At 58.6% G+C, this 54,665-nt stretch carries 57 protein-coding genes and 3 tRNA genes (1 of these 60 only partly in view); 21 read left to right on the forward strand and 39 right to left on the reverse strand.

Annotated features, from left to right (window positions below; all coding sequences use genetic code 11):
* On the forward strand, positions 1-347 hold the final stretch of the coding sequence (gene xth, locus ACIQWS_RS09380; RefSeq protein ID WP_403175380.1) for an exodeoxyribonuclease III. It extends 433 nt beyond the left edge of the window; the window shows 347 of its 780 coding nt (coding positions 434-780); its start codon lies beyond the left edge, outside the window; the stop codon is at positions 345-347.
* Positions 348-394: 47 nt separating this feature from the next.
* Here the strand turns inward: xth and ACIQWS_RS09385 are convergent, their stop codons facing one another.
* From ACIQWS_RS09385 to ACIQWS_RS09395, 3 genes are all read right to left on the reverse strand, one after another.
* Positions 395-1,189, reverse strand: coding sequence for a tetratricopeptide repeat protein (locus ACIQWS_RS09385; RefSeq protein ID WP_403175383.1), 795 nt, complete (start codon positions 1,187-1,189; stop codon positions 395-397).
* A gap of 610 nt (positions 1,190-1,799) precedes the next feature.
* The gene (locus ACIQWS_RS09390) at positions 1,800-3,068 is read right to left on the reverse strand and encodes an OmpP1/FadL family transporter (protein WP_288194487.1); all 1,269 of its coding nucleotides are present in this window, start codon (positions 3,066-3,068) and stop codon (positions 1,800-1,802) included.
* A gap of 397 nt (positions 3,069-3,465) precedes the next feature.
* Positions 3,466-6,252 carry a valine--tRNA ligase gene (locus tag ACIQWS_RS09395; RefSeq protein WP_403175395.1) on the reverse strand — a complete coding sequence of 929 codons (2,787 nt, stop codon included), beginning with the start codon at positions 6,250-6,252 and terminating at the stop codon, positions 3,466-3,468.
* Between the two features lie 168 nt (positions 6,253-6,420).
* On the opposite strand from ACIQWS_RS09395, the gene ACIQWS_RS09400 reads away from it, so the two are divergent.
* Positions 6,421-6,762, forward strand: a complete 342-nt coding sequence (locus ACIQWS_RS09400) for a hypothetical protein (protein ID WP_346308484.1) — start codon at positions 6,421-6,423, stop codon at positions 6,760-6,762.
* A gap of 14 nt (positions 6,763-6,776) precedes the next feature.
* Here ACIQWS_RS09400 and ACIQWS_RS09405 read toward each other — a convergent pair whose 3' ends face one another.
* The 3 genes from ACIQWS_RS09405 to ACIQWS_RS09415 all read right to left on the reverse strand — a co-directional run bounded on the left by ACIQWS_RS09405 (position 6,777) and on the right by ACIQWS_RS09415 (position 10,035).
* Complete coding sequence (locus tag ACIQWS_RS09405) at positions 6,777-7,604, reverse strand: DUF2497 domain-containing protein (protein ID WP_403175401.1); 828 nt, start codon at positions 7,602-7,604, stop codon at positions 6,777-6,779.
* A gap of 216 nt (positions 7,605-7,820) precedes the next feature.
* Positions 7,821-9,200 carry a TolC family outer membrane protein gene (locus ACIQWS_RS09410; protein ID WP_346308482.1) on the reverse strand — a complete coding sequence of 460 codons (1,380 nt, stop codon included), beginning with the start codon at positions 9,198-9,200 and terminating at the stop codon, positions 7,821-7,823.
* 160 nt (positions 9,201-9,360) lie between these two features.
* Positions 9,361-10,035, reverse strand: a complete 675-nt coding sequence (locus ACIQWS_RS09415; RefSeq protein WP_403175409.1) for a protein-L-isoaspartate O-methyltransferase — start codon at positions 10,033-10,035, stop codon at positions 9,361-9,363.
* 573 nt (positions 10,036-10,608) lie between these two features.
* Between ACIQWS_RS09415 and ACIQWS_RS09420 the strand changes: the two genes are divergently transcribed.
* From ACIQWS_RS09420 to ACIQWS_RS09435, 4 genes are all read left to right on the forward strand, one after another.
* A complete protein-coding gene (locus tag ACIQWS_RS09420; protein ID WP_223613146.1) occupies positions 10,609-11,160 on the forward strand; it encodes a GGDEF domain-containing protein in 552 nt (183 codons plus the stop codon).
* A gap of 43 nt (positions 11,161-11,203) precedes the next feature.
* Complete coding sequence (locus ACIQWS_RS09425) at positions 11,204-11,641, forward strand: hypothetical protein (RefSeq protein WP_403175423.1); 438 nt, start codon at positions 11,204-11,206, stop codon at positions 11,639-11,641.
* Between the two features lie 217 nt (positions 11,642-11,858).
* On the forward strand, positions 11,859-12,020 hold the full coding sequence (locus tag ACIQWS_RS09430) for a hypothetical protein (protein ID WP_403175426.1): 162 nt from the start codon (positions 11,859-11,861) through the stop codon (positions 12,018-12,020).
* A 499-nt stretch (positions 12,021-12,519) separates the two neighbouring features.
* Entirely contained in the window at positions 12,520-13,269 is a 750-nt protein-coding gene (locus ACIQWS_RS09435; RefSeq protein WP_403175431.1) for an SDR family oxidoreductase, read from the forward strand.
* A 99-nt stretch (positions 13,270-13,368) separates the two neighbouring features.
* On the opposite strand, the gene ACIQWS_RS09440 is transcribed toward ACIQWS_RS09435, so the two are convergent.
* The 4 genes from ACIQWS_RS09440 to ACIQWS_RS09455 form a co-directional block, all read right to left on the reverse strand.
* Positions 13,369-13,860 (reverse strand): SRPBCC family protein, encoded by a 492-nt coding sequence (locus tag ACIQWS_RS09440; protein WP_346308478.1) that lies wholly within the window; start codon positions 13,858-13,860, stop codon positions 13,369-13,371.
* The gene (locus ACIQWS_RS09445; protein WP_403177653.1) at positions 13,857-14,195 is read right to left on the reverse strand and encodes an ArsR/SmtB family transcription factor; all 339 of its coding nucleotides are present in this window, start codon (positions 14,193-14,195) and stop codon (positions 13,857-13,859) included. Before ACIQWS_RS09445 ends, ACIQWS_RS09440 begins: the two co-directional genes overlap by 4 nt.
* Before the next feature lie 159 nt (positions 14,196-14,354).
* Positions 14,355-15,383 (reverse strand): Ldh family oxidoreductase, encoded by a 1,029-nt coding sequence (locus ACIQWS_RS09450; RefSeq protein ID WP_403175436.1) that lies wholly within the window; start codon positions 15,381-15,383, stop codon positions 14,355-14,357.
* A gap of 8 nt (positions 15,384-15,391) precedes the next feature.
* Positions 15,392-15,463: transfer RNA gene (locus ACIQWS_RS09455), tRNA-Gln, on the reverse strand.
* Positions 15,464-15,579: 116 nt separating this feature from the next.
* Between ACIQWS_RS09455 and ACIQWS_RS09460 the strand changes: the two genes are divergently transcribed.
* Both ACIQWS_RS09460 and ACIQWS_RS09465 read left to right on the forward strand, forming a co-directional pair.
* On the forward strand, positions 15,580-16,125 hold the full coding sequence (locus ACIQWS_RS09460) for a hypothetical protein (protein ID WP_403175440.1): 546 nt from the start codon (positions 15,580-15,582) through the stop codon (positions 16,123-16,125).
* 171 nt (positions 16,126-16,296) lie between these two features.
* Positions 16,297-16,370 (forward strand) — tRNA-Cys (locus ACIQWS_RS09465).
* A 191-nt stretch (positions 16,371-16,561) separates the two neighbouring features.
* Here ACIQWS_RS09465 and ACIQWS_RS09470 read toward each other — a convergent pair.
* Positions 16,562-17,311 (reverse strand): GNAT family N-acetyltransferase, encoded by a 750-nt coding sequence (locus tag ACIQWS_RS09470; protein ID WP_403175445.1) that lies wholly within the window; start codon positions 17,309-17,311, stop codon positions 16,562-16,564.
* 117 nt (positions 17,312-17,428) lie between these two features.
* Between ACIQWS_RS09470 and ACIQWS_RS09475 the strand changes: the two genes are divergently transcribed.
* Positions 17,429-18,325 carry a LysR family transcriptional regulator gene (locus ACIQWS_RS09475; protein ID WP_403175450.1) on the forward strand — a complete coding sequence of 299 codons (897 nt, stop codon included), beginning with the start codon at positions 17,429-17,431 and terminating at the stop codon, positions 18,323-18,325.
* 37 nt (positions 18,326-18,362) lie between these two features.
* Here ACIQWS_RS09475 and ACIQWS_RS09480 read toward each other — a convergent pair whose 3' ends face one another.
* Positions 18,363-18,608 (reverse strand): hypothetical protein, encoded by a 246-nt coding sequence (locus tag ACIQWS_RS09480; RefSeq protein ID WP_223613489.1) that lies wholly within the window; start codon positions 18,606-18,608, stop codon positions 18,363-18,365.
* 244 nt (positions 18,609-18,852) lie between these two features.
* On the opposite strand from ACIQWS_RS09480, the gene ACIQWS_RS09485 reads away from it, so the two are divergent.
* From ACIQWS_RS09485 to ACIQWS_RS09495, 3 genes are all read left to right on the forward strand, one after another.
* Positions 18,853-18,927, forward strand: a tRNA-Asn gene (locus ACIQWS_RS09485).
* Between the two features lie 154 nt (positions 18,928-19,081).
* Complete coding sequence (locus ACIQWS_RS09490) at positions 19,082-19,699, forward strand: LysE family transporter (protein WP_403175455.1); 618 nt, start codon at positions 19,082-19,084, stop codon at positions 19,697-19,699.
* A gap of 213 nt (positions 19,700-19,912) precedes the next feature.
* Positions 19,913-20,842 (forward strand): alanine--tRNA ligase-related protein, encoded by a 930-nt coding sequence (locus tag ACIQWS_RS09495; protein WP_403175460.1) that lies wholly within the window; start codon positions 19,913-19,915, stop codon positions 20,840-20,842.
* Between the two features lie 34 nt (positions 20,843-20,876).
* Here the strand turns inward: ACIQWS_RS09495 and ACIQWS_RS09500 are convergent, their stop codons facing one another.
* Positions 20,877-21,137, reverse strand: coding sequence for a DUF982 domain-containing protein (locus tag ACIQWS_RS09500; RefSeq protein ID WP_346308472.1), 261 nt, complete (start codon positions 21,135-21,137; stop codon positions 20,877-20,879).
* 118 nt (positions 21,138-21,255) lie between these two features.
* The gene (locus ACIQWS_RS09505) at positions 21,256-21,456 is read right to left on the reverse strand and encodes a hypothetical protein (RefSeq protein ID WP_403175464.1); all 201 of its coding nucleotides are present in this window, start codon (positions 21,454-21,456) and stop codon (positions 21,256-21,258) included.
* A 115-nt stretch (positions 21,457-21,571) separates the two neighbouring features.
* Between ACIQWS_RS09505 and ACIQWS_RS09510 the strand changes: the two genes are divergently transcribed.
* Entirely contained in the window at positions 21,572-22,450 is an 879-nt protein-coding gene (locus ACIQWS_RS09510; RefSeq protein WP_403175469.1) for a LysR substrate-binding domain-containing protein, read from the forward strand.
* 19 nt (positions 22,451-22,469) lie between these two features.
* Here ACIQWS_RS09510 and bla read toward each other — a convergent pair whose 3' ends face one another.
* Entirely contained in the window at positions 22,470-23,468 is a 999-nt protein-coding gene (gene bla / locus ACIQWS_RS09515) for a class A beta-lactamase (protein WP_403175476.1), read from the reverse strand.
* A gap of 198 nt (positions 23,469-23,666) precedes the next feature.
* Between bla and ACIQWS_RS09520 the strand changes: the two genes are divergently transcribed.
* Entirely contained in the window at positions 23,667-23,921 is a 255-nt protein-coding gene (locus tag ACIQWS_RS09520; protein ID WP_403175480.1) for a hypothetical protein, read from the forward strand.
* 63 nt (positions 23,922-23,984) lie between these two features.
* Positions 23,985-24,290, forward strand: coding sequence for a DUF6665 family protein (locus tag ACIQWS_RS09525; RefSeq protein WP_403175483.1), 306 nt, complete (start codon positions 23,985-23,987; stop codon positions 24,288-24,290).
* A 33-nt stretch (positions 24,291-24,323) separates the two neighbouring features.
* Here the strand turns inward: ACIQWS_RS09525 and ACIQWS_RS09530 are convergent, their stop codons facing one another.
* Positions 24,324-24,572, reverse strand: coding sequence for a DUF2171 domain-containing protein (locus ACIQWS_RS09530; protein WP_403175486.1), 249 nt, complete (start codon positions 24,570-24,572; stop codon positions 24,324-24,326).
* A gap of 189 nt (positions 24,573-24,761) precedes the next feature.
* On the opposite strand from ACIQWS_RS09530, the gene ACIQWS_RS09535 reads away from it, so the two are divergent.
* Complete coding sequence (locus ACIQWS_RS09535) at positions 24,762-26,252, forward strand: NAD(P)H-hydrate dehydratase (protein ID WP_403175492.1); 1,491 nt, start codon at positions 24,762-24,764, stop codon at positions 26,250-26,252.
* 362 nt (positions 26,253-26,614) lie between these two features.
* On the opposite strand, the gene ACIQWS_RS09540 is transcribed toward ACIQWS_RS09535, so the two are convergent.
* From ACIQWS_RS09540 to ACIQWS_RS09555, 4 genes are all read right to left on the reverse strand, one after another.
* Positions 26,615-27,583 (reverse strand): spore coat protein U domain-containing protein, encoded by a 969-nt coding sequence (locus ACIQWS_RS09540; RefSeq protein ID WP_403175497.1) that lies wholly within the window; start codon positions 27,581-27,583, stop codon positions 26,615-26,617.
* Positions 27,580-29,904: a fimbria/pilus outer membrane usher protein gene (locus tag ACIQWS_RS09545; protein WP_403175503.1), complete on the reverse strand. Its 2,325-nt coding sequence runs from the start codon at positions 29,902-29,904 to the stop codon at positions 27,580-27,582. The genes ACIQWS_RS09540 and ACIQWS_RS09545 overlap by 4 nt, the downstream gene beginning before the upstream one ends.
* Before the next feature lie 73 nt (positions 29,905-29,977).
* Positions 29,978-30,697, reverse strand: coding sequence for a molecular chaperone (locus tag ACIQWS_RS09550; RefSeq protein WP_403175506.1), 720 nt, complete (start codon positions 30,695-30,697; stop codon positions 29,978-29,980).
* 24 nt (positions 30,698-30,721) lie between these two features.
* Entirely contained in the window at positions 30,722-31,228 is a 507-nt protein-coding gene (locus ACIQWS_RS09555; protein WP_403175510.1) for a spore coat U domain-containing protein, read from the reverse strand.
* 651 nt (positions 31,229-31,879) lie between these two features.
* Between ACIQWS_RS09555 and ACIQWS_RS09560 the strand changes: the two genes are divergently transcribed.
* Complete coding sequence (locus tag ACIQWS_RS09560) at positions 31,880-33,142, forward strand: class I SAM-dependent methyltransferase (RefSeq protein WP_403175516.1); 1,263 nt, start codon at positions 31,880-31,882, stop codon at positions 33,140-33,142.
* Complete coding sequence (locus tag ACIQWS_RS09565) at positions 33,139-33,501, forward strand: MmcQ/YjbR family DNA-binding protein (RefSeq protein WP_223613126.1); 363 nt, start codon at positions 33,139-33,141, stop codon at positions 33,499-33,501. The genes ACIQWS_RS09560 and ACIQWS_RS09565 overlap by 4 nt, the downstream gene beginning before the upstream one ends.
* Here the strand turns inward: ACIQWS_RS09565 and ACIQWS_RS09570 are convergent.
* Both ACIQWS_RS09570 and ACIQWS_RS09575 read right to left on the reverse strand, forming a co-directional pair.
* Positions 33,491-35,467 carry a bifunctional 2',3'-cyclic-nucleotide 2'-phosphodiesterase/3'-nucleotidase gene (locus ACIQWS_RS09570; RefSeq protein WP_403175523.1) on the reverse strand — a complete coding sequence of 659 codons (1,977 nt, stop codon included), beginning with the start codon at positions 35,465-35,467 and terminating at the stop codon, positions 33,491-33,493. The two genes, ACIQWS_RS09565 and ACIQWS_RS09570, sit on opposite strands and share 11 nt — an antisense overlap.
* 95 nt (positions 35,468-35,562) lie before the next feature.
* On the reverse strand, positions 35,563-36,051 hold the full coding sequence (locus ACIQWS_RS09575) for an Lrp/AsnC family transcriptional regulator (protein ID WP_346308459.1): 489 nt from the start codon (positions 36,049-36,051) through the stop codon (positions 35,563-35,565).
* Positions 36,052-36,207: 156 nt separating this feature from the next.
* On the opposite strand from ACIQWS_RS09575, the gene ald reads away from it, so the two are divergent.
* Entirely contained in the window at positions 36,208-37,323 is a 1,116-nt protein-coding gene (ald, locus tag ACIQWS_RS09580) for an alanine dehydrogenase (protein WP_223613123.1), read from the forward strand.
* Positions 37,324-37,382: 59 nt separating this feature from the next.
* On the opposite strand, the gene ACIQWS_RS09585 is transcribed toward ald, so the two are convergent.
* Both ACIQWS_RS09585 and ACIQWS_RS09590 read right to left on the reverse strand, forming a co-directional pair.
* The gene (locus tag ACIQWS_RS09585; protein WP_403175533.1) at positions 37,383-37,874 is read right to left on the reverse strand and encodes a DUF1203 domain-containing protein; all 492 of its coding nucleotides are present in this window, start codon (positions 37,872-37,874) and stop codon (positions 37,383-37,385) included.
* Positions 37,875-37,950: 76 nt separating this feature from the next.
* A complete protein-coding gene (locus ACIQWS_RS09590; RefSeq protein ID WP_403175536.1) occupies positions 37,951-38,799 on the reverse strand; it encodes an SDR family NAD(P)-dependent oxidoreductase in 849 nt (282 codons plus the stop codon).
* A 150-nt stretch (positions 38,800-38,949) separates the two neighbouring features.
* Here ACIQWS_RS09590 and ACIQWS_RS09595 point away from each other — a divergent pair, with 150 nt between their 5' ends.
* Positions 38,950-39,849 (forward strand): AraC family transcriptional regulator N-terminal domain-containing protein, encoded by a 900-nt coding sequence (locus ACIQWS_RS09595; RefSeq protein WP_403175542.1) that lies wholly within the window; start codon positions 38,950-38,952, stop codon positions 39,847-39,849.
* 87 nt (positions 39,850-39,936) lie between these two features.
* On the opposite strand, the gene ACIQWS_RS09600 is transcribed toward ACIQWS_RS09595, so the two are convergent.
* The 10 genes from ACIQWS_RS09600 to ACIQWS_RS09645 form a co-directional block, all read right to left on the reverse strand.
* Positions 39,937-40,494: an OmpA family protein gene (locus ACIQWS_RS09600; protein WP_403175546.1), complete on the reverse strand. Its 558-nt coding sequence runs from the start codon at positions 40,492-40,494 to the stop codon at positions 39,937-39,939.
* A 109-nt stretch (positions 40,495-40,603) separates the two neighbouring features.
* On the reverse strand, positions 40,604-41,140 hold the full coding sequence (locus ACIQWS_RS09605) for an N-acetyltransferase (RefSeq protein WP_223613121.1): 537 nt from the start codon (positions 41,138-41,140) through the stop codon (positions 40,604-40,606).
* Complete coding sequence (sseA, locus tag ACIQWS_RS09610) at positions 41,137-41,994, reverse strand: 3-mercaptopyruvate sulfurtransferase (protein WP_403175551.1); 858 nt, start codon at positions 41,992-41,994, stop codon at positions 41,137-41,139. Before sseA ends, ACIQWS_RS09605 begins: the two co-directional genes overlap by 4 nt.
* A 2-nt stretch (positions 41,995-41,996) precedes the next feature.
* Entirely contained in the window at positions 41,997-42,743 is a 747-nt protein-coding gene (locus ACIQWS_RS09615) for an alanyl-tRNA editing protein (RefSeq protein WP_403175556.1), read from the reverse strand.
* Positions 42,743-43,777, reverse strand: a complete 1,035-nt coding sequence (locus ACIQWS_RS09620; protein ID WP_223613118.1) for a cysteine synthase A — start codon at positions 43,775-43,777, stop codon at positions 42,743-42,745. Before ACIQWS_RS09620 ends, ACIQWS_RS09615 begins: the two co-directional genes overlap by 1 nt.
* A gap of 190 nt (positions 43,778-43,967) precedes the next feature.
* Entirely contained in the window at positions 43,968-45,302 is a 1,335-nt protein-coding gene (locus ACIQWS_RS09625) for a DEAD/DEAH box helicase (RefSeq protein ID WP_223613487.1), read from the reverse strand.
* 332 nt (positions 45,303-45,634) lie between these two features.
* A complete protein-coding gene (locus ACIQWS_RS09630; RefSeq protein ID WP_403177658.1) occupies positions 45,635-46,831 on the reverse strand; it encodes an HPP family protein in 1,197 nt (398 codons plus the stop codon).
* A gap of 141 nt (positions 46,832-46,972) precedes the next feature.
* On the reverse strand, positions 46,973-47,263 hold the full coding sequence (locus ACIQWS_RS09635; protein ID WP_223613116.1) for a HigA family addiction module antitoxin: 291 nt from the start codon (positions 47,261-47,263) through the stop codon (positions 46,973-46,975).
* A gap of 13 nt (positions 47,264-47,276) precedes the next feature.
* The gene (locus ACIQWS_RS09640) at positions 47,277-47,555 is read right to left on the reverse strand and encodes a type II toxin-antitoxin system RelE/ParE family toxin (RefSeq protein ID WP_223613115.1); all 279 of its coding nucleotides are present in this window, start codon (positions 47,553-47,555) and stop codon (positions 47,277-47,279) included.
* A 70-nt stretch (positions 47,556-47,625) separates the two neighbouring features.
* Complete coding sequence (locus ACIQWS_RS09645; protein ID WP_346308449.1) at positions 47,626-48,489, reverse strand: DMT family transporter; 864 nt, start codon at positions 48,487-48,489, stop codon at positions 47,626-47,628.
* A 152-nt stretch (positions 48,490-48,641) separates the two neighbouring features.
* Here ACIQWS_RS09645 and ACIQWS_RS09650 point away from each other — a divergent pair, with 152 nt between their 5' ends.
* On the forward strand, positions 48,642-50,066 hold the full coding sequence (locus ACIQWS_RS09650; RefSeq protein WP_403175575.1) for a PLP-dependent aminotransferase family protein: 1,425 nt from the start codon (positions 48,642-48,644) through the stop codon (positions 50,064-50,066).
* Here ACIQWS_RS09650 and ACIQWS_RS09655 read toward each other — a convergent pair.
* The 5 genes from ACIQWS_RS09655 to ade form a co-directional block, all read right to left on the reverse strand.
* A complete protein-coding gene (locus ACIQWS_RS09655; RefSeq protein ID WP_346308447.1) occupies positions 50,034-50,570 on the reverse strand; it encodes a DUF1697 domain-containing protein in 537 nt (178 codons plus the stop codon). The two genes, ACIQWS_RS09650 and ACIQWS_RS09655, sit on opposite strands and share 33 nt — an antisense overlap.
* Positions 50,567-51,115 carry a DUF1697 domain-containing protein gene (locus tag ACIQWS_RS09660; RefSeq protein WP_346308446.1) on the reverse strand — a complete coding sequence of 183 codons (549 nt, stop codon included), beginning with the start codon at positions 51,113-51,115 and terminating at the stop codon, positions 50,567-50,569. Before ACIQWS_RS09660 ends, ACIQWS_RS09655 begins: the two co-directional genes overlap by 4 nt.
* A 9-nt stretch (positions 51,116-51,124) precedes the next feature.
* Entirely contained in the window at positions 51,125-51,370 is a 246-nt protein-coding gene (locus ACIQWS_RS09665) for a hypothetical protein (RefSeq protein ID WP_223613110.1), read from the reverse strand.
* Positions 51,371-51,447: 77 nt separating this feature from the next.
* Positions 51,448-52,707: a threonine ammonia-lyase IlvA gene (gene ilvA, locus ACIQWS_RS09670; protein ID WP_223613109.1), complete on the reverse strand. Its 1,260-nt coding sequence runs from the start codon at positions 52,705-52,707 to the stop codon at positions 51,448-51,450.
* On the reverse strand, positions 52,704-54,518 hold the full coding sequence (gene ade, locus ACIQWS_RS09675; RefSeq protein ID WP_346305043.1) for an adenine deaminase: 1,815 nt from the start codon (positions 54,516-54,518) through the stop codon (positions 52,704-52,706). The genes ilvA and ade overlap by 4 nt, the downstream gene beginning before the upstream one ends.
* Positions 54,519-54,665 lie beyond the last annotated feature (147 nt).

The raw sequence follows: 54,665 nt of genomic DNA on the forward strand, positions 1-54,665 counted from the left end.
TTGTCCTGGCGGGCGACTACAATGTCATTGCCCAGCCGAAGGACGCCAAACACCCCGAAGCATGGCTGAATGACGCGCTGTTCCAGCCGGAATCGCGCCAGGCATTGCGCCGGCTGGAAAACCTCGGTTTCACCGACGCGACCCGTGCCGTCACGGATGAGGCGGGGACATACACATTCTGGGATTATCAGGCTGGCGCCTGGCAGAAGAACAACGGCATCCGCATCGACTATCTGATGCTGTCGCCGGAGGCCGCCAACCGTCTCACCTCCGCCAGCATCGAAAAACATGTCCGCGCCTGGGAAAAGCCGTCGGATCACGTGCCTGTGGCAATCGCCTTGGCATGATTTGCGGCTGAAGGCCTATCGGGTCAGCTCGGGCTGGCTCTTCCCGATCAGAAATCGCCGGTTTTGATGATGTCTTCGGCAAGCACGATGGCCGTCCGGCGATCAGCCTCGTTGGCAATGGAAAATGCCTGTTCCTGAATATCGCCGATCCAGACGCGATCCTGTTTGGATGCCCGCTCGAATGCGGCGGTCATCATGGCCAGCCCGCGCACGGTCTTTCCGGCCTGGAACAGCAGGTTGCCCAGCATGGCCTGCGCACCGGCATGGCCCTTCTGGGCCGAAAGGCGGAACCATCGGGCCGCCTGATTGGGATTCGGCTGGCCGCCCTCACCCTTCATCAGCATCTTGCCGAGTTCGAACTGTGCATCGGAGTCGCCGAAATTCGAGGCGGCCTGCAGATAGAGATCGCGCGCGGCGCTCGGATTGGACTTGATCGGTGAGTTCGGGATGCCGCGTTTCACATAACCGGCAAGGGCCACGAGCGCATCGGCAACATAACTCTCGTTCTGGGCGCCCTGTTCGGCGCCCTCGTGCACGACCTGCTCGAACATCTTGTAGGCTTCGTAGTCATCTTCCTTGACGCCGTCGCCTTCCGCATACATGCGGCCGAGCTTCCAGTTGGCGCCCTGATGGCCCTTTTCCGCGGCAAACCTCAACGCCTTGACGGCTTCATCCTTGTCGCCCTTCTTGTAGGCGGAAAATCCGAACTTGAAGAGGGCGAAAGGGCTGGAATCCTCATTCATCTCATTGCTGGTGTCGAACGCGTGACAGGGCAGCGTCATGACACTCAAAGCAAGCCCGATCCCGAAAAACGGAGCGGCGAAGCGATCAACAATGAGCATGGCAATACACTTCCTTTGCCCCGACGGGATGCGTCGCAGCCTTGCTGCGCCTGGCACCCCCTGTCAGGACACGATTGACGGCGACACCGGCGAAAACGCCGCCTGCCACCCCTTTTTGAGCGCATATCATTTGCGCTGCGGATGTTCTTGACGATGAATGTGACGCATCATTCCAGCGATCGTTTGACCGCTTTCCGGCAATAGTACGGCCAGATATCAGGGAATGGGATGTGCCTGTAAAAATGGAATCGTAGGGGCAGCGCGTCAGTTCCGACATCGCATAAAGGCTGTTGGTGTAAGCCAGTAAGATCGGTTTTGCGTCCATCATTGCCCCGGGCGGAACATCGGCACCATTGCACGACATTTCTTCAACCACTTATCGGTCGCCGCCCTATCGAGGTGCTCCGGGTTTGTGGCGCAAAATGGGCAAAATTGCCCCTTGCCTCCGCCTTGCAAATCATCGCTCAGAAGTGTTGCTGAATCGTCACAAAACGTAATGGAGAAACTCTTACTTTCGGATTGCCGGCATTGCAGTGCACAATAAACCAACGTCCAAATACTGAAAAAGCCCGGTACGAATACCGGGCTTTTCTGTTCGATCCTGGTCGGATCAGAATTTCATCTTGCCGGAAAGCGATACGGCGGTGACGAGATCGTTGCCGAAGTCATAGGAAGCATCCACACCACAAGGCTGGTTGCCTGTGCACTTCGTCGGGCCGTAGGATCCGGACTTGAGGATGCCGATGGCACCGCCCAGACGAAGTTCAACATTCTTGTTCGGCGAGTATGCGAGACCGCCGGACAGGAGGTAGGTGTCTGTCTGCGTGGTCAGGCCGGTTGTCGTGCCCTTGTCCCAGCTGACCTGCAGCTGACCGCTCCACTGATCGTTGAACTTGTGACCAACACCGCCTGTAACCGTCCAGCCGTCCTGGAACATCAGGTCAAGCGAGGTTGCGCGGACCGGAGACGATGCTCCGCAGGCAACCTTGCCCTTGGTTGCGGTAGGGCAGAAGGCGATAACGTCGAGAACGCTCCAGTCGACCCACTTGACCGAGCCATAGGCCAGCCAGTTCGGCGCAATACCGGTCTGAAGCTTGAATTCGACGGACTGTGGCATTTCGGCAGTGCCATAAACATCCGTGATCCGGCCGGAAAGCGGGTTCGTAGGCGTTTTAGGCAGCTGGGTCAGATCGAGCGTGCCGCCGATTTCGCCGAGGTCAACAGCCGCATTGTACATAAGGCTGGCACGGAAGGCGATTTCTGGGATTTCATAAGCGGCACCAACGCGCCAGCCGACGCCGTCCGCGCTCAGGTTCAGCCTGCCGGTGCCATCGAGCGCACCGTGTGTCAGCAACGGAACAAAGCCGTTGACCATGCGTGTCTTGAAGCCTTCGAGTTCCTGATAGGAAACGCCACCGATGAAACGCAGCGAGCCCTTGTCCGTAACGTGGAACTTGTAGGAGCAGGTCAGGCCCCAGTCATCCGATGAAATCTTGGTTTCAATGTTCTGGTTGTCGCCAGCCCAATTGGAACCTGGCTTCGTATGAACACCCCAAGGCTGGCTGTAGGAGCCCAGGCAGTCCAGATCAGGCGTGATGCCGACCTTCGCGCCAAATTTATAGACGGAATAATCAGGTGTCTCGCTCGTCGAGGACTTCTTGAAGTTCTCATTTCCATCGAGAGGATTGGTGTCCTTGGCATTCTTGATCTTGCGATCAGGCATAACGTAAATCACGCCACCTTCGGTCACAAAACGCTCTTCGCTGAAAAGAAGGTCCCAGTTGTAACCGCCGCGTTCAAGGCCCCCCGCCTGTGCAGCAGTAGCAACACTTGTCAAAAGAAGCGCGCTGCCGATGATTGTGGAAATAGTCTTAGTCATTAAGTCCTCCCCGAGACCTGAAAACCTCTGAACCCGCGATCAAAGTCCAGCAAAATTGTTACCAATACGTAATAGGTAACAAAGCGGGCGAATCGTGCAACTTGTTTGCGAGAGGGCTTGTGAACAGGGCCGAAGCACAAATTTTCAAAACATCGAAATTTCGTGATTTTTCGTCAGGGATTCCCTGATTTTTTCGGCGGCAGACCCTTGCCTGAGGCCGGAAACAGCTGATTTTCAGCAAAAAAACGGCAATGTTGCTCAAATGCAACGGCGGCCAAAAATGACCGAATTGGGGCGAATGACTGTCGAAAATGGGGTGTGCTCCCCCGTCATTCAAGGGGAGCACAGAATAATTCAATCAAATTGAGAATCAATTAGCCCAAAAGGATTAGTTTGATCAGCCGGCTTCGCTGACACGGCGTATAGCCGTTGTAATCTTTTCGATGGATGCCTGCAGCTCGACCAGCCGCTCGCGCTCCGCCTCGACAATTTCCGGCTTCGCATTGGCAACAAATTTTTCATTGCCAAGTTTCTTGCCGATCTTGTCGATTTCCTCGTTGATTTTCCCGGCTTCCTTGCCAAGGCGGGCAACTTCCGCCTTCACGTCAATCAGGCTGCCAAGCGGCAGGCATGCCGTCGCCTCACCGATAACAAACTGCGCCGAGCCCTTGGGGGCTTCATCGGCAAGCTCGATCGTTTCGACACGTGCGCGCCATTTGATCGACGCTTCATGGCGCACCAATCGCTCCTTGGTCACGTCACGCGCTCCGACGACCACCAGCGGTGCCGTGGCAGAGGCAGGGACATTCATTTCCGCCCGGACCGAACGGATGCCCGTCACCAGATCGATCAGCCAGTTGATATCCGCGGCGGCTTCCCCGTCGAGGAAATCCGGCTCCGGCCAGCCGGCATGGCAGAGCAAGGTATCGCGCATTTGCCCCTCGCCGGCCGTATGCGCCCAGAGCTCTTCCGTCATGAACGGCATGAACGGATGCAGCAGCTTGTAGATTTCATCGAGGACATAAGCGGCGCAGGCCTGTGCTTCCGCCTTTGCGTCCACATCCTCGCCATTGAACACCGGCTTCAGCAATTCAATGTACCAGTCGCAGAACTGGTTCCAGACGAACCGGTATGCCGCACCGGCGGCTTCATTGAAGCGATAGCTCGTGATGCCGTCGGTGACGTCGCGCACCGCATTGGTCAGCTCCGTCAATATCCAGCGGTTGACCGTGAGCTTTGCGTCCTGCGGCCGGAAAGCCGGATTGCGCGCAACGCCGTTCATCTCGGCGAAACGTGTCGAATTCCAGAGTTTTGTCCCGAAATTGCGATATCCGGCAATACGGCTTGGATCGAGCTTCACGTCGCGGCCCTGCGCCGCCATGATGGCAAGCGTGAACCGCAGGGCATCGGCGCCATATTCGTCGATCAGATCCAGCGGATCAATGACGTTGCCTTTCGACTTCGACATCTTGGCGCCGTTCTTGTCACGCACCAGCGCGTGGACATAGACCGTGTGGAACGGCTCCTCGTTCATGAAATGCAGGCCCATCATCATCATGCGGGCGACCCAGAAGAAGATGATGTCAAAACCGGTGACCAGCACGTCGGTCTGATAATAGGTGGCAAGCTCCGGTGTCTTGTCCGGCCAGCCCAGCGTCGAGAACGGCCACAGCGCCGACGAGAACCAGGTGTCGAGCACGTCTTCGTCGCGCGTGAGAATATCGCCGGGTTTCAGCTCTTCGAGCAGGTTCTGCACGTGGGCCTTCATCGGCCCCTCATGCGCCAGATAATGCTGAATCGCGGCGCTGAGCGCTTCTTCCTCGGTCTTTTCAACGAAGACCTGGCCATCCGGGCCATACCACGCTGGAATCTGATGCCCCCACCAGAGCTGGCGCGAGATCGTCCAGGGCTGGATGTTTTCCATCCACTCGAAATAGGTCTTTTCCCAGTTCTTCGGCACAAAATTGGTGCGGCCTTCGCGCACGCTGGCAATGGCTGGTTTGGCGAGTTCCGCCGCGTTCACATACCACTGGTCCGTGAGATAAGGCTCGATCGGCACGTCACCGCGGTCGCCATGCGGGACCATATGCGTGTGATCTTCTATCTTTTCGAGATAACCGCCCTCTTCCATCATCGCGACAATCAGCTTGCGCGCAGCAAAGCGATCCTTGCCATCGAGCGCATGAATCAGCTGATCGAGATGACTCGATTTCTCCAATCCTTCGAGGAAGTCGTTGTTATCCTTCAAGAAGATCGAGGCGTCTGTATTGAGAATATTGATCTGCCGCAGATCGTTGCGCTTGCCGACTTCCGCATCGTTGAAGTCGTGGGCGGGTGTGATCTTGACCGCGCCGGACCCGGCTTCCGGATCAGCGTAATCATCGGCAACGATCGGGATGAGACGGCCAACCAGCGGCAGCAGGACATTATTATCGAGAACGGCATGATAGCGCTCATCGGCCGGATTAACGGCAACGCCGGTATCACCCAGCATGGTTTCCGGCCGGGTGGTCGCAACAACGATGTAGGTGTGCGGGTTTTCCGGATCGAAAGCCACGTTCTCGAGCGGATAGCGGAAATGCCAGAGATGGCCCTTGATTTCGCGCTGCTCGACTTCAATGTCCGAAATTGCGGTCAGCAGCTTCGGGTCCCAATTGACCAGCCGCTTGTCCTTGTAGATCAGCCCCTGCTTGTAGAGCGTCACGAAAACTTCCAGAACCGCCTTCGACAGCCCCTCGTCCATGGTGAAGCGTTCGCGCGACCAGTCGCAGGACGCGCCCAGACGCTTCAACTGGCCGGCAATGATGCCGCCGGACTCGGATTTCCATTCCCATACCCGCTCTACGAACTTCTCGCGGCCCATGGCGCGGCGGCCCGGCTGCTGGCGCTCCATCAGCTGGCGCTCCACGACCATCTGCGTCGCAATGCCCGCATGGTCCATGCCCGGCTGCCATAGCACGTTCTTGCCGCGCATACGCTCGAAGCGCACGAGAATGTCCTGAATCGTGTTGTTCAGCGCATGGCCCATGTGCAGCGAGCCGGTCACGTTCGGCGGCGGAATGACGATGGCGAAGGGATCCGCGCCGGGCTTCGAACCGGCTCCGGCCTTGAATGCGCCAGCGTCATCCCAGCGTTCTGCGATCTTCGGCTCTATGGCCGCGGCATCATAGGTCTTCTCAAGCATGCGAATAGTCCGTCATTTTTGCGGAAAAAGGTTAGCTACGGTGTAAACCGAATGGCTGGACATAAGTCAATGATGACTTGCCGAATGTCGACGATGCAATCTTGACTTAGAGGATCGGGACGCTACCGAATGAACTGTCGCACATCGCCGACTGTTCAGGGGGAAAGCATGAAATTTTACAAGCTCATCGCAGCATGCACTGCTGTGACAATTCTGGCTGGCTGCGGGGTATCTGAAGGCCGGTATAAGGAAGTACAAGGCCTCCTGGCAAAACCCGAGAGGCAAAAAGCCGAAATAGGACACTGCTCCAATATGTTCGGCAACATGCCAATGAAAAGTCGCCAGAACATAGCCGTCGTATCAGGACTGAGCGTTTCGAGCATGCCAACGATCCTGTGCAAACGACTGGTTCAAGGCATTGTCAGCGGCAAGCTCACCCGTGCTGACGTCAATTCCGTGAGCAATGGCAACCTTACGCCGGGTGCGTTCAAGGTGATTCAGGGCAGATAGCCGCTTGAATGAAATCAGCGCTTGGCGCCCCGCGCCACGCGCTCGATTTCCTCTCGCACCAGCCGCTCGACCAGATTGGGAAGATTGTTGTCGAGCCAGTCCTGCAGCAAGGGCCGCATGATTTCCTGTGCGATGTCATCGAAGGACCGGCGCTGCTCGTGCTGAACGGCAAAGGAAAGATCGCCAAATGCTGCGCTGACCTGACGCTCCGTCGCTTCCGACAGGATCGGCTCCAGCGCACGCTCGAGATCGAGAGAAACCTCGTCGCCGATGGCAGCCTCGGATGCTTCAGGTGCCGGTGCAACAGGCTCGACTTCCGGCGCCTGATCCGGTGCTTCGGCCTGAGCCTCCCGTTCGACAACCGGTATCTGCGGCGGCACGGGGACAACAGGCGTTTGAATTTCAATCAAAGGTTCAGGCGCGGCAAAAGCTTCAGGCTCCGGCACGGCATAATCCGTCGGCTCGTCAATGACGGGCTCGGGGGCAACCGGGGCCTTCAATACTTCCGGCTGAGGCTCCGGCGGCATTACGACCGCTTCGCGCTCGACAAGCTTGGACTGCAGCGGCGAGAACGGCCTGCCCAATGGCGCTTCATAGGCGTGCGGCAGCGGATGCGAAACGGCAATGCCTTCGCGCGGCGGCAATTCCGCCTCCTCCTCGCTTGTATCATAGGCGTGAAGCGGCGTCTGGACTGCGCTGGCAGGAACTGGAACATCGGAATTGACCGGCATCGGCACACCAGCCTCTGTCCGCGTTGTATCACTCTCTTCAATGATACGACGGATCGAGGCGAGAATCTCTTCCATAGAAGGTTCACGCGCCACGCTGGAGGATTGTGCCATGATACTCTCGCCTACTACATCTTGTTTCGCTGCCGAGCAACGAATCTGCATTCAGTGTAGAGGCTTACATAGTCTTTGAGAATCCCTGCGGCGGAGAATACGGCCTAACCCACAGACTTTTCTGGAACGGCACGCAACCGGCCATCCGCTCGTGAAAATGCCGCCGGCGTGATGACACCGGCGGCATGGGAATAGTTCCAAGAACCGGTTCGAGGCCTAGCGGCCGTCCGGCGTGCGCAATCCGAACCACTTGTCCTTGACGGCGTCGTAATGCTCTTCCGGCTTGTACTGGGCGACCTGCAGGCCGATCTGTTCCGGCAGCAGGCGGCCGACTGCAAGCAGAACGGCGTAGCTTGTGACAACACTGTCATGTTCAGCCTGAGCCAAGGCAATCTGCCCGGACAAAACCTGAGCTTGCTGGTTCAAGACATCGAGCGTGGTGCGCTGGCCAACCTTGCGTTCCTCGATAACGCCGTTCAAGGCCAGCTGGGCAGCCGAGATCACGGCTTTCTGCGCAACAATGGATGCCTTGGCGGCTTCCAGCTGCGACCACGCCTTGGCAATCGCCTGACGCACGCTGTCGCGGGTCACATCCACTTCGATCCGGCGCTGCGCGGCGGTTTCCTTGGCCTGACGGACAAGCGCCGGCGTACGGCCGCCGCTGTAGATCGGAATGGTCAGTGTAATGCCGGCCGATGCTGCCGTTCCGTCGTTCTGCGACGAGTCATTGCCCGAAAACACATCCGTGCGGGTCACACCGCCGCTCAGGCCGATCTGCGGCAGCAAGGCGCCTTCATTCGACTTCACCGAATAGCCCGCAGCGTCAAGAGCGTACTGCGTTGCGAGAATTCCCGGATGATCCTTTGCTGCAATGGCAAAGGCGGAGTCCATCGATTTCGGCAGGTGTTTTGACGCAATGCTTGCAGGCTTCAGCCCCGTCGGCGCTGCACCAACAATCTGGATATAGGTCGCTTCAGCGGTTTTGACGTCTGAACGGGCGACGTTCAGCGTGGCCACGGCCGAGGCCTTCTGTGCTTCGGCCTGGGCAACGTCCGTGCGGGTGCCTTCACCGACATCGAAACGCGCACGGGCAGCGCGCAGCTGCTCGTCAAGAAACTCCAGGTTCTTCTGACGCAGAACCACAATCTGCCGGAACATGTACACATCCATGTAGGCCTGTGCAGCGCTGAACAGCAGATTCTGTGTGTTGTTGCGCAGGTTTTCACGGGCGGCCAGAACCTGGGTCTTGGCCGACGCGACGTTGTTCTTGGTCTGGAAACCGTCAAACAGCGTCTGATTGAGGGAGATGCCGAACGTACCGACATTCGAGTTGCTGGTGTTGCCCCCATCAATTCGGCGTGACGTCGCCGTCAAACCGGCTGTCGCCGAAACTGTCGGGCGATAGCCGGATTTGGCGACCGCAACGCCCTCATCCGTCACCCGCACACCGGCGCGATCAGCATTGAGGGTCGAATTGTTGTCATACGCCTTGGACATCGCGCCAAAGATCGTTTCTGCCATTGAAGGCGCAGAGGTCAAGACCGTCGCCGACAGCAGCGCTGCGGTGAGTACTCGCTTACCCGGTATGAACACCATAAACCCCTTCATTCTCTAAAACTTGGAAACCCCAGACCGAACCGATTGGTTCGACCACATGTCGTTCATTCGCTTTCAATTTGCAAGATGATCCACCGGCACATTTTTCGATATGCGAACAAAGTGGTCAACCGTTGCACTTTTGTCTCATGTGCGACACTCAAAACTCGAACTCAGGCACCCTCTCAAAACCGGGAAGCGGCTTCACGGCAGAGTTGAAAGCAGGACGGCCCGATACTACCCCATCATTCTTGACATAAATCATGGCCTGACCGGAATTGCCCGCGCCTTCAACGGCAACGAGGCGTCCCCCATCCTTCAGCTGTTCAAACAATGGACCAGGAACATGATCAATGCCACCCTCAAACAGAATCACATCATAGGGCGCTTCCGCAGCATACCCTTTTTGCAGCGGCGTGCTAACCACCACCACATTATCATAACCAAGCTGCGCCAATGTGGCAGTCGCCTGCTCGGCAAGCGCCTGGTCATTTTCAATCGCGATCACCGATCCGGCGATGCGCGAAAGCACCCCGGCCGAGTATCCGGTGGCGCAACCGACATCAAGAACCACATCCTCGGGCTGGACATTGGCCAACTGTACAAGCTTGGCGAGAGGCGAAGGCTGCATCAGGTAACGCGCACCTGATTCCACGGTTGCACCCAACACCAGAACATCCTCGTCGATATAGGCAAGTGGCTGACGGACGCTTGGCACGAATTTTTCGCGGGGAACATCGAGGAAGGCCTGAAGCAACGGTTTGTCGGTCACATCAGTCGTACGCAACTGATTGTCGACCATCTTGATGCGAAGATCTTCAAAGTTCAGCGTCATGGTCCACAAGCTTTCCTGGCAAGGCACTTGCAACACAGAGCGCTTGCAAGCGCGTAACTGGCTCCTGCCGGATGATTTCAGCAGAAGCAATAATTTAGGACAGGATGTGGCAAAAAATTAAGCCACCGTCAATCAATGTCTGCCGTGGCGGGGCAACACACGGGCCATTTGCACGCAAATACCGCATCTTTCTCGCGCAGCGTAATCTTTGTGCAACTCTTGTCGCATTATTTCAGGGGCAAATCACCGGCAACAGCCTGTTATCAAGCGATTCTTTCACCGCGGCGGACATGAGATTCGCAGCGACGGATACCCTCGGCAGAAGGCCCGGCAACCGTAGGACAGGCCCCGCGCGGCATTGAAAGAGGGTGTCCTGTTGCAGCGCGAGAAAGAGGTGTCGAATTGATCGAAAATTCGTGGTAAAGTAGCGAAAGTAAAGTCCCTTTTATTTACCTTGCCATTGTTTTCCGCTCACGCATGCACCCAATTCTGTTATTGAACTGACAGCAAGCACCTGCCATTGTCACAAGCAGGCAGAAGGAATCGGTAAGCGGCGATAGGAATTATGCGTAAATGATTGATTTCAAAGGACTAGGCGATTTCCCCGTCAGTCACGACGAACTCACCGGACTGGCCGACAGGGATGCGCTCGAAGAACATCTTGATAGTCTTTGCGCATCGTACGGCGAAAGTGACTTCGTCGATCGCATTGAATTTGCCATTCTCTGCATCGATATTGACAACTTCAAGATCATCAATGAACAACATGGCCGCAGTGAAGGCGATAATCTTCTAAAACTGGTTGCTGACCGGCTTCAGTCCTGTCTGCGCAAGAACGATGTTGTGTATCGTCTTGGCGGCGACGAGTTTGCAATTGTGCTGGTCCAGGTAACGTCTGAAGAAACTGCCCGCGTTGCCGACCGGATCATCGGATCGATCTCGCAGCCCTATGATTTGGGCGGCGATGCACCGATCCGGATAACCGCAACGATCGGCGCGGCTCTGGCCCCGCGTGACGGGCAGACGCCGGAGAGCCTGCTCTGGTGTGGCGATGCGGCGCTCTACATCGCCAAGAATGCCGGCAGAGGCGTCTATCGCCGCTATTCCGAACGCCGCTCCAGTTAGTTGTGCGCACCGGCCCGGCAGCTTTCAGAGGGGTGCTCCAGCAATGACCCACTCCATGCACCCAAGGGAACGGGAAGCTTTCGATCAGGCCAATGAAGGCATTCGTCTCGGCGCAGCCGGCGACCATCTGCACGCGGTCAAACACTGGGAAAAGGCTTCGCGCATCGCGGACGAGCATCTGCAAGGGACAGATATCAACTTCTGGATCAAAAGCGGCTATGGCGCCGCGCTCTTCGACGTCGATCAATATGACGAAAGCATCGCAACATCCGAAATTGCCCGTCAATGGTGTCTCGGCCACGGACAACCGCTGGCATCGCTTTCCATCGCGCGGTCTTATCTCGCCCTCGGCCAGACCGCGACTGCGCGCCCGTATCTGCGCGAAATCCACAGGCTGATCGGCAATGATATATTCCCGGCGTTCAAAGATTCAGAGGCGGAAAATATCCGCAATGCGCTCTCATCAGATGATAAAAACTGAAATAAGCGGAGCAGTAACAATACTTTAAATCGATTTTACTGGCCATTTCGCAGTGGAGTGCAAATGTCATCACATCACTTGTTGAAAATTGGAATTAAAATCTCCGTCATCTCCGCTAATTTTGTAATAGACCGTCGCAATTGTTGATTTGAACTGCGCAACTCTTGCCTATTTGGATCGTTATCACGTCCGGCAATTCAATTCGGAGCATGAGAGAATGACGATCAAGACCGTTCCACAGGAAATCTACCAGCGCCACGAGCGCGAATGGCAGTTGCTTCGCGAGGCTTTGGCCAAGAACAAATCCGCAAGCGATTCCCAACCGATCGCTGCGTCCAGCCGCCCCGCAGATCTGGTTCCCGGCGCCTTCCCTCAATAACCCCGTCTGTTGATTCGAACCCGCATGGCCCGCAGCAACGGCCGTGCGGGTTTTGCTTTGCCGGCATACGGGCCAGATGCCGCAATGTGCTATCCGCGAGCGGGCATCCGCATGCCAGGCGTCCAGCAGCGTCTTGACAAGCACGATATGCGGGCCTAGTTGGCAAATTACAGTTGCGCGTGCAGCCAGCTGTCGTAGGCGTTACCGTCATCCAACGCGTCCTTTGTCGAGAGGATCCCAGCAGGGAGTTCTCGATCCAAGAGGCGCTTATGGTATGACATTGTTTTTCCCACCTCCCATTTCCGGCCGTTCGACGGCTCCAGCTGTGTTCTCGGCATCGGGCATGCTGTGGCGTAATGTCGTGCGGACCGAGCAGCGGGGAGCCGTTCGGCAAAACCCTTTCTCCCATTGGCGCCAACACCTCGAGACAGAGGCCGGGACACGGTCAGACCGTCGGCCTCACGTCCGGATTGAAACCAAGGAGCAACATGATATGCAAATGACCGGCAATACGATCCTCATCACCGGCGGCACCAGCGGCATCGGGCGCGCACTGGCTGAAGCGTTCCACGACCGCGGCAACCGCGTCATCATCACGGGACGGCGCCTGTCCCTGCTTGAAGAGATTACAGCCGCCCGGCCTGGTCTGGTGGGACTCCCGCTGGATCTCAGTGATCCGAACTCGCTGGCTCATCTTGTCAGCGAGGTTCGCACACGCTTTCCCGCGCTTAACATGCTCATCGCGAATGCCGGCATCTCGCGGCCGGAGGACATGACGACGGATGATTGGGACGTGTCCGCCGCTCAGTCGATCGTCGAGACGAACATCATGGGCGTGCTGCGCGTGACGGCGGCGTTCCTGCCGTTGCTTAAAGCCCGGCCCGGCGCAACGATCCTCGCGACCAGTTCAAACCTCGCCTTCATTCCCCGCGCCGACTTTCCAACCTATTGCGCCAGCAAGGCCTTCCTGCACTCGTGGCTGCAATCGCTGCGTCACCAACTCCGCAATATTCCGGTCGGCGTGCTTGAGCTGGCACCGCCTTATGTTCAGACGGAATTGACCGGCGACCGGCAGGCATCCGATCCCCGCGCCATGCCGGTTGCCGCCTATGTAACCGAGGTCATGCAATTGCTGGAGGCGGAAAACCATCCGAGAGGCGAAGTTCTGGTCGAACGCGACCGTGCCCGGCGCTCGGCGGAGCGGGAGGGCCGCTACGAGGAGACTTTTGCCGCAATGAACCCGTCTTAAAGCACCTATAGGACATTGAAACGAAAGGCCCGGCATCGCACGAAAGCCGGGCCGCGCAGTGCTCGCGGCCCTGTGAACGCCGATAAGGTCAAAACTCCCTCAGGAGTGCATGCGTCCGGCCTTGATGTATTCCACCATCTGGCTGACCACGGTGCCCCAGCCTTCGTGAAAACCCATCTCTTCATGCTTCTTGCGGTTGGATTCATCGCCATGAATGGCGATCGCACGGTAGAGCGTGCCGTTTCCGTTGCGCGCCAGATCCAGCGTGGCTGTGAAAAACGGATTGGCTGACGGCCGGTAACCACCGATCAGCGCGTCGGTGATGACCAGGCGTTCGTGCGGTTTCACTTCGAGATAGCAATGGGTATTGGGATACTCCTGGCCATCGGGCGAGCGCATCGTGAAATTGACTGTCCCGCCGGGCCGCAGGTCAATGTCACAGGCCGTGATCGTCCACGGTTTTGGCGCGAACCACTGGCGCAGATGCTCCGGCGTCGTCCAGGCGCGCCATACAAGCTCTACCGGGACGTCGAGGTCGCGTTCAAGCACGAGATCGAGTTTGGGATTGATTGTGATGTCGGGTAGCTTCATTTGGATTCCTCCTCCTTGAGTTTCATGAGATAGCTGTCCAGTTGATCGAGGCGGCGTTTCCACAGCGCGCGCTGGCGCCCAAGCCAGTCTTCGGCAAGCTTGAGCCGTTCCGCTTCGAGTTCGTAGGTCCGGACGCGTCCGGTCTTGTGTGACCGTACCAGGCCACTTCCTTCCAGCACTTTCAGGTGCTCGACGAAGGACGGCAGCGCCATGCCATAGGGCGCAGCGAGCTCGGATACCGAAGCGGGGCGGACGGTGAGCCGTTCGAGCACATCGCGCCGCGTCGCGTCGGACAGCGCGCGGAAAATATGATCCACGACGGCCGGATCGGGCATGGGCTGGCGTGGCGGCATGCCGCCGCCGGTCTGTGGTATCATGGCCCCCTCCTTTGAAAGCACCGTGTCCATCTGAATGGAAACGGGTTATAGGTCGGATAAAAACTTAGGTCAATCCCTTAGTATTGCCCGACGACAGCGGACCGTTTCCGCAGGCATTCAATCCCGGGCGAGCGAACGAAGGCTAAAGGCCTCCAAAGCGTTGAGCAGATCAACCGGCAGATCAATCGATGGCAGGACAGGCGCGCGACCCGGAATATGAATGCCTTTGCTGTGCAGCCGGTCCAGCTGGGCGGCAAGACGTGCCGGGAAATCTGGAGCAAGCAAATTGGGTTGTATGGCAAAAACAAACAACCCTACCCCTGGCGAAAGAGCGCCTTTCGAAAAGGATGGTGCATCAAGAGACCAATTGGAACCAGTCAATCCTGCGGCAAGCGTTTCAACCATCAGTGCAATATTCGCACCTCGCGTGCCGCCAAAGGCAAGGAGTGCGCCCCGCATCGCTTCACCGGCATCTGTCGTGGAACTCCCTTCGGCGTCTATAGCCCATCCCTCAGGTATCTGTTCTCCCTGTTCGGCAAGTTGCCTTATGGTGACGAAAGCTGTGGCGCTGGAAGCTTGATCAATCACCAGCGGACGCGAATCCTCGCTTGGCGCGGCAAAAGCAAGGGGATTGGTGCCAAACACGGCCTCACGGCTCTTTCCCGATGCCATCAGGGCAGGACTGTTCGTTGCCGCGAATGCGACCAATCCGGCATCCGCAAGACGCCTGACATAATATCCCAGCTCACCTGTTGTATAGCTGTTGTGCAGGGCGAGCGCCGCGAGCCCAAATGTACGCGACCGCGTGACCAATTCATCGATCACAAGATCAAATCCAAGATGCGCTATTCCCCCCGCGGCATCAACGCGAATAAGTGCAGGTGCTGGAAATGCAACCTCCGGTTCGGCATTGCCGTTGATGCGCCCCTCCGAATATGCGGCCAGATAATCCAGAAGATGCCGAAACCCCACGGCGCTGCGTCCGTTGCATTCAGCGGCAACGGTTGCATCTGCAAGTGCATTTGCGTTTGCACTGCTTGCCCCTACGGAAATACAGGCCCGCCGGGCAAGCGCTTTCGCATCGTCAATCGTTATTTCCAATTGGCTTCCTCTCCGCTGGATTCGAATTACCGGCTTGAAATCCACCCATATGATGGTTCGCGCTCATGGGCTCGAGCCACGATTCCCGCCTTCAAAGGGCGGTGTCCTGCCATTAGACGAGGCGGGATTATGACCGATTGGTACTGTGTGAACCCTTACCTGTAAAGCAGTCGAAGCGCTGTGTTCTGAGCGCATGTATAATTGAACTTGACCATAATCTGTGATCCAGTCGGGGGAACAGATGGCAGGAACCCTTGACGCGATGAACGTGAGTGAAATTTTGCCGTTTCTTGGACATACCGAACAAAGCGCTGGGCTCTCCAGTCTTCTCTTATCTGCCGGGTTTGATGTTGCCCAGATGCAGGGCCGCGTGCAGCGTGGGCACGGTGTCGGGCATCTTGAACTCAAGCCCCTCGGCATCGAACTCGCCTTCCAATTTCACACCGATTACAAAGAGACCTATGGAACACCAGAGGATGAAGGAAAGGCGGTTCTGTCGGGTGTCTTTGCCTATGACAAAGCCAAGAAGGATCGAAAGGCCTATAATGGCCCTGTTCCCTTCACCCGCGGTCCCCTTCGCAACCGTTCCGATGCACTGCGCGAATTCGGAGTTCCGTATCACACGGAACAGGACGACGACGAAATCGATTGGGATTACTGGTTCAAGGGTGGCGTACAGGTCGGTGCGTTCTATCGGCCAGACACCACTATAGAACACCTATCCTTTTCCATACCATTCAAGACCACTCTCGAAAGGCTGAACCGCCCCCATACCAATAGCGATTGATCTGGCGTGGCCGGGCATGCGGCGGCAGCATTGCCGTTTTGGCTGATCGCGGCCATATGGCGGTAGCGGAAGGATTTTGTCTGGAATGACTTGACGCCGCTGACTTCGTCTCATAGACAACGGCACCGGAGATTCACAGGCTTGTGTCTTGTGTATTGTCTCTAGTGACGAGGCCTCGTGGCGGAGTGGTTACGCAGAGGACTGCAAATCCTTGCACCCCGGTTCGATTCCGGGCGAGGCCTCCAAATTATCCTTCAAACTGTATATCCCGACGTCAATGCGTCAGCGGATGGCGCACGGCCGGTTGCGTGATCCGACTGGAAATTTGCCGTGCACAGGTGCGGGCGGTGCGCTGGTGGGACAGGCGTATCGGGCATAAGCAAGTTCGATCAAGCCCCAATACGGTTCATCGGCACCCGCATCGACAACGCCCCTTCTAAGTCGGGAAAGTCCCGTCACCCTGCCCCAGCTGCCTTTGCATCAGCACCGTATCGACCCATTGGCCGAACTTGAAGCCGGCGGAGCGCAGCGTGCCGACCGGCTCGAAACCAAGCCGCTCGTGCAGCTTCAGCGACCCCGTATTGCCGCTGTTGCCGATGATGGCCACCATCTGCCGCCAATTGCCCGCCTCGCACCGCCGGATCAGCTCGCCAAGCAGCAGCGACCCGATCCCGCGGCCGGCCATGCCGTTGGCGATATAAACCGAATCTTCCACCGTGAAGCGGTAGGCAGGGCGTGGCCGGTAGAGCGTTGCATAGCAGTAGCCCACGATCTGTCCGTTCGCCTCGGCCACCAGATACGGCAGCCCCGCGGCGAGCACGCCCGCCCTGCGCGCCGCCATCTCGCCCACCGCAGGCACCTCCAGTTCAAAGGAAGCGATGCCATTGAGCACGTGATGGGCGTAGATGGCCTGTGTCGGCACCATATCGCGGTCTTCCGCAGCGCGCACATGCACGGAGGCGGAATCAAGAGGCGAGGTCTTTTCTACAAGCAATTGATTATCCAATGAATGATTCTCCGGTTTTCCGCGCCGGACATCGGTCGGCGTCAAGCCGATATCCCGCAATAAGTGGGGTTCGAGCTCCCGCAGCGCCTCGAGCTGGTGGCGGCGCGATTGTGGCGCGGCCGTGAGATAGCAGTCCACCCGATGCAACAATGTGCGGATTCTGCCTGCTCGAATGCTCACACGCTGTCTCCTGCGCCTGGTTTCTGCCCCTGTTTGTCAAGGAACCCGGTGGCATTTTGCATCTGAGGAGATATAAAAGAAGCTTTGAACGCCTATACGAACTATAAGGAAAGCTTTGTGTCTTCCCTCAGCCTTGATCAACTGGCCACCTTCGTCGAAGTCATCGAGCTTGGCAGCTTTTCCGCGGCCGCCGACCGGCTGAACATCAGCCAGCCGGCCGTGAGCCTGCAGGTGCGCCAGCTGGAAAAGCGGCTTGGCGTCCGCCTGATCGAACGAATCGGCCGCAAAGCCACCCCCACCGCCGCCGGTACCGAACTTCTTGCCCATGCGGGGCGTATCAACAGGGAGGTTTCGGGCGCCCTGGATGCGATGGCCAGATACACGACCGAGACCATCGGGCGGGTGCGGCTGGGAACAGGAGCCACGGCCTGCATCTATCTGCTCCCGCCGCTCCTCCGCAGCCTGCGGCAAGGGTTTCCGTCGCTGGATATCACCGTCAGCACCGGCAACACGCCGGACATGGTCAAGGCGGTAGAGGACAATGTGCTCGACATTGCGCTGGTGACAATGCCCGCCTCCGGCCGGATGCTGGAAATAAAATCGATTCTGCGCGACGAATTCGTTGCCGTCGCCCCCGCCGGCGTGGTCATGCCGCCGGAGGTGACGGCGGTGGAACTGTCAAAAAATCCGCTGATTCTGTTTGAACCGTCAGGCAATACCCGGCGGATCATCGACCGCTGGTTCGAACAAAGTGGTGTAAGCCTGCAGCCGGTCATGTCGCTGGGCAGTGTCGAGGCCATCAAGGAACTGGTGCGCGCGGGACTGGGATGGGCCATCTTGCCCGCCATGTCGGTGCGTGACCCGGAACAGCGGCGGCCTTTTACCGTGCGCCCGCTGATGCCGCACCTGCACCGGGAACTCGCGCTGATCATTCGCCAGGACAAGACAGTCACGCGCGGTCTGCGCGCACTGATCGCCGCCATCACCGAAGCCGGGACACGCCGACGCCTCTAAGGGACAGCATTGCAAGGGCGTGCTGGTTCCAGGCGAATCAGGCTTTGCTGTTCGCCGCAGCCCGGCTGCCTTTCCAACGACGGCCAAACTTCACTTCCAGCTGCCGGCGCTTGCGCCGGACCAGCGCAGAATCATGCGACAGCACCACAAGCCCCAGCGGAATCATCCAAAAACCCAGAATCGGCAGAAAACCGAGTGTTCCCCCGGCAATGAGCGCGCCGCCGAGCGTGCGACGCATTGCCACCGATTGTGGAATGGGCACATGGCGGCCAAAGATGCGCATATGCCGGCGCTTTGGCGCGGCGGAATGCTCGTGGGCAGCATTAGGCCCATGATTACTGGCGTTTTCGGGGCGTTCGGTCACGCGGTTGCTCGTCCTTTCCGTGTTCAACAGACCTCGGATGTAGGAACGCAAAAGCGGCATGTCATCATTTGTTGTGCACATTAGATGAAAAAAAACGAAATGGTCCTTTGCAAAAGCGAAACCCTTTTGCTATAGGCCACTTCGCTGATGACTGAGTAGCTCTTCCCCGGTAGCTCAGTGGTAGAGCAACCGGCTGTTAACCGGTTGGTCGCTGGTTCGAATCCGGCCCGGGGAGCCAGTCACCTCAAAGGCTTAGCAGCAGACGCTGCTGAGCCTTTTGCTTTTCTGCCGTCCCGCCTGTGGTCATCGTGCACCTGCGCTGCCAATGCTCTTACGGCCGGAAGCCAATCAGTGCTATGAATAGCCAAGCCAAACATCCCCGTGGAGACATTATGTTCCTGCTCACCGTTGCCGCCATCTGGACCATTGCTGCGCTGACTCCGGGGCCGAATTTCTTCCTGATCGTGCGTTGCACCCTCACCGGTTCGCGCAAGATCGCCATCTCGGCGGCGGCAGGCACCCTCACGGGCACCCTGTGCTGGGGCCTTGCCGGCTGGCTTGGCGTCGGGTCATTGTTCATGGCCGCTCCGATTGCCTATATGGGCCTGAAGATCGCGGGCGGCATCTATCTGCTCTGGCTGGGTCTGCGGCTGCTGTGGCAGCTGCGCCAACCGGCGGGCGACATGACCATCCCCGCAAGCAAGGTCAGGCTGACACCGCTGGGCGCGTGGCGCCTCGGGCTTGCCACCAACCTTGCCAATCCGAAATCAGCGTTGTTTGTCGCCAGCCTGTTTGCCGCCACCATGGCGCCGGGCACGCCATGGACCCACGGCGCTGCGGCCGTCGTGGTGATGGTGACCATATCGACCATCTGGTATGCGGGGCTGGTTGCAGCGCTCAGCCACCGCACGGTCGCGGGCGCTTATCAACGGGCACGGCGTGCGATCGATGCCTTTGCCGGGGCAATCTTCATTGGCTTCGGCCTGAAGCTGGCCCTGTCCGACCGCTGAGCGGAGCACGGCAGGCGGTGAAGCAAAGGCATTGAGCTGAACTTCTGTACTTTAGTTGAATTGAAAGTTCGAAATCTCCATGTTAGTCACACGGCTTGGAGATGACATCATGTCTGTTTTTGCAATCACCACTTTATGCGTCATTGCCACGTGGCTGGCCTGCTTCCTGTTTCCGCGATTTGACTGAAACACGGCCAAGCGCACGCCGGCGGGATGCGCCGACGCCTTGCCCTCCGCCGCAATCCTACCTATCTTTGCCACGCATCCATACAAAAGGAGGTTGCCTATGACATCGCGGGACGCCTAATCCGTACCTATCAGGAATTCTGTCGGGTTCGTGGAATTGATTTTACCCTGAACTTGTCAGTCCGCCCTTTCGACAGCACGACGCTGTTCTGTAGCGCCGGAATGCAACAGTACAAACCACTGTTTCCCGACGTAGCCTTCAAAGGCACATTCGCCAATATCCAGTCCTGCCTGCGGCTGGGAGATCTCGATGAGATCGGCGATGGAACGCATTTTCTCCATTTCAACATGATCGGGCTTTTCTCCTTCCGACAGATGGCGCTGGAAGAAGCCATTGATTTTTGGCTGGATTTTCTGGCCGGTATCGGTGCGTGGCCCGATCATGTCACGATCCACCCGGACAAGATGGCTGAATGGGCACCGTTCTATCGCGGGCGCCTTCCGGTTGTTCCTGATCCGGAATGCCTGTGGAGCGACGGCAATATGCGTAGCTATTGTACCGAGTTCTATAGGCAAGGGGTCGAAATCGGTAACATCGTCAATCCCTTGGGCAGTTGCATTGACGCCGGATTCGGGCTCGAGCGGCTGGATATGCTGATCAACGGCACACCGCCCGCTGCGCCGCAGGCAATCTTGCAGGACGCCATCGGCATGATCATTGCCAGCGCCTACCGGCCGGGCAACAAGGAACAGGGCTACGTCCTGCGCAAGTTGCTGCGCCGCCTGGCAGTGATGGGCGGCTCGCTGGATCACCCGTTCTTCCAGGAGGAACTAATCCGTCAGCAGCGGTTGCAGGAACGATACGTGCAGCTCAAACCAAAACATCCGGACAAGCCGGCACAATGGTGGTTTGACACCCATGGTATTGATATCACCGATATGGAGAGGCGGGATTGACCCGCCTCTCCATTCTGACCGTGAATGCCTGGGGCTAGCGCACCCAGGTGGTGTTCTCCACATAGATATCAGCGTCCATGGTTGCCTGGACGAAAACCGAGCGGGCCATGGCAGGCGAAGCATGGCCTTCCATCGCCTCATTGCAGGCCATCCGGGCGAGCAGGTAAATTCTTCCCCGCTCTCCCGGCCAGTCGCTGGACAAAAACTCAGCCGCTTCCGCGACCGAACCGATGTTCCGCAGCTTGAAGGAATGAAGTGACTCGACAGTCACCGGTTTGAACTGAGCATCTTTCATGGCCTAGAAACGCCGATCATTCAGACTGGTTCCAATCTGAAAAGCGCCTGTGGCAAAATTGCGATGGAGCAGCATTCGCGGCGCCCGATCACGACCATGTGTGAGCAATCCCGGCGGGCTAGACCGGCTGGCGGAAATCCAGCCAGCGGTGGTCTCTGTCCGGCTGTTTCAGCCGTGCGCGCATGGCGGGGCTCAGATCGATATCGCAAAGCAGATGTTCGTTAAGGTCGGCCAGCCGGCCGATGGGTCCGGCTTCCTGCTTCTTCCGCTCGGGCGGCACGCGTGACAGATTCAGGCCCAGATATCGCACTTCGGTCATTTCAGACTCCTAAAGTCATCAATCTCATTTCTATGTCCGGATAAATAATTGTTTATTTATGGGAGAACCAACGTAAAATACGGTGTGAGCCATCAAACCATTTAATGGATAAATCATGTCCTCCCTGCCGCTGCCAGCTATCCGCGTTTTCGACTCCGTTGCCCGTTTGCAAAACTTCACCAAGGCCGCGGAGGAACTGAACATGACCCAGTCGGCGGTGAGCTATCAGATCAAACTGCTGGAGGAATTTGCCGGCGCGCCGTTGTTTCACCGGCATGCCCGCGGGGTCTCATTGAGCGGCAAGGGTGAACTGGTCGCGCCGGTCATCCGTCGTTCTTTAGCTGAACTGGGCGAAACGTTCCGCGCGATCCGCGAGGAACAAAACTCCGTCCTGGTTGTCTCTGTCATACACACCTTTGCCAGCAACTGGCTGACCCCGCGCATTGTCGACTTCCAGACCCGGTTTCCCGATATTTCCGTGCGGTTCGACATCACGTCGCGCCTGGTGGATTTTGCCGCCGAAGGGATCGACTGCGGGGTGCGGATGGGTATCGGGCATTGGCCCGGCCTGAAGTCGCATCTGCTGCTTCCCGGCGGCTTCACGCCGCTTGCCAGCCCCGCATACCTTGAAAAATACGGCCGCCCGCAAAAGCCTGCCGATCTGCTCAACTACCACCTGATCACTCCGGACGACGACTGGTGGCAGGTCTGGTTCCGCCAGGCGGGCGTGGAAGGGCCGTTGGTCATGACCAAACCCGGCTTCGGGATCGATACGCAGCAGATCATCGCCAACCTCGCGCTTTCGGGCGGCGGCGTTGCGCTGGTTTCAGTGGGGATATTCCAGACGGAAATCGATTCAGGCCGGCTTGTTCAACTGTTCGACACCTGCGCCTCGACCGGATGGGACTATCATCTCGTTTATCCCGAAGGCCGGCAGCTTTCACCGAAACTGCGCCTGTTCCGCGACTGGATACTGGAACAGGCGGGCGCCTGATCTCGGTTTCTACCATGCGTCAGTGGTAGGCTTCCGTCACGGCCTGCGCCGCACCGGCGATGATGGCGGAGCGCTGGGTCGGCGTTTCGCGGGAATCGGCGACAAACACGGCGACGGCGATTTTTCCGCCATCGGGCGCGGTCAAAATCCCCACGTCGTTCGTTGCGGCATTGACGCCTTTCCATGTCCGGCTCGTACCGGTCTTGTGGGCAACGGACCATCCCGCGCCTGTCCCGGCGCGCAACCGGTCGGGAAATGTCACCGTTTCGCCCATGATGGCCAGAAGCCGCTGTGTCGATCCCGCGGCGAGGAGTTTGCCATTCATCAGGGCGGCAAGAAACGCGGTCATCGCCCGCGGCGTTGCCGTGTCGCGCGGATCTTTCTGATAAGCCTCGAATGCCGCATCCCGCTCGGCCTCGGGAACCGCCTTCATGGCCTTTTGCAGCACTTTCGCATCCACATAATCCGGCTTCCAGCGCAGGCCGACGGTTTCGGTCTGCAGATGCCGTTCGTCGCGGTCAATCCGGATACCCAGTATGCCCTTTCCCTCGGCAAACTGATCGACCTTGGCCGGCCCGCCAAGCCGTTCGATCAGGATATCGACCGCCGCACTGTCGCTGTCGACAATGGCGCGGCGGACAAGGTCGTCGGCATTGGTTTGAAAGACGCCCTCCCTTTCCACGATCTTGGCGAGGGGCTGTACGGATAGGCTCAGGTTTTCCGGTTTGACAACAATCGGTTCCTTGAGGTCTGCAAGCCCCCGATCCGCAGCGTCGAGAACTGCAGCTCCCACGATCAGCTTGACGACGCTTTGCAATGAGAATCGCTCCTCGCCCCGGATACAGACCATCGTGCCGCTCTGGTCCTGCGCGCAAATGCCGACACGCCCATCCTTGCCCTTGACCAGCGCTTCCAGGCGTTGCTTGAGTGCCACCGGATCGGCAATCGCACCCGCATGCGACATGGCTGGCATGCCGAACAGGCAGACAAAAGCGACGAGAAAACCAGCTGATTTCATGATCAGATATCCCTGTTGGGCGCTCTTCACAAAAGGATAGTGCCCAAAACGCTCCTTTGGAAAGGCCATGCATGCTTCCTTCATACCGAATGAAGATTACACCAGCGTTGCTGCCACCTTACCGATACGACAAGGATCATCCTTGCACGACCAGCAGTGGCGCGCTTAACATCAACTGCGGCGGCGTCGGGGAACAGCATGCGGGCAGTGTTGGGATATGGTCTGGTGGCATTGGGTGCCTGTCTTGTCGCGGCGGCCATGTGGATATGGGTGGGCCATGATTATCTGCGCATCGATCCGTTCTGGATCAGCTGGCTCATTTTCACGTGGTTGCAGCCAGCAAGCATACCCCAGACCTTTTATGACATCCTTGTCGGCGTGACTGCTTCCGCCGGGATCGCCGCCTATAGCCAAGGCAAGCATCTGCTGCGGTCAGCAAAGACCGTCGAATGACTTGTTTGTACGGGCTTCCTGTGCTGAAATTCCGGGATATGCAAGCAAACCTGATGTTCTGCCATGTCGCTTCGCCCGCCGCAAAACCTGACATCCCATTTTGGGGACAGTGCGCCCAGCGCCCTTGATTATGAAATCATGGGTGAAATGGCGGCATCGCTCGGTCGGGCCGGTGAGAAAGTCGAACAGACATTGGCACAACTGGCCGCTGCCGCCATGCCGGAACGGGATATGCGGTTAAGGGCAGCGGCACGGGCCGTTCACGCCTACTTTATCCAGCGCGAACTGTGCGGCTTGAGGAATCACGATGCGGCTATCGTGGATTACAATATTCCGCGCGCCGTGCTGATACGGCTCGGCGCGAGCTGATCCCTGAAAACATCGCCGGAAACGGCGGGTTTCCTATTTGCCTGAGGATTCTTCCTCAAACATGACGGCGACATCGGCATTTGCCGACAGCCGCACCTTGTTGCCCTCGACCTCGGCAACGAGCGCTGTCGAGATATAATGATGATGGCCCCGATGAGAGCCCTCGCCGCTGTCCTTTTTCGTCAGCTTGATACGGGCACCGTCCACGTGATCGACTGTTCCGACATGAACACCATCGGCACCGATGACTTCCATATGTTCCTTGATGCGTGTTGCAGGCATGATCTTCTCCAATGTTTGCGAAGCAGAAACGCATGAAACAGGCTTTGGATGCATCGGCGGACAAGAATTGTCGATCAGCGCCACGCCTGTCACCGTATCCCGGCAAGCACGGGAATTGCCGCTTGTGTCCCGCCCGGCGGGCCCCTACCATTTCACGGAAAAGCGCATATCGGGAAAGCATTGTTCGACATGACTGATGAAATTCTCACCCCGGCGGAAATGGGCGAGGCCGACCGGTTGACCATCGCCGGGGGATCGATCGACGGATACCGGCTGATGCTGCGGGCGGGTTATGCCGTCGCGCGCCACGTACTGGACCACCACGGCGATGCACCGGCCTTTCACGTTCTGTGCGGTCCGGGCAACAATGGCGGCGACGGCTATGTCGTTGCCAGCCTTCTGGCTGAAAGCGGCGGCAATGTTCATGTGTGGAGTGACGACAAGCCGCGCGCCCATTCCGACGCGGCAATCGCCCGGCGCGATTGCAGCGTCGAACCGGCCGCGCTTTCCGGCTTCAAACCCGAGGCCGGCAGCGTCGTCATCGACGCACTGTTCGGAGCGGGATTGAACAAGCCCTTGGCCGGCAAGGCCGCCGCCGCTGTCGAACGGAGCAATGCGGCGGCTGTCACGCGCATCGCCATTGATGTGCCTTCCGGCCTTGACGGGGCGACGGGCATGGCACTTGGCGCGGTATTCGAGGCCGATTGCACCATCACATTCTTTCGCAAGAAACCGGCCCATCTGCTTTATCCGGGACGCGGCCTGTGCGGTCGGATTGTCGTCGCCGATATCGGCATCCGTGACGACGTTCTGTCGATGATCAGGCCCGCCTGTTTCGAGAACACGCCGGACTATTGGCGCGCGCTGCTGCCCTCGCCCGGCGTGGAAACGCACAAATACACGCGCGGCCACGTCGCCGTGTTTTCCGGGGGTGCGACGGCGACAGGCGCGTCGCGGCTTTCCGCGCTGGCAGCCGCGCGCAGTGGCGCGGGTGCCGTTACCCTGCTCTCCCCGGCGGAATCCCTTGCCGTCAATGCGGCACATCTGACGTCGATCATGCTGAGCCGCTGCGAAACCGACCGCGAGCTGCGCGCATTCCTGAGCAAACGCAAACCTTCGGCCATGGTGCTCGGCCCCGGCTTTGGCATAGGCGCCCGCGCACGGGACATTGCGCTCCTGCTGCTCAAGGAGGAGCTCCATCTGGTGTTGGATGCCGACGCGATCACCTCATTTGAAGACAACAGCGCTGCGCTTTTCGCCTCGGCGCATGGCACCCCGGACACCCGGCTTGTGCTGACGCCGCATGAAGGAGAGTTCCGGAGGCTGTTCCCCGGGATCGGCGACGGGAATACACCGTCAAAGCTCGAACGCGCCCGCGCCGCCGCCAGGCAGGCCCATGCGGTCATTATCTACAAGGGGGCCGACACCGTCATCGCCGCGCCGGACGGCCGGGCCGTGATCAACAGCAATGGCACCCCGCTTTTGGCAACCGCCGGATCAGGTGACGTGCTTTCGGGCGTAACGGCGGGCCTGATGGCGCAAGGCATGCCGCCCTTCGAGGCAGCCTGCGCGGCGGTCCATGTTCACGCGGCGGCAGCCAACGACCTTGGTTTCGGCCTGATTGCCGAGGATCTTCCCGCAGCTGCCGCAAAAGTGATCGGACGATTGCATCGCATTTGACGGCAAGCCGCCTGCGCATGAGACACTATTGAGCGCTTGCGTTACCGGCATGCGGACCGCTCGCCAGGTTTTTTAAATTTCCGGTTTGAATTAACCCTGTCTTTACCTTGATGGGGCACCTTGAGTTCAAGCGCGATTTTGTACTGCGTACGCGCTTCCTTAATTTACGGGCGTCATTATTCTGTCGCAATGTCAGGGTAGTGCTTCTCGTGTAGCGAATAGCTTGTTTCCATTTTTGACCACGGATGTACTGGCACTGGTGTTGAGGCAAGTTTAGGAAGGTCGGGTAGCTCCCGGCCTTTTGCTTTTTCAAAACCCCTTTTCTTTTCCGCGATCCCATCAAATACTGCGATGGCTGCGATCTAATACGTAACCGTCACAATGATCGTATCGCTGTAAGTACCCGGCGATGGTGTGGCTTGCGGCGGGACCCGGCCATAGACATCGATGCCCTGCACCATTCCATTGCCCGTGCCCGCAACCGTATTGGTCGGTATTGTATTTCCCCACGGCACAGTTCGATTTGAATCCTGGTAGAGACCATAGGTAATCGATTGCGCGCCATTGACCATCTTGCGGGCCGTCGGGCTTGTTCCCGTGTTGCCGAGGCTGAGCGAAATCGAGTACGGCACTGTTGGCGTGCAGGTTACGCTCACCTTGCCCTTCTGATCGATATTCGCATTCAACAATCCATTGGGACCAAAGTCGATATTCTGCGCTGTCACGGCGCAGTCATTGGCGAGCGTAATCTGCACCGTGAAGGTTGGAGGAGACGCTGTTGCGCCCGAAGCCGTGGTGCAGCCGTTGCCATCATCATAGCGGTAATTGAACGTCGCGTTCGCTCCGGTGAAGGTTGAGGTGTAAGGTCCGGCCGGCGCCGTTGCCTGATTGGCCAGCACCTGCCCGTACAGCGTGATCGTTGTCGAGCCGCTGCCAAGTATGGGACCGAGAATCGTCGTGAAGGCGACAAGAAATCCGGGCGGCCGCGCCGCATAGGGCCACGTTGCCGAGCCCCAGACGATGGAGCGGGCGGCATCCTGATACAGCTGGTAATTGAGCGAATTCGCACCATTCAGCATGATGCGCGCGCTTGCAGTTGCGCCGCCGCTGCCTTCATTGAGGTTCGGGCAAATCAGCACTTTCTGGCCAAGGGAAAGCAGGCCAGAGCAATTCGCCGTCACGGATGTCATGCTGTTGATTGCGCTTCCCGGAATGGTGCTTCCGGAAAAAACCATGCTGGGAACAGAGAAGGAGCAGCTTTGCCCCCAAGCGGTGCCTGGCAAGAGCGCAGATCCGACGAGCCAGATGAAGCAGACCAGCCAGTTTTTCATGAGCACACCACTTTGCCTATCTTGACCTGCGTTCCCGGCTGTGGCCGGTACGAGAACTGCGCCTTGCAACTGCGTCCATCCAGAAGATCGACGCTGATGCTGTTCTGGGCCCGCAGCTTGTCGATAAAGGCTTCACCGTCATAACCGATGACAAATTCATCCGGCGAGCCGTCCAGATGCCCGCGCAGCCCCGCCTCCAGCGGCTTGCCGCCGCTATCGACCAGATCAACCACAGCCGAAGCTGATGTCTTGCTGACATGGAAATCCACCACAACGCCGCTGCGGTCGGCGGGCACAATGATGTTGCGTGTCGATCCTATGCTGGCATCGACCGGCAGATTTTTGGGGTCGATGGCAACCGTGTTGGGCTCATAGGAATTCAGGTCCGGCACCAGGATTTTGCCACTGCGATTGGTCTTGCCGACCGGCCGGTTTTCCGACAGGACCTCGACATCCGGTGCGCCGACATCGACCACGGCAAAGGCATCGTTGATGCGGTTCGTGGCGAATACGCCGCCGGCTGCCGCGGCAAGTGCACCGTCAATCTGGACGCTCGCGCGGGTATTGCCATCGAACTGTTCGACATCCCCCTGCACCCTTGCATAGCGTCCGCGGTAGCTCGCGGAGGCCAACCGGTCAGGATTGTTGCCTTCCCGGGTCCTCAGCCGCCAACCGTAACTGCCCTCTTCAAGCTGCTCCGACTTTGCGACATCGACAACGCCGGAGACACCATCCGCGGTCTGCTCGATGCCGGTTGAAACCGTGATGTTGTTGTCGAAGGGGATCGTCAGTCCGGCAAAGACGCCAAAGCTGTCGCTGTTTTCCAGATCGGTAAAGGCCGTCGCATAGAATGAACTGTTCTTGAAAACCGACTGGGTATACGAGGCTCCGACGATACGGTTCCGATCGCCATTGGCCGATTCAATCTGCGTGAAGGACAGATTGAGATTGGAACGCTCGAACGGGCCTGGTGCCGACACGGTTACCTGGGCCAGCGAGCGCGGAACACGCGGGCTGAAAATCGTAACGCCCGTCGGATCGAAAACCGCCAGTTGCCGCGGATCGGCGGAAACCGAGGCAACATCGTCATAATTGCCGAAAGCCTGCTGCATCCGGGCGAAAACGGTGTAACGGCGATAGCTGAGTTCCACCGAACCGTTGACAAGGAAGCCCGTGTCGCCGTCGTGGCTGCTGCCGGCAACAGCCAGCGAACTGACACCATAGCCGCCGATGGGAAACGCCACGCCGACGCCACCGTTGAGCAGATCGACACCGCCTTCAAAATGCCCTTCAAGCGTCAGCCAATCGGCGACACCGTATCGCGCCGTGGCAAATCCCATCGCATCGTCGGCATAATCGTTGGATGCCGTACCGAAATCACGCCGCGGAAAACCCACTTCGGCAGAAAAATCCAGCAGTCCCTTCTGCAGCAGCAAATTGGATGAATAGAACGGCAAGGTGGTCTTTGTCTCGCGGCCAAGCGTATCGCGCACCACCACCTGCGCCTGTCCCGCGCCGGTAAACACCGGAAAATTCGTCACCTGAAACGGACCCGACGGAACCGTACCGCTATAGGTCTTAACGTTCTGGGTGTAGACCTCGAGCGTCGAGGGAACCGCGGCAGACCCGGATATGACTGGTATGGGGATGGTGACCAGATCCGAACGCAGGTGGAAATTGCGCTGCACCTGCAGGCCGCCCAGATAGACCGGCCGCGTCCACTGCAGACCGCCGGAAATGAAATCACCCGCCCGGTAGGTGATCAGCCGCTCCGCGTCGGAGTAGGTGTAGGTCGTGTTGAGACGCTTGAACCCCTGAAAATCCGTGTCGCTCGCACTTGATGTGAAGGATTGCGTCAGCGTACCGAACGGGCTGAAAAAGCGGGCATCGAAACCGCCGGAAATGCCCTGAAACGGCCTTGCATTGCCCTTGAACAGATTGTCGCTACTGGCAAAGAGCGAGTAATTCAGGACTGCGCCGTAACTGGATTGCGGCTTGGGGCGGTCCCCGTCGGATTTTGGATTGAGATCAACCACTTTGGCCGCGCGCGCATTGTCGTCGGTGGTGATGTAAAGCCGCTGATTTTCCGCATCGACGCGATATTGGACATTCGGCAGCCGATCTACCCGGATCGAGCCATCCGCGGCCTTCGCTTTGGCCACCGGCTTCAGCCCCACATCCGTCAGTTCCTGCGGGCTTGCCGCAAGGCCTCCATCCTCCAGTTGGTGGAAGGCGCCGACCAAACCGGTCGGCTCATCGTTGATGAAGACCTCGAGATAGAGATCCTGGGAGATACCGGGCTGTGGCGCGGTCTGCCCCACGTCTTGCGCATTGGTTTCCTGTGCCCGTCCAGAGGTAAGAATACACGGGCCTATGCAGAGTGCCACAACAAGACTAGCGGCCGCTGACCGCAACGTTGACATCAAGCGGTCCAGAATCGCTTTGCGCCTTCATGGAAACAGCACCGGATGACACGGACTTACCGCTGCCAACCGGCCATTCCATGGAAGCGCCGCCCAGGACATAACCAACCAACCCCTTCCTCGTCGCGATTTCACGGCCGTTTTGGAGCAATTGCAGCTCAGAGAGGCGCAATCGCGTATCGCCATTGTTGCGAGCGGCAAGGACAAGCCCGTTGCCGGAGCGCTTGATTGTCCAGGCCACTTTGGGCGCGGAAGCATCGGGTCCCTTGAAGAACACGGGAATGGAATAGCGCACGACCAGAGTGACCGTGCCGGACTTGCGGCGGGCAGGATCGGGCAATTCATCCACGATGACCCGGTAACTTTCTTCCCGCGTGACCGGCTTTTTACTGACCCGGATAACCCGAACGAGATAATCCTTGTTGGCGGACAAAGCCGTCGATGGCGGACTGACAACCACATCGTTGGTGGGTTCGAGCTGCTCGACACCGTTTGTCTGCGTCCAGCGAAAGACTCGGATTTGCACGTTGATCGGCCGCTTTGCCTCGTTCGTCAGCGTCAGCACGGCTGCGCTTCCCGGCGCTATCATTTCCAGATTAGTCGGGGCCACCCGCAGCGAAGTTGCGGTGGCGTTACCGTAAAGCAGCATAAAGAGCCCCATCGCTCCAATGCCTTTAAGCATGGATCGCATCCTGTCCACCTCCGTATGTTATTCTCAGTAAGTGACCGTCACCGTGATCGTATCGGTGTAGGCGCCGGGCGCTGGCGTTGTCTGGACGGGAACCCGCCCATAAACCGTATAGGATTGCGCCGCGCCGCTACCCGACGCTGAAACCGTATCGGTACCGATGGTCTGCCCCCACACGGTGGTTCTGTTGGTGTCGGAATAGAGCGTATAGTTCACCAGCGCGCCGCCGGTCCCGGTCATCTTGCGCGAAGCGACCGTTGCACCGGTCCCCGTTCCGGCGTTCAACCCGATATTGTAGGGCGTCGTGTTGGTGCACTGCACGGAAAGCGTGGTGGACGCATCGTCATTTGCCGCGATCACACCCACGGCGGTGAAGGTGAGCGTCGCGGTGCTCACCAGGACACAGGACGCCTGAATGGTGATCTGGACCGTGAAACTTCCGGTTGCCGTGGCGGCCAATGCCGGACTGGAAAGGCCAAGCAAAGCGGCCAGACCGACTGTCGTGAACTTGCGCACCGAATATCCGAAACTCATTCATCCTCCTCAAGGTTTGCTTGCCGCTGGCAAGCACCTCCGATTCTCTACAAATGACTCAGTAGCTCTCCACCCCATAATACTTAAGTATTACATCTTTAAAAGAACTTATCGAACAGTCGGCAATATTGCTCATCTCTCGCAGCATCTGTCGCAATTTGTACTATCACGCAAAAAGCGACACATTGCTTTCAAGAAATTATGAATTTACGTTACATCAAAAGATTAGGTTTATTCATTGATAAATTTACATATTTCCGTCTATTGCATTTTATTTTACTATCGAAGTAATTTCTTATGAATACAACAAGCAACAAATGTACATGATATATTCCGCAACATAAGCGTCATGATATTTTCATTTCCCGCCTCATCATTGCGTTCGCGCATCGCGAAATGATTGTCTTGACGGTGAAATCGAGAGAATCAAAACTACTCGGAAATTTACTTTTGGTGGTCCAGATGAGCACGCGTGTTCTGCTGCTGTCGCAGTTCATCGGCTGAAATGATCCATCCCCGGCGATGCGGTGCATCGGCGCAAACTTCCGTTTCGCCGCCCAATTACAGCGCTATACTGCATCGTGATGAATTGCTCTTGAACATTTGTTTTTTGGCGGCAAAGATTGCGCCGGAAGCATGAAAGACCGCGACATGGCACAGCAAGGAATACCCACGTCATCCGATTCTCTGGCACAGCTGAAATGGCTGACGCCCGAAAATGTCGGCGCAGCGCTGAAGGGCCTGCCTTTGAAGGTTCAGGCCGCTCTGAGAGCCGCAGCGCATCTCCCCCGCGGCACGCTGACCATCACCACCCCCGACCAACGGGTGTTCAAGGTGGGCGGCAAAGGCTCCGGTCCCGATGCGGCATTGGTGCTGCACAACTGGAATTTGCCGCGCCGGGCCTTTTCGGCCGGGACGATCGGCGTGGCGGAATCCTATATGGACGGCGACTGGGAAAGCCCTGATGTCACCACGTTCCTTGAGCTGTTTGTCATCAACCAGCAGATCGGCGAACACATTGCCGGCGGAGCGAACTGGTTCGCCAACACCGTGCAGAGATTGCGTCACTGGCTGAACGAGAACACGCGTTCGCGCTCGCGCAAGAATATCTCCGCGCACTATGATCTCGGCAACGCCTTCTATCGCGAATGGCTGGACCCGACGATGACCTATTCCTCCGCATTGTTTGCCGAAGGCGCCAATGACCTCGAAAGCGGGCAGACCGCGAAATATCGCGCGCTTGCCCGCAATATCGGCATCACCAGGGACAGCAGCGTGCTCGAGATCGGCTGCGGCTGGGGTGGTTTTGCCGAATTTGCGGCGCGCGAGATCGGCGCCCGTGTCACCGGTCTGACCATCAGCCGCGAACAGTTCGATTTTGCGACGGAACGGATGCGCAAGGCCGGACTTTCCGACAGGGTTGAAATCAAGTTCCAGGACTACCGCGACGAAACAGGCCAATACGATCATATCGCCTCGATCGAAATGTTCGAGGCCGTCGGCGAGAAATACTGGCCGGTCTTTTTCGGCAAGGTCAAGGAATGCCTCGCCCCCGGCGGCAGTGCCGGCATGCAGATCATCACGATCAACGAGAACTCGTTCGAACGTTATCGCAAGCGTCCCGATTTCATCCAGCGCTATGTATTTCCCGGCGGCATGCTGCCGACACCGGCCCGTTTGAAGACGCTTGGCAAGGATTTCGGCCTCAACCTTTATCGCGAGACCATCTTTCCGCAGGATTATGCCCGCACGCTGGCCGAATGGCGCGCGCGCTTCTGGGACTCATGGGACAAACTCAAGCATCTTGGCTTCGACGTCCGCTTCAAAAAGCTATGGGAGTTTTACCTCTTCTATTGCGAAGCGGGTTTCAGATCGGAATATATCGACGTACGACAGGTGTTTTACAGATCATGACAGAGATCTCGCTCAATGAAATTTTCGAGCGCATCTGGGCGCTGGCTGATGCGTTGCACCTGCCGGAATTGACCCAGGGTACCCACCACGGCACACCGTCGCTGAAAGCCAGGAATGCGTTTCTGGGGCGGCTCCGGGATGTGGACACATTCGCCATCCATTGTCCGCTGGAGGAAAAGCCGCTCCTGATGGAAAGCGCGCCGAACATCTATTTCGAGACCGATCACTACAAGGGCTGGCCCTATATTCTGATCCATCTCGATACCATTTCCGATGCGGAACTTGCGCACCGCATCCGGCTTGCCTGGCTGGCAAAAGCGCCAGCCAAGCTCAAAAGGCTCGTCGAATCTACAGCGTGATGCGGTAGCGGGTGAAACCGTTTTCCCCGTCGCCCGCGTCCTCGATTTTCACGGCTTTCACATCGGCAAGGAAATTCTTGCCCTTCGGACCGGATTCGAACACCACTGAGGCACCCTTCACCGGAGCAAATTTCCAGTTATCATCAGCCGACGGGTTGATGGTTTTCTGGTCGATGATGTAGCGCACGATCACGTCGCGATTGGTGTCAGGCGCAACGAAGATGACCTTGCTCTCATTGATGCCGGGGAAATTGCCGCCACCGCCTGCCCGGTAGTTATTCGTCACCACGACAAATTTCTGCGCCGGATCAATCGGTTTTCCATCAAAGGTCAGGTTGACGATGCGGTTGCTCCGCGCATTCGCGAGTTCACCCTTCGCGCCGTATTTCGCCGGTTGCGACAGATCGATCTGATAGGACACGCCGTCGATGACATCGAAATTGTAGGAGGGGAAACTGGTGTCGATCAGCGGCTGGTCCGGCTTGCCCGGCTCGATGGTCTTGAAAATGCCGGATGACATTTCCAGCCATTCCTTCACATCCGCCCCCGTGATGGCAACCGCACGCACCGTGTTGGGGTAGAGGTAGAGATCCGAGACATTCTTGATGGCGATATCGCCGGCTGGCACATCCGTATAATAGTCGGCCCCGCCGCGGCCGCCCGCCTTGAAGGGTGCGGCTGCGGACAGCACCGGCCAATCCTTCCACTGCGTGTCCTTCAGCATGTCCTTGATGTACCAGGTCTGCGCATTGGAGACGATCTGCACCGACGGATCATCGGCGACCAGCGCGAAATAGGAATAAAGCGGTGCGGACGTCTTGCCCACCGGGCGGCGGACATAGGCGAGCGTTGCCTCATGGTCGGCCTTCGCGGCTTCCAGAACGTCCGGACGGCTTTCGACCAGCGGTTTGACCGCCTTTTCAACACGCTCGTAGATCGGGCGCGCCTCGGTGGTGAAATCGGCAACCTTCCATTTGTCACCGTTACGCTCGAGCAGAAGATCGATCAGCCCCATATGCGAGCCCCAGAAACCGGCCATGACAGCGGGCTTGCCCTGCAGCGTCCCCTTCTTGACGTCGACGCCTTCAATACCGGCAAAGTCCTTCGGATCAGGGAAAACCAGATGCTGGTGCCCGGTGACGACGGCATCGATGCCGTCAACACCCGCCACATAGAGCGAGGCATTTTCCATGCCGCTGCTCTGCCCCGCCGCAATGCCGGAATGCGACAGCGCAACGATGATATCGGCACCTTCAGCTTTCATCTTCGGCACCCAGGCTTTGGCGGCCTCGACGATATCGCGCGTCACAACCTTGCCCTTGAGGTTCTGCGCATCCCACAGCGTGATCTGCGGCGGAACAAAGCCGATAAACCCGACCTTCACAGGCAGTTTCTGCCCGGTGCCGTCGGCAATCTCGTACTGCTTGATCAGGTAAGGCTTCATGTAGAGCGGATCGTCGGTTGGCGTTGCCGCCAACTCGCCCTTGACCAGATTGGCGCAGACATAGGGATATCCGGCACCAGCCAGAACATTGTCCATATACTCGAGACCATAGTTGAACTCGTGATTGCCGAGCGTTCCCACTTCGTAGCCGATGGTATTCATCGCCTTGATGATCGGATGGACGTCACCGGCCTTCATGCCCTTCTCGTAGGCGATGTAATCGCCCATCGGATTGCCCTGCAGAAAATCACCATTGTCCACGACAATCGAATTGGTCGATTCGGCGCGGATTTTTGCGATGATCGATGCCGTGCGGGCGAGCCCCATCGTGTCGTTCGCCTTGTCGGCGTAGTAGTCATAGGGATAGACGTTCACATGCAGATCGGTGGTCGCCACGATGCGCAGATGCGCCTGCGAAGCCGCTGCCATGGCCGAAAACGGGTGGAGGATTGCCACGGCCCCGGCTGCGGCCGTGCTTGCCAGGAAGGAACGGCGGGTGAGAGCGGATGACGATTCTTGCATGACGAGGCTCCAGGGCAAGGGATGATGAGCAGCTTTTTAGCCGGCGAGGATCACCGAATTATGATGAGTTTGTCACGGCCTTTCGCGGTCAGCAATCAGCTTCCGGCGATTTCAATCAGCGCGGTCTCGACACCGAGACCGGTGCGGTCCGCCACTTCGCGCAAGGCAAAGGATGAATTGATCTTGGTGACGTGCGGCATCGCCGAAAGCCAGACCTTGTGGATGCGTTCGTAATCCTCGAGATCCTTGGCCGCAATGCGCAGGAGATAGTCATACTCGCCCGACATGAGGTAGCAGACCAGCACATTGGGGCAGCGGCGCACGGCCGTCTCGAATTCGCGCAATTGTTTGTCGGCCTGGCCCGAGAGGGATATATTGACGATCACCGTAACCGGGTGACCGAGCATCTTGTTGGAGAGACGCGCATGATAGCCACGGATGACACCCGTCTTCTCCAGAATATCCAAGCGGCGTGAACAGGCGGACTGTGACAGTCCGACCTTTTCCGCCAGGGTTGCATTCGACATGCGGCCATCCTTTTGCAGGCAATCAAGGATAGCGATATCAATCCTGTCCAGCGACATTGTTCGATCTTTCTTCGACAAAGAACCAGTTTGGCGCAAGAATATTCGAAAAATTGCATGCCGTCGATATTGCTTAGCAAGGACATGCGAAGCGATTCATGATGTCATACGCACCGCACAAACGGGAACTTTGAACAGACTCTAGAGGAGGCGTAAATGCGTGTAGGCTGCCCGAAAGAAATCAAAAACCATGAATATCGCGTCGGTCTCACTCCGGGGGCCGTACGCGAATACATCGCCCACGGCCATACGGTCATTATCCAGTCCGGAGCTGGAGCAGGAATAGGCGCCGACGACGGAGCCTATCAGGCGGCTGGCGCCAAGATCGTCAAAACCGCCGAAGAAGTCTTTCAGCAATCGGACATGATTGTGAAAGTGAAGGAGCCCCAGCCGTCCGAATGGGCGCAGCTGCGCGAAGGCCAGCTCCTCTACACCTATCTCCACCTCGCCCCCGATCCCGAACAGACCAAAGGCCTGCTGGCTTCCGGCGTCACGGCCATCGCCTATGAAACCGTCACGGATGATCGCGGCGGCCTGCCGCTGCTCGCGCCCATGTCGGAAGTGGCCGGACGTCTTGCCATTCAGGCGGGCGCCACCGCGCTGCAGAAGGCCAATGGCGGACGCGGCGTGCTGCTCGGCGGCGTGCCCGGCGTTCTGCCCGGCAAGGTCACCATCATCGGCGGCGGTGTTGTCGGCATCAATGCGGCGCAGATGGCTGCCGGTCTCGGCGCCGACGTGACCATTCTCGATCGTTCGATCCCGCGCCTGCGCCAGCTCGACGATCTGTTCCATGGCCGCATCCACACCCGCTATTCCACCATCGAGGCACTCGACGAGGAAGTGTTCTCCGCCGATATCGTGGTGGGCGCGGTCCTCATCCCCGGCGCAGCGGCCCCCAAGCTGGTCACCCGCGAAATGCTGTCCGGCATGAAAAAGGGCGCCGTGATCGTCGATGTCGCCATCGATCAGGGTGGATGCTTCGAAACATCCCACGCCACGACGCATTCCGAGCCGACCTACGAAGTCGACGGCATTATCCACTATTGCGTGGCCAATATGCCGGGCGCTGTTCCGGTCACCTCGGCGCATGCGCTGAACAACGCCACGCTGCAATATGGCCTGCAGCTGGCGGACCGCGGCGTCAAGGCACTGGTGGACAATCCGCATCTGCGCAACGGTCTGAACGTTCACAAGGGCCGCATCACCAATCAGGCCGTCGCCGAAGCGCTTGGCCTCGAAATGGTGGAAGCCAAGGCCGTTCTCGCGGCCTGACGCTGGCATCGCACAAAAGAAAAGCCCGGGCTTGGCCCGGGCTTTTTCATGAGCAGTATTCAGACAACCCAGTCGGCTTCGTGCATCTCGATGCGGCACTGGAAGCAATTGTTCCTTGCCGACCGCATGTGCACATAGGCCACGTCATCACGCTGCAGCAGTTCTTCCGCCCGCGCGGGAATAGTATCGGTGGGGATCACGCCGCCGGTGCCATAGACAATCCGGTCCTGACGGGAATAACCGCGCAGGATATAGTCGCTGGTCTTGCGGAACATATCCGGCATATCCGCTGTCTCCGCATAGCGTTCGCATGCTTCCGCATGCAGAAAAATCGGCCCTGTTTCAGCATAGGGTTGCGGTGCGGGGAACGGCCGGTGCGACAGGATAAGATATTTGTCGCCGGCTTTCACATTCTGCAGGCAGTGTCGGCACGGCGTGCCGTCGCCATCGGAAACATGCACCTCCGGCGGCTGGCCATTCGCATCCGCACCGCCCGTCTGATAGTGGCGGGCCAGTGTGGTCGGGATTGCAATAAAGCGGATCATGCTCATGGGAACCTCCTTCGTTGACCCGAAGCAAATACCCAAACTGGCAAGCGAACCACCCGATTCCTGCCGGTCTCAGCACTCACCAGCTGCCATCGGGCCCATCGGTGTTCAGCGACAAGTGCCGCCAGAGTTCCAGTTCCGCCTGCAGGCTGGCAAACTTCACGGCGGCTGCGTTGACTGCCATTGCGCCGGCGGCAAAGCGCAGTGGCGGCTTGGCTTCATTGGTCAGAAGCACCATGGCGTCGGCAAGCTTGGCCGGGTCGCCCGGCTGCGAACCATTGCGGCTTTCGAAGGCCGCCCGCTGGCTGGCCCGCCGGTCGTCATAATCGGCAATCGCATTGGCGTCGCCGATGCGCAGCGAATCGCCAGTGAGGAAATCCGTGCGAAAGGGCCCCGGCTCGACGATGGTCACAAACAGCCCGAACGGCGCAATTTCAAGCGCCAGTGATTCCGAGAAGCCTTCCAGGGCAAACTTGCTTGCACTGTAGAGCGAGCCAAACTCGCCGCCACGCAGCCCCGCGATCGAGGAAATGTTGAAGATATGGCCCTTACGGGCGGCACGCATCACCGGCAGCACGGCCCAGATGACGTTGAATACTCCGTGCAGGTTTGTCGCAAACTGCGTGTTCACCGTTTCAGCGGTGTTTTCCTCGAAAAAACCCAGCTGGCCATATCCCGCATTGTTGACGAGCACGTCAATCGATCCGAAGCGTGCAAGCGCCGCCTGCACAGCATTGTGGGCCTGACCGGCGTTTGTGACATCCAGTTCAACCGGCAGCACCTGTTCACTCTCCGGCCCGAGCGCCTCGATGACAGCGCTTTTCCTGCGGCCCGTTGCAACCACGCGGTCTCCCGCCCGTAACGCCGCCTTGGCGATCTCGACACCCAAACCGCGCGTGGCACCTGTGATAAACCATGTTTTCTGCATTCTGGTCTCCATTGATTGCATCCGATGGAACCATGCCGCCGCCAAAACCCGGTAGATCAATGCGCGCATGTTCTTGCACGATCCTCTCAATCCAGAGTGGATCGTGCGTCGCACACTTGCATCAGCGCGTGTGCATTGCTTGAATGGGGCATGGAGCCGCTTGCCGAAATCAGTGCCCTCATCGCTCGCCATACCGGTCGGGATGGCCAGGCCATGCCGCTTCCCGGCATCCGTCTGCTCAGTTCCAGCGTTCCAACTGAACCCATCAACGGCTTTTATGAGCCGGCCTTTGCCTTGGTCGCGCAAGGAGCAAAGCGGACGATGGTGGGCAACAGAGTGTTTGAATATGGTGCTGGCCAATATCTTGTTGTCTCGCTTGGACTGCCTATTGCCGGCCATGTCATCAAGGCAAGCCATGAAGAGCCGTATCTCGCCTTCCGGTTAAGCCTCGATCCGGCAGTGATCGCCTCGCTTCTGCTTGAGACGTCGGCTGGCAATCACACTGGCAGCGCGGCCCAGGGGCTTGCAGTCAGTGCAGCACCGCCCGAGATCATTGATCCGGTTGCGCGGCTGTTGCGACTGCTTGACAGGCCCGGCGATCTCGCCGTTCTCTGGCCGATGCTGGAACGGGAAATTCTCTGGCGTCTTCTCACCGGAGAACAGGGCAGCAGCGTGCGTCAGATCGGCCTTGCCGACAGCCGCCTTTCCCAGATCAACAGGGCCATTCGCTGGATACGGACCCACTATGCCGAGATTTTCCACATAGAAGACCTCGCAGGGATCGCCGGGATGAGCGTCTCGTCCTTTCACCGGCATTTCCGGGCAATCACGGCCATGAGCCCGCTGCAGTATCAAAAGCAGATCCGTCTACAGCAGGCCCGCGCCTGGCTGGTGGCGGAATCACGCGACGTTGCCTCCATCGGCTTCGCTGTCGGCTATGACAGCCCGTCGCAGTTCAGCCGGGAGTACCGCCGGCTGTTCGGGGTGCCACCGGGTAAGGACACCACGCGGTTGCGGTCCGTCTCTCCCCCCGAGACCGGTCTGGCATAGGCAGGTGCGAAAACCCGCCTATGCCGACTATTGCACACCTGTGATTTTGAACGTGCAGGCGTCGAAGAACTCGGTTTCTCCGGCAACTCAGCGAATGAAATCAGTCACGCGGCGGATGGTGACCCGGCGATTGCGCCAATCCTCATATTCCGTTTGAACCAGAAGATATTCCTCGCCATACCCCACCGTTTCAAGCGCGCGTGGCGGAATGCCGAAGTAACGCACCAGGTCGCGCTTCAGGGATTCGGCCCGCTGCTCGGACAGTATCTGATTGGATTCGTACGAGCCCACGGCGTCCGTGTGGCCCTCGATGAGGAAAACTTCGCCGCGCCGGCGGCGCAGCACCCGTTGCAGACCATCGGCAATACGTTCCACCTTGTCACGCTCCGAACGGGGAATGACCGCAGAGCCAAAGGCAAAATTGATCGACTGGATGTCGATGGACGGCGCATAGCGGCGCAGTTCCGGCCGGCGCTTGAATTCGCGTACCGTCACGCGGCGCTCTTCCGGCACGCGCATGCGCGGGGCAGCTTCCAGCCGCCGCTCGATTTCGGCAGCGCTCGGCATCTGGCGTGATTGCGCCAATGCGGGCGCGGCAACGGTTGCGGCGACAAGACCGAGCAGCAGGCCACGGCGATTGATCATGGGTGTATTCTCCTTTCCAGACCGGCAGTTTGCACTGCATCAATTATCGAAGGAGAGATAGCGCAGTAAAAATGAAGCGTGCATGAACGGATCATGCTGAAATTCAACGTTACAGCCAGGCCTCGATTTCCGCATCGGCGAAGCCGACGGGATTGAACCCCATGCGCTGATACATTTGCAGGGCACGCGGACTGTCGAGAGTGTTGGTCTCGATGATGACCTTTTCCGGGCTGCTCATCCACGCCGTGACAATGGCTTCGCTCAGGAAGAATTTTGCAAGACCCCGCCCCTGAAACTCCGGCACAAGGCCGAAATAAAGGATTTCCGCCACACCCGGCTCCTGATTGAGCACGAGCTCAAAAAAGCCGGCAGGCGAGCCGTCCACATAAAGCACATGGATTTCAACCGAATCCCGGTGAATGGCGGCAGCCAGTGCTTCATCGCTGAGGTTCCGGTGCACAAACCAGTGATGCGGTTTGCCGACCTGCTCGTAGAGAAAGCGATAAAACGGCAGGGATATCCGCTTGGCCGACATGATCGCCAGTTTGAAGCTGGCAGGCGTCGGAATGGAATAGACCGGCCGGTTGGTCATTTCCAGCAGGGTCACACGCGTCTTGAGTATTTTGGGCTTTGCGGCCTCGGTCATCGCTCTGCTTCACCGGTTGCAACCGGCGTATCCTTGTGTGCACCCCACTCGCTCCACGATCCGTCGTAGAGGATATTGTCCTTGTGCCCGAGGGATTCAAGCGCCAGCGTGATCACGGCGGCCGTGATGCCTGAGCCGCAACTGGTGACAATGGGACGCGAAAGATCGACGCCCGCATCATCCAGAATCTGCCGCAGACCGGCGATATCCTTCAGATACCCCTTGTCCGCCAATGTCGAGGACGGCACGTTGCGCGCACCCGGCATATGGCCGGAGCGAAGCCCTGCGCGCGGCTCCGGGTCCGTGCCGACAAAGCGCCCTGCCGCCCGCGCATCGGCAATCTGGCGTGATCCCGTATCGACGATCGTGCGCATGTCGGCAAAACTCGCCACCTTGTCCGCCTGAAAATCCGCGATGAAAGCCGATGGCGCGATCTTTGTGACGCCGCTGGTGACCGGCCGGCCATCCTTCTTCCAGTTATCGAAGCCGCCATCCAGGACAAAAACAGTCTTTGCACCCATGACACGCAGCATCCACCAGACGCGCGGTGATGTATTCATGCCGGGACCGTCATAGACAACGATCGTATCGTCATTGATGATGCCCATGCTGCTGACCGCCGCCGCGAAAGCTTCCGGCTTCGGCAATGTGTGTGGAAGGGACGATTCCGGATCGGACAGTTTTTCATGATCGAAGAACACCGCGCCGGGAATATGCGCGGACTTGTATTCGCCCTCCGCGTCACGGTTGAGAAACGGGAAATACCACGACGCATCGAGAATGCTCAGGCCCGGCTGGCCCAACCGCTCCTGCAACCAGTCGGGTGAAACCACAAAAGCGCTCTTGTCAGCCACGGTCATTCTCCTTCCGGCGAGGCACCGAAGCGGATACGGAACCGCCGGTTTTCCTTGCCCTTCTTTTCTATTTTTCCGATATGGATCACGCCGACTTCGCCCGTTGTTGCCACATGCGTTCCGCCGCAAGGCTGCGAGTCGATGGATGCATCCTTGCCGATGCAGACAAGGCGGATCCGCCCGGTGCCCGTCGGCGGGCGCACGTTCTTTGACTTGATCAGGCCGGGATTGGCCGCAAGCTCTTCATCGGTAATCCAGCGCGTGAAAATCGGATGGTTGGCATTGACCAGTTCCATCAGCTTTTTCGTCACGTCTTCCTTGGTCACCCCCGCATCCGGCAGGTCGAAGTCAACCCGGCTGTCATCCTCGGCAACGGAAGCGCCGGTGATCGGAAACGGGCAGACAACGCTGAGCAGATGGCAGGCGGCGTGCATGCGCATGAGCTTGTAACGCCGGTCCCAGTCGATACGCAGGACGAGCTTTTCGCCGATGGCAGGCACCGGCTGCTCCGGCGCCGGCACGTGGATGATTTCTTCTTTGCTTTCGCCCGTCACTGTCGCGGCAATGGCAATCGTGCTGCCGTCGGCCCGCACGAACACGCCGGTATCGCCGGGCTGCCCGCCTGACGTGGCATAGAAAATCGTCTGGTCCGTGAGAATGCCGCCGCGCTCATTGATGGCGAGGACAGTCGCCTCGATTTCCTTCAGATAGGAATCGTCGCGGAAGAGTATCGTCGTATCGTATGCCATCAGTGATTGCCTTCAAACGGAACGGATATGGCCGTCTTCGCTTCCATCCAGCGCGGTACCGGCAGATCTTTGGAACGCAGGAATTCAGGATTGAACATTTTTGACTGGTAGCGATTGCCGTAGTCGCAGAGGATCGTGACGATGGTGTGGCCCGGACCAAGGTCGCGCGCCAGGCGGATAGCACCGGCAATATTGATTCCGGACGAACCGCCCAGGCAAAGCCCCTCTTCCGTCACCAGATCAAACACCACATCCAGCGCGTCCGCGTCGGGTATCTGATAGGAAAAGTCAGGGGTAAAACCTTCCAGATTGGCGGTCACGCGGCCCTGCCCGATACCTTCCGTGATCGAGCTGCCTTCGGCCTTGAACTCGCCCGACGTGTAGTAGGAATAAAGCGCTGCCCCCAGCGGATCGGCAAGGCCGATCTTGATGTCTTTGTTGCGCGCCTTGAGCCCGGCTGCCGTTCCCGCGAGGGTTCCGCCGGAACCAACGGCGCAGATGAAGCCGTCGACCTTGCCATTGGTATCGCGCCAGATTTCCGGCGCGGTCGTTTCCACATGCGCCAAACGATTGGCAACATTATCGAACTGGTTGGCCCAGACCGCACCATTCGGCTCGGTCTTTGCCATCTGTTCGGCAAGGCGGCCGGAGACTTTCACATAATTGTCGGGGTTCCTGTAAGGGACAGCGGGAACCTCGACCAGTTCAGCCCCGAGCAGCCGCAGGGCGTCCTTCTTTTCCTGGCTTTGTGTCTCCGGGATAACGATGACCGTGCGGTAGCCCAGGGTCTTGGCGACCATGGTCAGGCCGATGCCCGTATTGCCCGCCGTGCCCTCGACGATGACGCCGCCCGGACGCAGCAGGCCGCGATTTTCCGCATCGCGGATGATATAGAGCGCCGCCCTGTCCTTGACCGACTGTCCCGGGTTCAGAAATTCGGCCTTGCCGTAAATATCGCACTCGGTCAAAGCCGATGCCTTGCTCAGGCGGATAAGCGGCGTGTTGCCGATGGCGTCGATCACTGAATTCAACATGGGCCAAGTCCTCATTCTGCTTGGCCTGAACCTATTTGCCCGCAGCACACCATTCAAGCACCGAATGGCAGAAAGTCATGCAAATGCAGGTCTTTATTTCCCGGCATTGCCGCATCACGGCAAGCCGATGCCAACAAAAAGGCCGCCGGTACATCGTACCGGCGGCCTGATTGATTCTTTGTCGCGAGGTTTAGGCTGCCTTGGCGCCGAAGCTCTTGCGCTTGTTGCGGCGCATCGGGCGTTTCTGCGCTGGAGCGCCGCCATCATTGCTCCAGACCTTTTCGCCGCGCGGTTCGCGTGGCTTGCCGGGTGCCTGACCGCGATGCGGCTTCTTGGCCGGTGCGCCATTGCCGCCTTCGCGGCGTGCCGGACGCTGATCATTGCTGGCAACACGTGCCGGCAGGCTCGACAGATCAATCGGCGAATCGGCAAGCGGCAGACGCATGCGTGTGACGCGCTCGACGGCCTTGAACTTGGACGCTTCTTCAGCCGGATCGTAAAGGGTGATCGCATTGCCCGACGCGCCGTTGCGGCCCGTGCGGCCGATACGGTGCACATAGCTTTCCGGCTCGTCCGGCAGGTCGAAATTGATCACGTGGCTGATGCCGACGACATCGATGCCGCGCGCGGCAATGTCGGTGGCAACCAGAACGCGAACCGAACCGTCCTTGAAGCCGTTGAGGGCGCGCTGGCGGGCGTTCTGCGACTTGTTGCCGTGAATGGCAGCCACGTCATAACCGTCCTTCTCCAGAACACGGGTGACGGCATCGGCACCATGCTTGGTACGGGTGAAAACGATGACCGAAGACAGCGTTTCGTCCTTCAGCATGGCCGACAGGACCTGCTTCTTCTGCTTGGTCGGGATCATGTGCACGACCTGCTTGATCTCGGCAGCGGTGGTGCCCTGCGGCGCCACTTCCACGCGGATCGGATTGCGCAGCAGGCTTTCAGCCAGCGTTGCCACTTCCTTCGGCATGGTTGCGGAGAACAGCGCGGTCTGACGGTCCTTGTGCGTGCCCTTGGCAATGCGCTTCACATCATTGATGAAGCCCATGTCGAGCATGCGGTCGGCCTCATCAAGCACGAGCCAGCGTGTTTCCGACAGGTCAATGCGGTTGTCGCGTACCAGATCAGTCAGGCGGCCGGGTGTGGCGATGAGAACGTCAACGCCGCCCTGCATCTTGTTGATCTGCGCCACACGCGACACGCCGCCGAGCACAAGCGCGGTCGAAATATGCGCACCCTTGGAGAGCTTGCGGACCGTTTCTTCGATCTGCACGGCAAGTTCACGGGTGGGTGCGAGGATAAGTGCACGGGCGGTCTTGCCCTTGCGCTTGTCGCCGATGGTCAGGATCTTCTGCAGGATCGGCAGGCTGAACGCCGCCGTCTTGCCGGAGCCCGTCTGGGCGATGCCGAGAATGTCCTGACCGGCGAGCTGTGCCGGGATAGCCTGTTGCTGGATGGGCTTGGGAGTAGCCATTCCAGCTGCCTCGACTGCTTTCAGCAGGATGGCATTCAGACCCATGGCGGCAAAGCCGGTGTTTTCAATATTTTCCAATTCAATCTTCTTTCATTGGCCAGACGCGACGGGAATCACGGGCCATAAACACATCACAGGGCGCAACCTGCATGTAACATATTCGGGATGAACGACGGGACGCGGGGAACCCTTCGGTTCCATGCGACTTGCGCAGCCGTGCCTGTGACAGTGTGCCAGCAGGTCTTAGACGCCACGAAGTCCGCAATCGGAAGACCGGAGTGTCCGGTCCAAGCGCCTGACCGGCATATGGGCCTTCTTGGACAAAAAAGCAAACGATTTTATTGTGCGCCGCAAAATAGCGCTTTTGGTGAAACGGTTCATCCGGCCAAAGTCAGCGGCTCGTCCGGCCGCCCGGCAGTCAGGTTGCCGCTGTAGAGCGCGGCAATGAGATCGGACTGGGTGACCATGCCGACAAGCCTGTCATTGTCGTCGGCAACAGGCAAATGATGCAGCCCCCGGTCCGCCATGGCCGGCACAAGGTCCGTCACCAGTGTTTGCGGACGGACGAACTGCACCTCGCTCGTCATGATATCGGCAACCGTGCGGTGCGCTCGGCGATCCAGCTTGACGGCGCGGCGCAGGCGGCGTGCCAGACCGATATGCAGATCGCCATCCCGATCCCAGTTGGCATTTTCCATGAAGTCGGTCTGGGTGACGATGCCGATGATGTTGCGGTGGGCATTCACGACAGGCAATGCCTTGATGCGATGCTTGACCAGCAGGGCCCAGGCGAGATGCAATGGTGTGTCGGCTTTCACCGTGGCAAGGTCGGTGGACATGATCTGCGCGCAATGTACCTCGCCGAAACGCCTGTGGTAGGCCTGCATCTCGGTCTTGTGCAGGATGGCATCGAGATCATCCGGGCTGATGTTGAGCACTTCGTCATACTGCCGCAGCACGGTATCGAGGTCTGCGGGGGTAAAACCGATGCGGCGCGTCGGCAGCGGATCGGCCGTCTTGTGCACATTGGCGGCCGGAACGGGCACGATGTGCGGATAGCGGCGGCCGGTCAGATTGTTATAGGCCAGGGCTGCAATCAGCAGCAGCAGCGAGTTGAGCCCGACCGGCCACAGCACAAAGCCATAACCGAGATTGTGCACGACCGGACCGCCGAGGACGGCCGTCAGGGCGACAGCTCCGCTTGGCGGATGCAGCGAACGGGTGGCGATCATGGCGAGGATTGCCAGGGACACGCCAACCGCCGAGGCGATGACGAGATCAGGAATCCACAGTGCGCAAGTCACGCCGATCAGCGCCGCGATGGTATTGCCAACGATGATTGACCAGGGTTGGGCCAGTGGGCTGGAGGGAACGGCAAACAGCAGAACCGCCGAAGCGCCCATCGGCGCGATCAGCAGCGGCACAGCCGTTGTCGCGCCCAGCGCCTGCTCGCTGACGACACCGGTGACAAAGACGCCCAGCAGAGCGCCGAAACAGGCGCGCAGGCGTTCCATTGTGCTGACCGGCGCCAGTGCGGGCAGGAATCGCTTCAGATTGGACAGGACTGCTTTCATCATGTGTTCTCGACGTTGCGCTTCAGCGCATACCGCCTGACACGCGCGCTGGCAAAGAATGGTTTTCTTGAAAACCGCGAAAAACCAGAAAAAATGACCACGACTGGCTGGCGTGAGACTTTGGACAGGGCCTGATTTCCGTCAAGCAGCGTCCGGCACCTGAATGGCTTTGACGGGAGGCTGCTCGTGCTGCAGAGCCTTGGCGAGTTCATAGCTGGTCTGCAGTGTCAGCCAAAAGCGCGCTGTACTGACACCCGCCCGCTCCAGCCGAACAGCAAGATCCGGGCTTATTCCAGCCTTTCCGTTCAGAATGCGCGAAAGCGTAACGCGCGAAATGGCAAGCCGGCTCGCCGCCTCGGTAACGTTCATACCGAGTGGTGCCAAGACATCTTCGCGGAGCAATTCGCCGGGATGAGGTGGTGTCTTGATCATTTGCAGCATCCTCTCAGTGGTAGTCCAGATAATCCACGAGTTCCACGTCGTTTCCATCAAAACGGAATGTCACGCGCCAATTGCCATTGATCCAAATCGACCAGTGGCCTTTCAATGCGCCCTTTAGCGGGTGCAACCGGTAAGCAGGCAAGTTCAATTCTTCCGGGCGAACAGCGTTTTCGAGAGCGTACAGAACACGCAACAACTTTGGCGCATGGGCCGGTTGTATACCTCGCGTCGATCCTGTGCGGTAGAAAGTTTCCAGTCCCTTATGTCGAAAGCGCAAGATCATAGGTTTTTGTAAACTGTAACGATACACTTTGCAAGGAGATCGGTTGAAATCCTGCGCTTCACCCCAGCGTTTACCGGGCGAAATGCTTTGCGCCGGCGACACACAGGATGACGGCCATCGTCACCAGGATCATCGACCAGCCCACGGTCTCGTGCAGCAGCGTTGCTGCCAGAACCAGCCCGAAGAAGGGCTGCAGCAGCTGCAGCTGCCCCACGGCGGCGATGCCGCCCTGCGCCAGACCGCGATACCAGAAGATGAAGCCGATCAGCATGGAAAACAGCGAGACATAGGCGAGGCCAAGCCAGGCGCCCTGCCCGATCACGCTCCAGTCATGCGGCATGATGTAGAGTGTCAGCGGCAGCATCAGGGGCAATGACACGACAAGGGCCCAGGAAATGACCTGCCAGCCGCCGAGCCTGCGCGACAGCCGTGCGCCTTCCGCATAGCCAAGGCCGCAGACAATGATGGCCGCGAACATCAGGAGATCGCCGGTCAGCGAGGCAGAGCCCCCCTGATAAACTGCAAAACCGACAACACACAAACTGCCGAGACAGGAAAAAACCCAGAAAACCGGGCGCGGACGTTCGCCGCCGCGCAGCACGCCGAAGATCGCCGTCGACAATGGCAGAAGACCGATGAACACGATGGAATGGGCTGAAGTGACATGGCGCAGGGCCAATGCCGTCAACAGGGGAAAGCCGACGACGACACCGAGCGCCACCACCAGCAACGACATGAGGTCCGCCCTGGCCGGGCGCTTCTCGCGAAACGCCAGCAGCATGGCCAGCCCGAGCAAAGCGGCGATCGTGGCACGGGCGACCGTCAGGAACACCGGATCGAAATCGGCGACCGCCACGCGCGTGGCGGGCAGCGAACCGCTGAAAATCACCATTCCGACGAATCCGTTGATCCAGCCGCTCGTCATCTTGTCCATCAGTACACCTCGTTTTGCCCGGAGCATCTTGTCCAGACAGCGTGGTGCCGGTCAGACAAAATTGCTCTGGGGTATCGGCTCGCGGCCATGGATTTTCCAGAGACGGTACAGTACAATACAGAAAAACTGTCATGGTATGTTGAGCGGTACAGATGGATGAGAAAACCGAAATTGCCGGACGTGACGCGACGCTTGTCGAGCAAGTGATGCAGGCCATTCGTCAGCGGATTGCCGCACGCACGCTCGGCCCCGGCGCGCGCCTGCCCTCGATCCGCAGCTTTGCCGCAACCATGCAGGTGTCGAAATCCACCATCGTCGAAGCCTATGACCGGCTTGCGGCAGAAGGCACGATCCAGTCGCGCCGCGGCTCCGGCTTCTATGTCGCCGGGCATATGCCGCCGCTGTCCCTGGCGGAGATCGGCCCGCGGCTTGATCACGCCATCGATCCCTTGTGGGTTTCACGCCTGTCGCTGGATGCCGATGACGGCATGCCCAAACCCGGATGCGGCTGGCTGCCGGCGTCGTGGATGCCGGAGGCTGGCGTACGCCGCGCGCTGCGGACACTGGCGCGCGCCGATGACGCCCTGTTGACCGACTATGCGACACCCCTGGGATTGAAGCCGCTGCGCCAGCTTCTGTCGCGGCGCATGGCCGAACATGGGATCGAGGCGGCCCCGGACCAGATCATGATCACCGAATCCGGCACGCAGGCCATCGATCTCCTATGCCGCTCCCTCGTCGGACCGGGTGACGCGGTCATTGTTGACGACCCCTGCTATTTCAATTTCCATGCCCTGCTGCGGGCACACCGGGTCAAGATCGTCAGCGTTCCCTATACGCCGCATGGACCTGACCTCGAGCGGTTTGCCGAGGCCTTGGCGGAACATCGCCCGCGCCTCTACATCACCAACTCGGCCCTGCACAATCCGACCGGCGCGGTACTGTCACCCGTCATCGCCCACCGCCTGCTCAAACTGGCGGAACAGCACGACCTCACCATCGTCGAGGACGATATTTTTGCCGATTTCGAACATGAACCAGCGCCGCGTCTTGCCGCCTTCGACGGGCTGGAGCGCGTTATTCACATGGGCAGCTTTTCCAAATCCCTGTCGGCCTCCGTGCGCTGCGGCTTCATTGCCGCCCGCCGCGACTGGATCGACGGCCTGGTCGACCTGCGCATTGCCACCTCCTTCGGCGGCGGACGCCTGTCATCGGAACTCGTTCTGCTGATGCTGAAGGATGGCACCTACCGCAAGCATATGGACCATCTGCGGGCTCGCCTCGCCCACAGCATGGGTGAAACCAGCGTCAAACTCAAAGCGCTTGGCGTGATGCCATGGATCGAACCGCGCGGCGGCATGTTTCTCTGGTGCAAACTGCCGGAAGGCATCGACGCCGGAAAAATTGCTCAGGCAGGCCTGAGGGAAAAGATCGTTTTTGCGCCCGGCAACGTGTTCAGCCAGACGCAGTCGGCCAACAATTACATGCGCTTCAACGTCGCCCAATGCGCAGATCCGCGCATCCTGCGTGTGCTGGAAACAGCGCTAAATGGCCGCGAGCATGCTCTGCAGCGTTAGAACCGTCCTCCAATTGCGCGCCGTGAGCGGTACTTTCAGCACCTTGTCGAGCGCCTCGGCCATTTTCGACCTGCCGAAGCCATCGGGCGTGTAGAGATAGAGGACCCTGTTGCGCACGGTGAATTCCTCGGTTGCAGCGGCCCGGCTGGCGAGCTCCACCAGCGCCGCATCCGTCGGATCATCGTCCATAATCACCGCATGCAGGTTCTTCGGGTTGTCGAGCGCTCCCGGATAGGCGTTCTTGCTCACCATCGCGTTCCACTCGTCCACAGTGCGGATCGTTGCACGCGACGGAAAGCCAAAGGTGCGCGGAAAGATTTCCCCGATGATCTCAGCGACGCGACGCGCAGTCTGATCCGACGATAAAATCACATTGCCGCTCTGCACGTAGGTTTTGACATCGCCAAATCCCGCCACGGCCAGGACGGTCCGCAAGGTCTCCATTTTGACGATCTTATTGCCACCGACATTGATTCCCCTGAACAGCACCACATATTTCGTCATTCTGCGCCCCTGTCGATTTGTTCCGCCAGTTGCCCGAGTTTCAGCACCGTGTTCCAGTTGCGTGCTGTCGCGGCGACTTTGAGCGTCGTCTCGATCTTGCTGAAAAGTTTCGATTCCGGGGCACCCTGCGGCGGGTAATAATAGAGCACAATGCCATCGATGGCGAACTGCTCCGGCCCGGTGTTTTTCCGCTCCAGGGCTTCCACGGCCTCCCGGTCGGGATGCTTCTCCAGAACATAGGCGTGCAGTTTGTTGCCTTCGCCGTCAGGAAACGGATTGCCCGCAATCAGCTTCTTCCATGCAGTCTTGCTGACGATCATGATGGATTTGGAAAAAGCAAACTTTTCCAACGCGATAGCCGCGACTCTTGCGATAATCTGCTTCGGTGTCCGATCTGAAACCAGAACGACGTTACCGGTATTGATGTAGGTGGCCACCTTCTCGAAACCGTCGGCGAGAAGTGCGGCCTTCAACGGCTGCACCGGCAGCGATGTTGCACCGCCGACGCCGCGAAACAGAATGATGTAGGTCGTTCTGCGCCCCATACAGCCTCATTACCTGACGCCGAGAATGCGCTTCCACAGCGTCCCGCCGACCCGTTTTCCCACAACGAAATAGGCAATCATCAATGCGAAAAAGACCAGCGCCGGCCATCCATTGAGAGAAAAGCCGTTTTCGGTCTTTCCACCCAGAAAACTCGCCACGACATAGCCGAGGACGGCAAAGGCGGTGATGAAATCAAGAATAAAAGCAAGAATGATGCGCCAATGCGATGTTGGCTTCTGTTGAATATCAGTCATTTGAAATATGCCCCATTGGATTATCGCCCCAGTGAATAGTCTGACATTCGATAAAACGAACTGCAACTATAAGTAGCTTAAATAATCAAACCGGCGATCGTTTCGTTCTCGGTGATGTCCTGATAGGCCCAGCCCGCTTCGTCAAAGCGCTTGAACAAGGCGTCGAAGTTCGCCTTGTTCTTGGTTTCGATACCGATCAGCACCGAACCGAAATTGCGGGCCGATTTCTTGAGATACTCAAAGCGCGCCACATCATCCTCCGGACCGAGCAGATCGAGGAATGACCGCAGTGCGCCCGGACGCTGCGGGAAACGGAAGATGAAATACTTCTTCAATCCCTCATAGCGCAGCGAACGTTCCTTCAGTTCCGGCAGGCGTTCGAAATCGAAATTGCTGCCTGAGATGACGAGGATGATGCGCTTGCCCTTCAGGTCGCTCTTCCTGAAATCCTTAAGCGCATCGATGGCGAGAGCCCCGGCGGGTTCGACAACGATGCCTTCGATGTTCAGCATTTCGATGATGGTCGAACTCAAGCGGTTTTCCGGAATCAACATCACAGAATCCGCGGTAAACTCCTTGAGAAGCTTGAAGTTTTCCCGGCCGATCTCCGCAACGGCAGCGCCGTCGACGAAGTTGTCGACCGTATCGAGTTTGACGCGTTTTCCCGCTTCCAGACTGCGCTTGAGACTGGGCGCACCGGCAGGCTCGACAAAACGGAACCGGGTTTCCCAGCCAAGATCGGTGAGATAGCGCGTCACACCGGCAGAAAGTCCGCCGCCACCCACCGGCAGGATGATCAGGTCCGGCTTACGCTTGTCGGGAAGCTGCGCTGCGATCTCGTGCGCGACGGTCGCCTGCCCGGTGATGATATCCGTATGGTCGAAAGGCGGCACCATGACCGCACTGTTGTCGGCGGCAAAATCCTGCGCCGCCGCGTAGCACTGGTCGAAAATGTCGCCGACGAGGCGGATTTCGATGAACTCGCCGCCGAATGTCCGGGTCTTGTCAATCTTCTGCTGCGGGGTTGTCACCGGCATGAAAACCACGCCGTGCTTGCCGAAATGGCGGCAGATGAAGGCAAAACCCTGCGCGTGATTGCCGGCCGATGCGCACACAAAAGTCGCATCTTCCGTTTTGTGCTCGTTCAAGTAGTGCGCAATGAAATTGAAGGCACCGCGAATCTTGTAGGAACGCACCGGCGACAGATCCTCGCGTTTCAGCCAGATCTGCGCGCCGTATTTTTGCGAAAGATAATGATTGAGTTGCAACGGCGTTTCCGGGAACAGCGCGCGCATTTTTTCTGTCGCGCGGTCCACAGCCTTGATGAATGCAGTCATAGGAACAGGTCAACCTTCTCGAATGTTCTGACATCGATAATGCCGACATCGGAAATACGCAATTCGGGAATAACCACCAGCGCCAGCAGCGAGTGCTGCATATAGGCGTTGTTCAGGCTGCATCCCATGGCGCGCATGGCGTTCACCAGCTTGTCCGCCTTCGCTGCAACGACTTCCGCCCGCTGGTCCGACATCAGTCCGGCAATGGGCATTTCGACCAGCGCCAGCTCGCGTCCCTTGGAGAACAGCACCACGCCACCGCCGACTTCGCCGAGGCGGTTGGCGGCTTTCGCCATGTCATCCTTGTTGGTGCCGACAACGATCATGTGATGGCTGTCATGGGCAACTGTCGACGCCATGGCGCAATCCAGCGTATAACCGAAGCCGGAGACAAAGCCGTTGACCACGGCTCCGGTGCCACGATGCCGCTCCACCAGAGCGATCTGGCACACATCATTGCGCCGGTCCATCTGCACGATACCGTCGGATACCGGCAGTTCCGCCTCCAGCGCCTTCGTCGGCGCCTGATTCTCGATGACGCCGATCACCCGCGCCGTCACCTGCTTACCGGGTTTCGGCGCCTTGATGTCGAAATCCCTGGCATTGAGTTTCTTGCCGAGCTTGATCGTATTCTTGGCAAAGGCCGGATAGTCGTAGGCCGGAATGTCGGCGGCAAGCTTGCCCTTTTCCGCCAGGAGCACGCCGCGGCCATAGACCCGGTCGATGGTCAGATTGGCGAGATCCGAAACAATCAGGAAATCGGCAAGGCGGCCGGGCGTAATGGACCCGATCTCGCGCTCCATCCGGAAATGCTGGGCAGTGTTGAGCGTCGCCATCTGGATCGCCGTCACCGGCTTCAATCCCTGTGCGATCGCGTGACGAACCACCCGGTCCATGTGACCGTCATTGACCAGCGTGCCGGAATGGCTGTCGTCGGTGCACAGGATGAAATTGCGCGGGTCGATCCCCTGCTCCGTCACCGCCTTGATCTGGCTGGCGACATCGTACCATGCCGAACCGAGGCGCAGCATGGCGCGCATGCCCTGGCGCACGCGGGCAATCGCATCTTCCATGCGCGTACCCTCGTGATCGTCCTCCGGCCCACCTGCCACATAGCCATGGAAGGCACGGCCAAGTTCCGGCGAGGCAAAATGCCCGCCCACGGTCTTGCCGGCCTTGACCGTCGCATCGATGCCGCCGCGCATGGTCGCATCATTGTTGGCGACACCGGGGAAATTCATCACCTCGCCAAGCCCGACAATGTTCGGCCACGTCATGGCCTCTGCCACATCAGCCGGGCTGATGGCAGCACCGGCATTTTCCAACCCCGGCGCAGACGGGACACAGCTCGGCATCTGCACATGCACGTTGATCGGCATGGCCAGCGCCTCGTCATGCATGAGCCGGACGCCCTCCAGACCAAGCACATTGGCGATTTCATGCGGATCGATGAACATGGAGGTCGTGCCATGCGGGATGACGGCACGTGTGAACTCGGTGACAGTGACCATCCCGCTTTCCACATGCATATGCGCATCGCACAGGCCCGGCACGAGGTAGCGGCCGCCCGCATCGATCACCTTGGTTTTGGGCCCGATGCAATGTTCCGCACCATGACCGACAAAGGCAAACCGTCCGGCAGCAACAGCGATATCGATGCCTGCAATAATCTCGCCGGAATACACGCTGACAAGGCGGCCGTTGCGCACGACAAGATCGGCATGACTGCGGCCCATGGCGACATCCACCAGCAAGGGCGCTGCTTCTGTCCATGCCTGCGGCTTGTTGCTGGTTCTCGCCTGTCTGCTCATCTCATCACCTCACTCATTACGAATATAATCCATATACGAAAAAGACGCCTGCAACCGTGATTCCAGCGCAATCGTTGAAAAAAACCTGAAATCTTGGGGCAATCGCCGCACGGCGTCAGACGATAAGGGGGCATGCCTATCCGTCTG

It is taken from the genome of Phyllobacterium sp. NPDC097923, from assembly GCF_044760925.1.
Lineage (GTDB): Bacteria > Pseudomonadota > Alphaproteobacteria > Rhizobiales > Rhizobiaceae > Phyllobacterium > Phyllobacterium calauticae.

What these genes read in the sequence shown, in the direction of transcription:
- ACIQWS_RS09385 (WP_403175383.1), bottom strand. Translation starts at nt 1,189, where the DNA reads ATGCTCATTGTTGATCGCTTCGCCGCTCCGTTTTTCGGGATCGGGCTT.
- ACIQWS_RS09390 (WP_288194487.1), bottom strand. Translation starts at nt 3,068, where the DNA reads ATGACTAAGACTATTTCCACAATCATCGGCAGCGCGCTTCTTTTGACA.
- ACIQWS_RS09395 (WP_403175395.1), bottom strand. Translation starts at nt 6,252, where the DNA reads ATGCTTGAGAAGACCTATGATGCCGCGGCCATAGAGCCGAAGATCGCA.
- ACIQWS_RS09400 (WP_346308484.1), top strand. Translation starts at nt 6,421, where the DNA reads ATGAAATTTTACAAGCTCATCGCAGCATGCACTGCTGTGACAATTCTG.
- ACIQWS_RS09405 (WP_403175401.1), bottom strand. Translation starts at nt 7,604, where the DNA reads ATGGCACAATCCTCCAGCGTGGCGCGTGAACCTTCTATGGAAGAGATT.
- ACIQWS_RS09410 (WP_346308482.1), bottom strand. Translation starts at nt 9,200, where the DNA reads ATGGTGTTCATACCGGGTAAGCGAGTACTCACCGCAGCGCTGCTGTCG.
- ACIQWS_RS09415 (WP_403175409.1), bottom strand. Translation starts at nt 10,035, where the DNA reads ATGACGCTGAACTTTGAAGATCTTCGCATCAAGATGGTCGACAATCAG.
- ACIQWS_RS09420 (WP_223613146.1), top strand. Translation starts at nt 10,609, where the DNA reads ATGATTGATTTCAAAGGACTAGGCGATTTCCCCGTCAGTCACGACGAA.
- ACIQWS_RS09425 (WP_403175423.1), top strand. Translation starts at nt 11,204, where the DNA reads ATGACCCACTCCATGCACCCAAGGGAACGGGAAGCTTTCGATCAGGCC.
- ACIQWS_RS09430 (WP_403175426.1), top strand. Translation starts at nt 11,859, where the DNA reads ATGACGATCAAGACCGTTCCACAGGAAATCTACCAGCGCCACGAGCGC.
- ACIQWS_RS09435 (WP_403175431.1), top strand. Translation starts at nt 12,520, where the DNA reads ATGACCGGCAATACGATCCTCATCACCGGCGGCACCAGCGGCATCGGG.
- ACIQWS_RS09440 (WP_346308478.1), bottom strand. Translation starts at nt 13,860, where the DNA reads ATGAAGCTACCCGACATCACAATCAATCCCAAACTCGATCTCGTGCTT.
- ACIQWS_RS09445 (WP_403177653.1), bottom strand. Translation starts at nt 14,195, where the DNA reads ATGCCCGATCCGGCCGTCGTGGATCATATTTTCCGCGCGCTGTCCGAC.
- ACIQWS_RS09460 (WP_403175440.1), top strand. Translation starts at nt 15,580, where the DNA reads ATGGCAGGAACCCTTGACGCGATGAACGTGAGTGAAATTTTGCCGTTT.
- ACIQWS_RS09480 (WP_223613489.1), bottom strand. Translation starts at nt 18,608, where the DNA reads ATGCGCATCTTTGGCCGCCATGTGCCCATTCCACAATCGGTGGCAATG.
- ACIQWS_RS09490 (WP_403175455.1), top strand. Translation starts at nt 19,082, where the DNA reads ATGTTCCTGCTCACCGTTGCCGCCATCTGGACCATTGCTGCGCTGACT.
- ACIQWS_RS09495 (WP_403175460.1), top strand. Translation starts at nt 19,913, where the DNA reads ATGCGCCGACGCCTTGCCCTCCGCCGCAATCCTACCTATCTTTGCCAC.
- ACIQWS_RS09500 (WP_346308472.1), bottom strand. Translation starts at nt 21,137, where the DNA reads ATGAAAGATGCTCAGTTCAAACCGGTGACTGTCGAGTCACTTCATTCC.
- ACIQWS_RS09505 (WP_403175464.1), bottom strand. Translation starts at nt 21,456, where the DNA reads ATGACCGAAGTGCGATATCTGGGCCTGAATCTGTCACGCGTGCCGCCC.
- ACIQWS_RS09510 (WP_403175469.1), top strand. Translation starts at nt 21,572, where the DNA reads ATGTCCTCCCTGCCGCTGCCAGCTATCCGCGTTTTCGACTCCGTTGCC.
- bla (WP_403175476.1), bottom strand. Translation starts at nt 23,468, where the DNA reads ATGAAATCAGCTGGTTTTCTCGTCGCTTTTGTCTGCCTGTTCGGCATG.
- ACIQWS_RS09520 (WP_403175480.1), top strand. Translation starts at nt 23,667, where the DNA reads ATGCGGGCAGTGTTGGGATATGGTCTGGTGGCATTGGGTGCCTGTCTT.
- ACIQWS_RS09525 (WP_403175483.1), top strand. Translation starts at nt 23,985, where the DNA reads ATGTCGCTTCGCCCGCCGCAAAACCTGACATCCCATTTTGGGGACAGT.
- ACIQWS_RS09530 (WP_403175486.1), bottom strand. Translation starts at nt 24,572, where the DNA reads ATGCCTGCAACACGCATCAAGGAACATATGGAAGTCATCGGTGCCGAT.
- ACIQWS_RS09535 (WP_403175492.1), top strand. Translation starts at nt 24,762, where the DNA reads ATGACTGATGAAATTCTCACCCCGGCGGAAATGGGCGAGGCCGACCGG.
- ACIQWS_RS09540 (WP_403175497.1), bottom strand. Translation starts at nt 27,583, where the DNA reads ATGAAAAACTGGCTGGTCTGCTTCATCTGGCTCGTCGGATCTGCGCTC.
- ACIQWS_RS09550 (WP_403175506.1), bottom strand. Translation starts at nt 30,697, where the DNA reads ATGCGATCCATGCTTAAAGGCATTGGAGCGATGGGGCTCTTTATGCTG.
- ACIQWS_RS09555 (WP_403175510.1), bottom strand. Translation starts at nt 31,228, where the DNA reads ATGAGTTTCGGATATTCGGTGCGCAAGTTCACGACAGTCGGTCTGGCC.
- ACIQWS_RS09560 (WP_403175516.1), top strand. Translation starts at nt 31,880, where the DNA reads ATGGCACAGCAAGGAATACCCACGTCATCCGATTCTCTGGCACAGCTG.
- ACIQWS_RS09565 (WP_223613126.1), top strand. Translation starts at nt 33,139, where the DNA reads ATGACAGAGATCTCGCTCAATGAAATTTTCGAGCGCATCTGGGCGCTG.
- ACIQWS_RS09570 (WP_403175523.1), bottom strand. Translation starts at nt 35,467, where the DNA reads ATGCAAGAATCGTCATCCGCTCTCACCCGCCGTTCCTTCCTGGCAAGC.
- ACIQWS_RS09575 (WP_346308459.1), bottom strand. Translation starts at nt 36,051, where the DNA reads ATGTCGCTGGACAGGATTGATATCGCTATCCTTGATTGCCTGCAAAAG.
- ald (WP_223613123.1), top strand. Translation starts at nt 36,208, where the DNA reads ATGCGTGTAGGCTGCCCGAAAGAAATCAAAAACCATGAATATCGCGTC.
- ACIQWS_RS09585 (WP_403175533.1), bottom strand. Translation starts at nt 37,874, where the DNA reads ATGAGCATGATCCGCTTTATTGCAATCCCGACCACACTGGCCCGCCAC.
- ACIQWS_RS09590 (WP_403175536.1), bottom strand. Translation starts at nt 38,799, where the DNA reads ATGCAGAAAACATGGTTTATCACAGGTGCCACGCGCGGTTTGGGTGTC.
- ACIQWS_RS09595 (WP_403175542.1), top strand. Translation starts at nt 38,950, where the DNA reads ATGGAGCCGCTTGCCGAAATCAGTGCCCTCATCGCTCGCCATACCGGT.
- ACIQWS_RS09600 (WP_403175546.1), bottom strand. Translation starts at nt 40,494, where the DNA reads ATGATCAATCGCCGTGGCCTGCTGCTCGGTCTTGTCGCCGCAACCGTT.
- ACIQWS_RS09605 (WP_223613121.1), bottom strand. Translation starts at nt 41,140, where the DNA reads ATGACCGAGGCCGCAAAGCCCAAAATACTCAAGACGCGTGTGACCCTG.
- ACIQWS_RS09615 (WP_403175556.1), bottom strand. Translation starts at nt 42,743, where the DNA reads ATGGCATACGATACGACGATACTCTTCCGCGACGATTCCTATCTGAAG.
- ACIQWS_RS09620 (WP_223613118.1), bottom strand. Translation starts at nt 43,777, where the DNA reads ATGTTGAATTCAGTGATCGACGCCATCGGCAACACGCCGCTTATCCGC.
- ACIQWS_RS09625 (WP_223613487.1), bottom strand. Translation starts at nt 45,302, where the DNA reads ATGGGTCTGAATGCCATCCTGCTGAAAGCAGTCGAGGCAGCTGGAATG.
- ACIQWS_RS09630 (WP_403177658.1), bottom strand. Translation starts at nt 46,831, where the DNA reads ATGAAAGCAGTCCTGTCCAATCTGAAGCGATTCCTGCCCGCACTGGCG.
- ACIQWS_RS09635 (WP_223613116.1), bottom strand. Translation starts at nt 47,263, where the DNA reads ATGATCAAGACACCACCTCATCCCGGCGAATTGCTCCGCGAAGATGTC.
- ACIQWS_RS09640 (WP_223613115.1), bottom strand. Translation starts at nt 47,555, where the DNA reads ATGATCTTGCGCTTTCGACATAAGGGACTGGAAACTTTCTACCGCACA.
- ACIQWS_RS09645 (WP_346308449.1), bottom strand. Translation starts at nt 48,489, where the DNA reads ATGGACAAGATGACGAGCGGCTGGATCAACGGATTCGTCGGAATGGTG.
- ACIQWS_RS09650 (WP_403175575.1), top strand. Translation starts at nt 48,642, where the DNA reads ATGGATGAGAAAACCGAAATTGCCGGACGTGACGCGACGCTTGTCGAG.
- ACIQWS_RS09655 (WP_346308447.1), bottom strand. Translation starts at nt 50,570, where the DNA reads ATGACGAAATATGTGGTGCTGTTCAGGGGAATCAATGTCGGTGGCAAT.
- ACIQWS_RS09660 (WP_346308446.1), bottom strand. Translation starts at nt 51,115, where the DNA reads ATGGGGCGCAGAACGACCTACATCATTCTGTTTCGCGGCGTCGGCGGT.
- ACIQWS_RS09665 (WP_223613110.1), bottom strand. Translation starts at nt 51,370, where the DNA reads ATGACTGATATTCAACAGAAGCCAACATCGCATTGGCGCATCATTCTT.
- ilvA (WP_223613109.1), bottom strand. Translation starts at nt 52,707, where the DNA reads ATGACTGCATTCATCAAGGCTGTGGACCGCGCGACAGAAAAAATGCGC.
- ade (WP_346305043.1), bottom strand. Translation starts at nt 54,518, where the DNA reads ATGAGCAGACAGGCGAGAACCAGCAACAAGCCGCAGGCATGGACAGAA.